The organism is Bradyrhizobium lupini, from assembly GCF_040939785.1.
In the GTDB taxonomy this organism is placed as follows: domain Bacteria; phylum Pseudomonadota; class Alphaproteobacteria; order Rhizobiales; family Xanthobacteraceae; genus Bradyrhizobium; species Bradyrhizobium canariense_D.
In genome coordinates this window covers 7,094,133-7,147,794 of the sequence record NZ_CP162553.1, presented here as the reverse complement: position 1 = coordinate 7,147,794, position 53,662 = coordinate 7,094,133, and the positions used below count along the sequence as shown (strand labels likewise).

Here is a 53,662-nt window from a genome sequence, read left to right as displayed (position 1 = left end):
CTGGTTCCTGCATCCACATCCGTTAGTTTGCCCATCCGCTCCTTCAGGAGCGCGCATCGATGCATCAGGCGCGCCTATCGGTGCGAGATCGTGCGTTTCGTGTGCTGAGCGCTGCGGACGGAGCTTTCTTCTGATTGAGTGCTCTGAGTCTTTTCCTCAGAAGAAGGATTTCGGCATAATCCCGTGCGATCTTTGGATCGATGCGTAGCCTTTCTAGTCGCTGCTCGTGCAGTTTCAATAATGCCGCAACATACGAATTTTGAATTGGCGGGATACGCATGGAAAACCCTCCAAAGAAGGAAATGCGCAAAAAAGGTCGCTCTCAAACTTCTTCACCGCAAAAACTTGGCCGGTGACCTGCGCTAACTTCCAAGTAGCCTGTCGAACCAACCGCAGACCAAAAGAGCCGGCTCACTCCCCGCATAGTCTTGGTCATCAGGCCGAGACAGCGGGGACCTAGCGCGCCGATCTCCCGTCGCGGGACCATGCTAAAAATGTGCCATGACAGTCTCGTGAAGGCCGCCTGCGCTCGATGGACGCTGATCTCAACAAGGGAACCGCAGTTCCGCAGCTATCAGTTCAATCTGCGCAGCAGCTTTCTGATAATCGCCTGGCAGTCGGTGATGTACTGCTTGATCAATTGGCGACGTTCTGCGTGCGACCTGGAACTGGCCGTAGCGGTCGACAGCGACGATGAAGCGGGCGCCCTTGAGGGCTTCCTCAGCGCCAAGGGGACCAGGCGCTTTGACAAGCAGCTCACGTTGCCGCTGAAGGGGCGCAGCATGATGGTCCGGGAGGGCAAGCCGGCCGGCGTGCGCCGCAAGCCGCTGGCGCACAGACCGGCGCACCGGGAATTGACTCGCGATTGAGACCCCATTCGGCGCATACTCGTTCGGTCATCGGCGACCGCACCGAGGCATTACCGGTGACTGAGAGTGTTGGGCTCCCGCCTCGAGGGAAGCACCCATGACCCAATCTGAACACCTGCCGCCCACCTTTGCACCCATCGCATTGCAGCGCCCCGCCTGTCCGAGGTGCAAATCTTCGATGATGCTGGTCAGTATCGAGCTAGAACGCCCAGGCGTGGACTTGCATACGTTTCAATGCGCTGTCTGCAATCACGTACTTACGACCCTTGCCGCGTGCGAAGATCCTATGCATTCCAAAGTGGGCCGGTGCCTTCAAGGCGATTTGCCTCCGCTGAAGTAAGGTGCTGCGTGAATGAACCGGCGGCTTTGCTGGTGGTAATCGCGCGAGCGGCGGACGGACTAGGACCAATGTCCTGCTTTGTAGCTTGAGATCGGGATTCGTGAGCAACGCCCGTGCCAACCGATATCGCAGATTAGCCCTCGCTTCTGGCGATAAGGCTAACGCTGACCTGCTGCTTAAGCTCGCAGATGAATGCGATCGAGGGATTCTCTGCACCGCCGAATGGCGCTCAGCTCCCTACACAAGCGCGCAATCACCAAACGCGGCCGAGGAGAGGTTGCATTTTTTCGCGTGGGAACCTTCAAATGATGGTCGTTGAAAGTGGTTCTTATTCCGGTCGAACGCCCGAGTGAGAACAAGTCGTCACAAGCAGCAACGTTCGGCTGCATTGCCAATCTTTTCCCAAAGTCGGTTCAATCACTTTGAGAGGAGTGCCAATCGCCATAGTGGCACCGGCTGCCACCAGAACAACGGCTGTCAGTGCGAACATTCGAGAGGTCGTCCAATTAGCATTCATGGCGCTTCCCTCCACCTGAAGCGCGCACACTATGCTTGGCGATATCTGCCACTTGTGAACTACTTCACACATGCGCATCACACCCGCGTGCAGGGAGCCCGCCCGCGTGAACCGGCGTGTTTTGCGCGGACGGCTTGAAGGGCCCTACTTGCATGCGCCATAGTATTGAGAAGGAACGAAGTTTCCGTTCAGTATAGAGTGTCTGCTGTGTACCGACTTGCCGTCTGTGTGACTGATCGAGGTCGTTTGGACGGCGCCACCAGCCAGCTTCTCTTCGAACGTGATTGCCTGATCACCGTTGAAAAAACCAACATCGGACAATCCGGCATTGCCGATGAGAACCGCCCTCTTTGTCAGCGTATCTAACGCGAACTCAAGTTTGAAATTTTCCCTTTGCACTCCCGTCGGCGATGCCATGGCATCGTACTTGCAGATCCAGCGAAGCGTATCGGCGTGCACCCTCTCACTTGGAATGCAGCCCGCCGCGGCCACAAATATCGGCAAGATGACATTTAAAGGCTTCAAGTCCCCCTCCGTATTCGTGAGAATTACACTCGAGATATCCGGTCCCAATATCGTCAAGCTGAGACAGTTTCGGAATTTTCCGACGCTTTGACAACGGGCACCACATTGCTTTGCTTAATATCCTAGGGAAGGATGCTGACGGCTAGGAACTGGTCATGCCCGCGTATCTCGTCCGGACGATCAAAGAACATGACCTGGTCGGAGTGTTTTACGCCCCGAACGTCTATGACTTGGCGTACATGCTTGATGAGGTTCTGGACCCGAGCCAGTGTGAGTACACCTCTATCGGACCTGGTGGCGTCATCTGGGAGGAGCCAGCTATCACCATTCCCGTTCCCCGCAAAGTGAGCGATGACGACGAGCCGGGTGATGATGAGGATAGCAACCTGATCCCGTGGAAGGATGCGCGTTTCACCGAGAATTGGGCACTTCTCGCGTACAATGAAGGCGGGAAGCGGTGGAGGAAGATAGAGGTGAGCGTAGAGGACCTTTACGGCATTGATCCGGAAACGCCGGAGCCCGATCCGCCGCCTGCTCGAACCCCAAAACCAACCGGGAAAGTAGTGCCCTTTAGACGGCGCAAGTAGGCCGATGGATCTATTGGGCCGCCGGGCAAGGAGGCTTGGTTGGGGCTGGCAGAAGATTGGCTGAGACCGGCCGGAGGTGCCGGCGCGCAAGTTCCGCGTAAGGGGTGAGCTTATCGGTTGGTGGCCCGTTTACCTGACCGGCCCTCCAATTAGCGCTGATGGCCTAAACCAAATCCCAAGACGAGCGCCTTCTGACGAAGCGCCCCCTCAGTGCGCTTCATCTCCTTTGCAATCTTCGCAACGGGAGTACGATCCTTTGAGTGCTTTTTAAGAGCTCGCAGCTCAGCGGATGTCCACTCGCGGCGAACAGTTTTCTTTGCCTTTTTGGCCACTCGGTGACTCCATGAATTGTTAGGAGCGCGGTCTAACAACATGGCGCGTAGTGCGCAACCATGCCGCCGTTGAACTTCACCGGCTGATAAAATTTCAAAACATCACCGTGTTATTCCACAACGATCACGGTAACCGCGGGGCTGCTTGCTAGCGCCGCTGTCGCACTGACCCTGTCGTTTTTGACAGGTGCGGGCCGTCCTGACATGTGGGCACGATCGCGGCTAAAGGACGAGGGCCGCAGCTTGCGACGTTACTACTTCCCAATTTTCCACAAAGGCGAGACACAGGCGGACGATGTCGGGGAGTTATTTCGCTCGGCTGAAGAAGCTGCCCAATACGGCGCCCGTGTCGCTCGGGATATCGCCAGCGATCCCGATTGCGACCGTGATGCGGATACGGTTGTAATCGTGGTTGATGCCAGCGGCGCCGAGGTGGCGCGGCATAGGGTTGCTAGTTTTGCAACCGCTGTCTAGCCCGTTCGCCACCGCGTTGAAGCTTTGAAAGACAATAGGATTTTCCAATTTTGCGATCAGATCATCACCGACGTAGGCGCGATGCTCCCTTCACAGATCGCAAGAAGCGGAGGCGTCGAGCGTTGCGGTCAGTGACGGCGATACGAGGAGGGCGCGGGATGACCGAAACCATAAAGACGTTGCCGTCGCGAATTTTGCTCACCTCTTTCTTGGCGCCTTGTCAACCGCACGCCTGCCCCCTCCTCCGCCGCCTTAGCCTTGAGCATCATCAGGCTGCCGGTTCGGCCAGATCGCGTCGATAGTCCGGCTTAGCATTTCGATCGCGCACGGCTTATGCAACACGGGCCTGCTCTTGAATTACTCCGGCACCCCACCCGAACCATAACCGCTCAGAAAAAAGAACGGGGGCCCCCGAGCCGTGATCGCCTCCGCTACTGGCCTGACATTTGAGCCCTGCAAATTGATGTCGAGAATGGCAAGATCGTAGGGCTCATTTTCGGCGAGCGATCGGGCCTGATCCAGATGTCCGGGTTGCCCTCAGCGGACCAATCGGTAACGTGGGCACGAAGGCTGCTTTTGGACCCCAAAGCGGACCTTAAAGTCCGCACTCCCGTGCAGAGTCAAAATCACTTCCGTGAGCGCCTGAGGCCTGCGGTCGGCTCCCGTCCGGCCGAATCAAATCCCATCCGCGCTGAATGAGAAATCCTGATGGCTGAGCGCGTCCACGCGGCGCCGCGATTCAGGATCTGGCTGCGCGACGCGCATCCCGCGCTTACTGTCCAACAAATGGAGACGGTCATGATGAAGGTGTGTCGTCGATGTGAGCACAACTTGCCGCTGTCACGCTTCCGAACCGGCAAGAAGGCCCCGCGAGTCTGCGAGTCGTGCCTTTCCAAGCTGATCGCCGGGGCAGTGTTCACGATGAACCCGACCGAGGCCGCGTCCTTCATGGCGCGCCTGGAGGCTAGCGAGACACTACGTACAATCGTCGGTGGTGGTGGAACGACGATCTGCTCCAAGAAGGCGTTCGATAAGCACTGCGAGCTGTATCCGGAGTGGGGCGCAAAGGCGCTGGGTCTTGCTGCGTGCAACCGCAAGCTTGCAGACAAGAGGAAGGGACGCTCTAACCCCAATCTTCCAGCGCGCCCGACGAACGTTACAGAAGATGACCTCCCGACATTCCCCGAATTAAAGGCGCGGAATTTCAGCATTCCTGACTGCGCCGCTATTGATACCTGTAGAAATTGTCCTCATCCGGCCGACTGTGCCGCGTTGGCTGAATGCCTCGACAAGATTAACGCGCGCGCCGCTATCCCACATCAGGAGGAATACATGAGGCCCGAGCAGGCCGTCGCGTGTATGTCAGTTCTCGAAAAAGGGATGAGCAAACGATGGCTGACTGGCTACGTCAAAGGCACCAAGGCCATCGTATCTGCAAACAAATTTGAAAAGCACTGCGAAAGGTATCGAAATTGGGGTGCTTGGGCTGCTGCTCTGGTCCAGCGCAATCGCAAACTGGCCGATAAGAAAAAGGGCCACCGCGGAGGACGGGATTTCTGCGCACAAGGGCATTCCTATGCGATCCATGGCAAGAGCTACTTGCAGAACGATGGTCGCTGGCATCGGCAGTGCTTGACGTGCGTCGGCCTCCGATCGAGGAACCCGACTCATACACCTAAGCAGGAATTGGTCGAGAAGGTGCGCGCGGCTGTGATTGCCGGCACGCGGGTCACCGTCTTGACAGATCGGCATACGGCGGCGTTCGTTTGCGACTTTCGCCAGATCAGGGCCATCCGTCGTCTCCACCACGACATAGCGGAGATGATCGACCGTAACTCGCAGCAGCCGCGCCTTATAGTGCCGCGACCAGCTATCATTCGCTCCTCGAATCTGCGGGAGCCGACATTAACGGGCATAATCGCGGCGCCGGCTGATCCGCTGTTTACGCTCGCCGATCAGGTCATCCCACGCAACCTGCCGCCCCACATCCGCAGGCCCGCGGTTAGTTCGCTCGCTGCGGCGCTGTGGCTAAAGGAGGTTACGCCGGAAGACGCGGGTCGGATCGCGAAGATGTTCGTCAAGGCTGCATGGAAAGAGGACGCCGTTGATCGTCGCTTCATCTCGCTCGACGCGCCGGCATTCCGGGATGGAAGCGTGCCGCTGATCGAGAGGATCAGCGAACGTCAGGGTCTTTGGGCGTAAGTTTTGATCGCATCCGGCCGCCGTGGACCTCGGAAGCACAAGCGGCGTAATCCCTCACGGCCTTGTCCCAAGCTGTTATTTGGACTGGCAGGACTAACGAGCAGCGTGCACCATGTTGCGGCTGTCGGGCCTTGACCAGGCAGACCTTCGGCCCCCGCGCTGGTTAGGTGCGGACCTCATGCCCGGGGGCCGAGTTGATCGATGCCTCGCCCCGCGGCACTCCCGGCGCTCTGATCCGCAATTGAATTGGCAGCCGGGAGCATTGGGGGCTGGAAAGCCAGCCGTGCCAGTCTTCACGGACGAGGCGTTCGTATCGCTCTCCATGACGGCGCGGTACCGACAAATTCAACGCCAAATATAACCAAGAATATAACTACACACGCAGGCGGCGCAGTTCATGGATCACACTTTCGGGCATCCGATCTTGGCCTCGGATGCACCCGCGAGTCGACCAAAACCTCGGTGACGGACTTGTAGTAAATCGTGGTTGTGCCGTCGCCATTATCGTGTACCGCAAGACATCTCGTTCCATTCGGGACGTCCTTCCCTTGTCGGTCGACGAAGCGCATTGAAACCTCCCGCGTTGAGCCCCGAAAGGCGTGTGGAAGGGACACGTTACTACCAGTGGATTAGAAGAAAAGACAGGACGGCTGCCGCGACAACTAAATCGCCGGAGTAGCTCAATGGTAGAGCAGCGGCTTCATAAGCTGCACTTGTACCCGAAGAACCAAGGCTAATTAGCACGCGCGAGCCGCAACCGCCTTCATCCTATGATTGGCGAAAGAGGCTGTTACTTCGCCCAGCGCTATCAAAGACGCGGTTCTGCGAGCTGTTCCTCTTCGATGAGCGGTTCGGGCCACCCCAACGCGGCATAAAGCTCCGACAGCGACCTGCTGAGAACTTGGTCTCTAGTTTTTTCGCCCCACTGCTCGATCAGTGCTTCCTGAGCTGCTTCCACGGTCCATCCTGATTTTTGGTGTCCTTTTCTATGATGGTGCGCTTCTCAGCAAAACGCCAATGGGTCCGCACATCAGGTTGAGGCCTCGCTCGGTAGGTAGGAAAGACTGGAAGGCGGCCTGTAAAGGCTGTACAGTTTTCCTGAGAAATCCGTACATTTCTGGGGTAAGTCCATGCGGGATCAAGAGAAACGCCAAAGAAAGCCCGCCATTGGCTACACGCGGACCAGTTCGGCAGCGAACGTCGGGCCAGACAAAGATAGCGTCACCCGCCAGCGGAAGGCGATCCAGGCTTACGCGAACCGGGCCGGTTACCGCATAGTAGAGTGGTTCGATGATCCGGCCATTGGTGGAAGCGACACCATAGATACCAGGCCGGGCTTTATGGGCGCCCTGGAATTGATCGCCACCAATGGTGTCCGGACAATCATCGTCGAAACAGCCAACCGCTTCGCGCGTGACTTGATCGTCCAGGAAACGGGATGGAAGCGGCTAAATGCGGAGGGCGTAGCGCTGATCGCGGCCGACTCCCCGATCAGTTCATGGACGATACTCCGACTGCGGTGCTGATCCGCCAGATCCTTGGGGCCGTTGCACAGTTTGACAAGGCGATGACCGTTGCCAAGCTGCGAGGCGCGAGAGAGCGAAAGCGTCGAAGGACCGGCGCCAAAGTAGAGGGACGTAAGAGCTGGGCTGAACGGAAGCCAGCTATGGTCGAAGTTGCAAAGCAGTTGGCGACCAAAAACAGATCTTTGCGCGATGTAGCTGCAGAACTGGCTAGGCTCGGGCATTTGAACGAGCGGGGAGCAACCTTTTCTGCGTCGTCGATCAGGTCAATGCTTCGCTAGCTCTAACCAAGTTGGGATTCAAAGGGGGAGTTCGATGGGCAATCTCATTCACAACGAAAAGGCGAAGCTGCATGCAACGTATCTAAACAATCTCGGCGTGGCCGCGCTCGTGGGCGGCATCATAGCGCCGGTGTTTGGCAGCAACACGGGCAGCGTATTTACGGTCGCGGGCTCGTTCCTCTTTGGCGGCCTAATGAGCGCCATATTCCATGCCGGTGCACTGTGGTGTCTCTCGGACTTGAAAGAGTGATGTAGAATTGCGGAAGGATTGGTAGGTACGTCCTCGCGTTTCAATAATCGTTCGAAGCAAGGCAAACCCGCCGGTTCACACTGGCGGGCACGTTGTTCTCCGGGCAGAGAACAGATTGTGAAAATAATAAATCTTGGTTTGTTCCCAGCGCGTGTATTTATAAGCGGAACACCCAGAAGTAAGCCCGCCTCAGTTGGCGGCATGGTCGTATGCGCCGGGGTCACGCTGGCGGGCCTTATACGTTGTTATCTTGGAGCGCAGCCGACGAGCACCTAGGTCTCGCCGGCCGCTTTGCGCACGGTTATTGCGAGTTTCGAAATTCGGCGCCGTTGCTTCTGATCCTTGATGCCCCACACAGCACCATGATGTTCGTGGCCAGTGTCGGGGTCCCAGCCGACCATGAGCCCCAAAGCCCTGAGGTCGCCAACCCGGATCTTGGTCGCGCCCATACCATCTTCGGCAAGATAATCGCACGCATCGAGCCCATCGGCGGCCATCCAGCGAATGATATCCACCGACATGCCGCCGTCACTCGATTCGGAATACGCTCCGGAGGATACCCGCACAGTGCCTTTCGCCGGATCAGGATGAAGATCGTGCGGTGGAACGATGTGTCGCAGAACGTAGTCGGCGTCGAGAATTTCCGGGTGATCGTGCGGAAGGATCGTGCCGTGTTGATCGCGAAACGGTGGCGCCGGCATGACCTTCGAGGTCCGACGAGCTAACTGCGGAAATGATCTCGAAGTACTTCCGTCAGTCGATCCCAAGTATCCGTAGGCAGATCGGTCTCAACCTCAGCGCCACCGTTGCCGGCTTCGACCAACAAAGCCGAAATCTGAAAAGGCCGCGCGATTTCCACTTCAAGCTCGGCGGAGTCTGAACTCCACTCCAACTGAATACCGCCGTTGCCGAGCGGAACTATATTGGGAGGCAAACCATCCTCTGGCATAATTTGGGCCAACGCGTGCCAGGCAAACGAGAGTACGTCAGCGCGTACGGCAGCTGATCCGCGCTGGTCCCAATTGTCGCGCAGTGGCGCCAGAGCCATCAGCCGATCGACAGCTGCTCTCGCCCATTTCGAACGGTGCACGACGCTCGGTGCGCTCAGCTGAGGCCGCGCAACAACCACCGGCTTGAAGCTCGATCTGACCAGCTCGCCAACGGTGTTGGCTGATTGATACCACTGGTCATCTGTGCGAAGCGCTGTCGCGGTCATTGCGTTCTCTCCCACAGCTTATGCATCTTTGGCCCCGTCAGATGGGCAAAACCTTTAACGACACTAATGCGGCCTTTGTTCAAAAAATCAACAATACCATTTTCGTCGGGAGTCGTCGGTCGACCGCGTGCAGTCAGGGTAAGCTGAATGATTGCCTGTCCGTCCAACCTGCGACCAGGCTCAGCCGAGGCAAGGAGGCGGCCCATGGGCTTTCCGTCGTCGTCTCTCATGATGTAGCGCAGAAGAAACCTGAGGTCCTCGGGCTTGCCGAGGTCATCAAGCGCAAGGCTACCAGTATGTTGCCCGAACAGGTCGTCCGTTATATCCGAGAGACTTCCACCTGACGCAACCGGCATCTGGTTGATATAGGTGACCTCACACTGATTCGGAATGATGGAGCCGAGGCCCTCACTAGAAATTGCATCCGAAAAAGTGGCGAAACCGGTTTTGAACGTCTCAAGCATCCGCTCAAATCTCGGATAGCTGTCCGCCGCGCCCACCTTGCGCCAATTGTGCAGAAAGCGGTCCTTCTGAACCTGCAGAAGCTCGGTGCGCGCCTGATTGATGAAGAACACCCTGGGCGTCTCAGGACCAGCCACGAGCTGCAGGCTCATGCCAAACTGGGGATTGGGTCCGAAAGTCTCGAAAATAGGCGGAAGAGCCTGCTGCTCTTCGAGCAGCGGAAATTGGTCGCGAAAGCGCTGCCAAACTAGTCCGACGTGGGGCGTCAGGAAGCCCGGAATGACGTCAAACTGGGCACCGAGCGCAACCTCGGTCAGCGGAGGTGCCCTGAACTCCGGGAGGTCTGCTGGCCGTCGGCTAGTCATGGCGGCGGTCGTCTCAGCTGGGCATTCATCACGAAGCAGACCATATGACCGTTAAGAAATGCCTTCAAGAGCCAGAAGTTCTTGAAGTTCACAGAATCGGCGTCCTGCGCAGCCGCTTGATGGACTCGCCGTCGGCGATCAATGGGCATCGATCAACACGCTTCGAGCCGTGCGCAGCATGGCTGAGATCTCGCGCCGCCGAGCAACTGCTTCAGCCGAATAGTACCCGTGCTTGAAGTTGTTCCGATTGCCCTTGGGGGCACCTGGGGACGGGCCTCCATGCATCCGGCACCGCCCATTAGCCATGCCCGGCGACTCGCACGGCCTGCCGCTCCTGGTCTTCGCGCCGCATCGTGGCGCATTCCACATGTCCAACAGCAAGGGGTTGACCCTCCCTTTTTTCAAAGCCCCCGCCCCCGGGGGCTCCACCGCTCCCACAATGGCCTGCCCGCCCTGGTAGACGTGCACGTGCTCGACGGTGACCTTCTGCTGCCCCTTGCCGCGATGACGGTTCAGGGCCTCCAGGAGGGCCGCATAGGTGCGAGAGAGCTTGTTAGCCTGGTTGAGGGCCTCCTGGCGCCCGGCAAACGATTGGTCGGGGACCATCGCCCGGCGGTAACATTCCATCGCCGCGTTGTGGGCTCCGAACATCTGGGCGGCCAGCATGCCCTCGAACTCGTCGCGGGGCTTTATGCAGATCAGGGCGAGAAGTATCCCGTCAGTCCAATCGCTGTCGGTCTTTTCGTGCCCGGTTTTCCAGAGGGTCTTGAACGCCTGATCGGCGATAAGGCTGTTCCACTCGTCAGCTCTGGAGCCACCAATGCATTGGTGAGTGCCTTTAAGGGATTTCTCGAGGTCGAGGGTGACGGTCTTTGGATTGCGCTCAATCGCTGGCGCGGGTGCCACGGCCGCGGCCACCGGGCTGGGCGCGGCCGGGCGTCTGCGGGGTAGCTTCCGTGCCTTTGGCCCTTTCTTCGTCACTTGGGCGACGCCTCGATAGCGAGCCGATCGGCAATCGCCAGAATGAGCGACCGGTTCTGCTGATCTGGGGTCATCTGCTCCCATTCGCTGACGTACCTGGACAGCTTGCTAGCCCGGGTCTCCAACTCGGTAGCGATCAAGGCGGCCTCTGCATCCAGTTCGTCATACCGCGCGACCGTTGACGGGCCCTGGTCGGGCCATCGAGGCATAGCAGCTGGCTCAAGCATTTCCGCGCTGAGCCCGTTGATGAGGTGTACCCTCCGATTGGTGGCCAACTTCTCGGACGCATCGGTGATCGTCCGCCAAGCCTTCAACGCCCGCTGACGGCTTTGGTGCATGCGGCCGCCCGCCTCCACAAACGGACGCTCCTCCCGGGCTTTAGCTTCGTGCTGCTCCCGGTCGGCATCCAGCCTCTTCAGGTTTAGAATGTCGTGCGAATTGTAGCCGCCCACCTCGACGGAGTTGCCGTAGTGCTTTCGCACCCGGGCCACCATCGCCTCGTAGTCATTCCGATCTTTGCTTGCCCACATGGGTTTAGTGCCTCGTTCCGTTGAGCGCTGTTCGCGCAATCATGGTAATAGCCGCGCCGATGTGTTCGCCACCGACGCCGCTGAGCATCGCGTAAAGGTGCACGCTCGCGAGATCCGGAAACCAGCGCCGGGATGCAAGTGCTCCCGCCATCTGGCTTTCGTGCAGACGTTCTTGCTCCAAAAACCCCGCTTCCTCGCACATCTCCTCGTCGGTAAGCGGCTGAGGGATCGCGCCGACCTGAGCGACCTCAGTGAGGGCGTCAAGAAAACCATGCTCCATGCGGCCGAGGCGGCCGTACATGGCCATGAGGACATAGGCGAGAAACATTCCCGCACCCGGCCGGCGCGACGTTGCTACGGCTTCTCTGAAGTGCCATTTGCCGCGCTGGTAGTCCGTATCAGCGTCCCCGGAGCGCTCGGGCATCCAGTAGTGAAGCGCGGGCGCCGCCGCACCGGCTGCCCGGATATCCTTCACAAAGGCCAGCAATTCGCTTAAACCTGTGTCTTCCGCTTGCATGTTCGAACGGGTGACCGTCATGAGAGCCCTGATTTTCTACTCGATTTGCATTGTGCTGTTCATCGGCTGCATGTGGCTGGTCAAACTTCTAATCACCGGCATCAGCGCGGACTTTGGTTATGGCTTCGCTGCCGGGGCCTTCCTCACGGCCGTACTCGGATATTCGGCCGAAAAGCTCGGCTACAAACAGCCTCATTATTGACGCTGCTCCTCCGGCCGATTGATTTGCATCAGTCGGTTTGCGGCTGCCGGTGCAGCCACCTGGGACCGCGTCAGTGCGTTCTCAATCATTTGCGGGCGAAGCATCACGCGGCCGGCGCCGCGCGCCATCGCGGCGGTTGCCATCAAGCCACCAAGTCCAAGACCGACGTCCGTCATAGGATCGAAGCCGCCACCGTATGCGGCGCCCCCACCCAATGCCGCGCCCGCCAAGGCGGGTGCTCCGTGCACGAAGGTATCAAGCACCTTGGTCCCGAGTGGAGTGCCCGAGTCTGGCGGCTGCTTCATGAAGCGCTGCCCGATCTGGGCGATATCTGCGATGTCCCCGCCGCTGCCATAGGCGAAATTCGGATTCGCCTTTCGTACCTCGTTCAACAGCAGCGTCGGGGAGATGTCACCTGTGGCAGCCTTCTCCGCCAGAGGCTCGATGGTCTTCATGTTGCGATACTGGTAGCGTGCAAGATTGTACCGCTGCGCCAGGTCGGCTGGTGCCGACCGCTCCAAGGCGTCCTGGAGCGCCGTCCTGATCTGCCCCGCATAGAACTTTACGTTCGGATCTGTGCTCTTCTGAAGCCGGCTGAGAGGGGCATCCTTCTTGAGCATGTTGTTGAACGAGCGGCCGTCAAACTCGCCGTTCTTCACGAGATTGGAGATTTCCGTCACGCGCTTCGCGATCGGTGCGATCTGGTCCGGCTCAAGGACGCTGCTTGCATCGCTAAGGATGCCACTGAGCTTGCCTGCCAATGGCCGGTCAAACCGAACAACCGTGCCTTTCTCGACCGCATCGAACTCCTGACCCAAGCGCTTCTTGGCCGCTGCCATCACGTCTGGGGTGATGCGAGTAGCGTCGCCACCGAAGGTCCGCGCCACCGCCCGGTTGAATCCCGTGCGTTGCTCATCGATTGCCGCGCCCATCCCCGAGCCTGGAATCTTGGGCACCATCTGGTCCATCTTGTTGATGAACGGCGATGTGCTCGACTGCGAGGGCCGGATCGGAATGCCAAGATCTTCTGCGCGCTGGAGCAGATAGTTTGTGGCGCGGTCGGCTGCCGGCGCCATTACCTTGTTCACCCCGGCGCCGATTACTCGCGCGACGAAGGGTGACAAGACGCCGACTCCGGCGCCAATTGACGCGCCTTTGCCGGCTTCTTTGATATCTCCGCCGCTTCTTGCCAGAGCATCTGCGCCGCTAAGACCGGCGCCGGTAGCACCGCCTGTAACAGCACGCTGCCACAGCTGTCCGGTAAGCCCTAGAGCACGCGCACCTGCTGCGGTGGCGGCGAGGGGCGCCATTGCCGCCGTACCGCCTGCAAACTGTTCAACTCCGGCAGCAACAGGATGGTCCTCAGCATACTTATCGGCGCCGATCTTGATCCGCCGTTCGTTCTCCGTCATTCGCTCGGAGAACGTCGGCGCGTTGGACATGCCCGGTGTCGAGATAAACGGGGAAGCTGCGGCATTTAGGGCCGCAGCGGCTTTGTCGGCATAGGCTCCGGCTACCGGAACGCCACGCAAGAACTGTACGCCCTCTGCGCGACCCTGGCCGATGTCTACCGGCTCGTCACCGGCGGACTTCTTGGGCTCGACTAGCCACTGGCTCTCAAAGGCCTTGGGGTCCAGAACGCGCGTGCCGGTTTCATCCGCCGGTGCTTTCGCGCCTTCCGTACCCCAAATGCCGTGAAATGCTTTTTCGTCCATCGGCATCAGCGTGGCGCCTTAATCAGGCCCTGCTCGGCCGCGTCCTGCACATTGAGCATGAAGAGTTCGCGCTTGCCCTTGGGCAGCCCATCCAGAATAGATTTCCGCTGAGCTGCACTCATCATGTCGAAGCCGTAGGCGCGAGGATCAGCGGTGACGTTCCACTTCGAGGCAAATTTGCCGAACTCGCTCTCGGGCAGCCCCGATTGCTCGAAGGCCGCGAGCTGGGCCTGCTTCATGCGACGCAAGGCTAGTGCTGATTTGGCGACGTCCACCGCGGCAGCGTTGCTGATGTTGACGGACGGATTGCCGGCGAACGCGGCTGCCAATTTGTCATTGGTGCCGCTGTTGCCGTTCTGATTGACGAAGTCGGTGAGGTACTTCTTTGCCTTGTCGTACGTCGCGACGTCGTCCTTCAGCCCCTTGAAGTCCGCGCCTGGGATATTCGAGAGGACAAACGACTTCAGGTGATTGATGCTCTCGGTGCCTGGGCCGGAGCCCTTCGTGCCGAGCTTTTCCAGGGCGGGAATGGCCTGTTCAAGCGGGAAGACCTCCTGCTGGAAGTTGATGCTGCGATGGCGCGCATTCACCAGCTCATCACCGGAGCCCTCGCCAGCCTTTCGCTTTGCTTCAACATCGCCCGGCGGCAAATCAGAGACTATCGGCCGTGCGGTAGGAGGACCAGACCCACCTGGCGGCGAGCTTTGTGACTTCATCGGTGCCGCGTGGACGCCGTTGCCCTCCCGCAGCGGACGCGTAGTGGAATAGTCGCCCATGGGATTGGCGGGGCCCTCGATATGCGGATTACCCGTGCCGCCTACGAAGCTCTTGCCACCATAGTTCGGCTGGTTCGGGTCGGACTGAGGGACGCGCTCGCTCGGCTGGAGCGTGTTTGGAATATAACCAAGATCACGCGGAGGGGAGCCGCCGTAGGCAGGCTGCTGGACTAGCTTGGTGCCGCCGCCGGTCGGCACGCCCTGAACCTCGCCCATGTACGCGCGCCCGCGCTGCTCAGCACTGAGCGTCTGGGCGTGGACGTTCTTCAAATACTGAGGCTGAAGCCTCGGATCCGCCGGGAAGCCCTGCATGAATTGAACAGCGTGCTGCGCGGACATCACGTCGCCCTTCGTCAGACGGCCAAGTGTCTCCCATACCTTCCCAGTTACGTCCTTCGTGCCGAGATCTGGATCAGACAGCAAGCCGGCAGCCGCGTTGTTGATCATGCCGAAACGTTCAGTTGCGAGCCGGACTCCGTTGATCTGAACCGCTTGTTGATTCTGGACGTTGGACAGGAGCTTGTTGCGATAGTCGGCAACTTCTCCGGCGACCTTAAGCGGGCTGTCAGAAACAGCGTCCTTGTAGAAGGATGTATCGACTTCGGCCATTCGTACTTTCCTTACAGCTTGCCCGAACTCACACGATCAAGAGCATGCACCGCTGACGCAAGTGATTGGTTTGAGAATGTTGCCGGTGAAGTTAGAACCCCCGGATTGATTGTTTTGGATCGTCAATGGGCAGGATGTGGCAACGTTCTCAAAGAGGATATTGCCGGCGGTATTGCCTGCCGTGATCTGAATCACCGCCGTGCAGCTCGTACTGTTCTGTTGGACATTCTTGAATATCGATAGGTTCCCAGATGTCCCGACATTTTGAGACAGAGCGAAAGCAAACCCCTCGATGTCAAGATTCTCAGCGATGAGCCGCCCATTGGAGTGGGTGATCGCGATAGGGCAATTAATGCCGGTGCCACCACACGCAAAAACGGTGTCACGGATGATGTGTTGCGTGCTGCCGGCGTTGAGCGAAAATCCGGTGTTGATTGCGCCCCCGTTTTGAGTGCATTGCAGTCCGATCCAAATATCGTTGGCTGCTCCGCCTTTGCCGATCTCGTATTTGACGCAACCTCGCAAGCCAGCGTTGATAAAAACTCCCTGAGCCAATGTGAATTGCTGCCCAGAGTTCGAGTAGATCATCGCCGTCCCGTTCGTGCTGGTGGTCAGCGCCGATCCATCGATGGTGATGTTCTGGATCACGCAATTGCTTTGACCTACCGCTGAATTGCTGTCGCAGAGTTCGATATAATGATTTCCGCTTCCGTCTGCCGCGCATTCCCGCAGTGTGGCAATTCCAATTTGAAGCCCGTCAAATACGACACCGGCCGGGATCGGAATATCATAGATGGTCCCGTTCCATCCGCCGCAGGTCATATAGGCGCCGCGCGGGAAGATGATCTTGTTGCCGAACACCTGCGCCGACGCCGTAGCAACCGGATAGGAGGCCCATGCCGCCGCCGACCAAATGGCTGGAGAATTGTTCGTCGCCGAGGCGTCGCTGCCGTTCCAGTCTGCTTTGGCCCCGAATTGAAGGATGTTGGCCTGCCCCGCCTGATCCGTGACGAATTGAAACAGGTTGCCAACTGCATCCGCGAAACTTGCTTTGGCTGTGGAAATGCCGGTGACGGTGACTGAAAAACCTGAACCACTCCCACCAACAAAAGAATTGTTAGGCGTGAAAACTAGGCCAACCGTTTCCTTCGGGCACGGCACGGCAAATGAAACTGCAGTGACCACACCGCTGGATACGGTAACAGCGCCATTGCAGCCGACGTTGAACGGAACGCCGAGATAGGTCCCGTCTGTGTAGCCAGAGCCGGCGGTGAACGTGAAATTCGTGACGTAGGAGTCGATAAATGCCTGAGGTCCGGCGATCTTGATAAATGTGGCACCGCCGCCATCTCCTGGCGTCGCATAGCCCTGCGTTGTGATGGCAGAGAATGCCGACAGGTTCAGGGTGGCTGCGATAGCCCGAGAGGGCAGGACGGGGATGACTCCGCATTGCCAACCAGTGCCTGATACCCACTGTGTGAACTGGTAGAGGAGTGAGCAGGAGACGATAGCGATATCAGACGTCGTTGAACCGTTCAGAGAACCCTTCACGGTATTCGCTGAGCCTGCGACGAGATTGCTATTAGCAATCGAAATCCCCGTGGGAGACGTCCCGCAGTCCTGAAGCAATCCTGTCGTGCCGTTGAAACACGAAAAGTTGCCATTCACTACAGGCGCGGTCGGCATGATCGAATTGATTACGTCGTGCTGAAATGCTTGCACGCCCAACGGGGTGATCTGCCCCGTTGAATTGTCCGGAAATGTCGTGCTGACTTCTGCGTTAAGCTGCGCCTTGGTCTTTTGAGCCTCGGCAGGCGCAAACAGGGAGAGGACCAGCAAAACACCAACCGGAAATCTGAGTGGGACTATGCGCATTTTCAGCGCCCACCCTCGAATGCGGGCGAAAACGAAATTGCCTCGAAGCCGGCCCAAGGCGCTTGTTTTTCAAGAAGGGCAACAGCGCCGATGGCGAGCACGGAGCCAAGCGCAAGCGCACGCGCGAGATTGGCGATCATCTCAGGCCGCCCCCCGCTCGACTTCGATCCCGTCGGCGCGGAGGCGGTCAGCCAATGTCGTGCGTACAAAATCACTGCGGGACATCAGGCGGAAGTTTGCCGCCCGATCCAGCGCGTTAGCGAAGGACTTGGGGGTCTTAACTTGCACCAGCGCGTCATAGGCTGGCCGATCGGATTTCATGGTCGTCCACCGGGCGAGAGCGCGGACGCGGGTCGATCGAAGCGGGACTAACTGCGCTTCATCGGCGGGCGCCTACAGCTATGTTGAGATTTGCGTCTCACTCGCCTGAGTTCAGCCCATTGGGAAATGGTGCTGGGCGGTCCGGCTGCACGCGCGGCCCCTGATATGGACAGGGAGAACCAATATGTTTGCAATATAGGCGTAATACCGAACGTTGTCATTTAACGTTTCAGTAAAAAAGCGTCCTTTCGCTCGCGAAGTCGTTTCGCAGCTTTAAAATAGGCCCGCTCATAGGTTTCATTCGCCTTGATAGACTCCAAATCGCTTGCAGCAAGGGCTAGCGCCGTCCGCGCCGCATCGACTCTCTCCAACTCGATTAGTCGCTGTTGGCTCGACAAGACCATCTCTAGGATCGCGACAGCATCCATACCGGCAACCTCACCGGTGTCCGCATCCTGAATTTCGTCCGAATCGACCAATTTCGCCTCCATTGTCATGGTTCAATCATCTCCGCCTGGTCGAGTGCCGTCGCCTCTTCGGGTATGAAGGGTTCTAGGATGTGCCAGCGGTGCGGCCCCGAGCCAGGTCGCCCAGCGTAAGCCTCGCCATCAGCACTCACGAGATGCGCCACTACCGCGCTCCCTGTAGCTTCGCGCCAAATTCGGCTGACTGCGGATCAATGAAGGAAACCAATGCCGGCGCCAAAGGCGACGGCCGACGCGAAGCGGCGGAATGCTTCAGCACGGCAGGCGGGAGATAAGTGCCGAGGAACCTAGTCCCAGATTTCAAGGCACGCGCTCGCGCCTGGGGCTCACCGGCGGGCTGCAACCTCTCCGGTGAGACGATTTCGGTCTTAGTTATATCTACTATAGAAATGGGGACCGAAATCGTCTCACTGCTTTTTTCAAGTCGCCTGTACCAAGTAGAGCGGCTGATGCCGGCTTCCGTCCAGGGCTCAGTTTTGACAAGCGACTGCGCCCTAGGAGTAGCACCGGATGCCTCCCGCTTTGCTGCCTGCAGCTTTATCTTCCTAGCTCTGGCTGCGCTCTTCCGCTGCCGGGCCGTGATGCCAACGGCGCCAATGGTCCGGACTCTCAGACGGTTGCGATCAGCGGCTGACAGCTGAATGCGCCAAGCGATCTGATCCGCAGACTGCCAGCGGCTGCAGGTCGCCGACGCGTTAAGGATGTCATCGACAGAACTGGACGCCCACGGTGCCCTCGCCCTGACGAACCCGGCAAAGCGGGAAGCGCCGTTGCCGCCCGCAAGCACGAAGCCATCCGCCAGGACTTGAAGCGCTGCATTACCGGCCTCATTGATGGGATAAACTTCCCGAAGCGATCTCGGAAAATTCGTTCCAGTTCAACCAGCCGCAGGTTGGCGATCGGGCTGCGATTTTTGCCCGTCTGCTTTGTGGCTCTCCTGTGCGCTTTATAGCGTCGTGCGATATCCCTTCGGAGGACGTCCTTGGGCACGCGCGCCATTGTGGCGCGGCTCACTGTGAAGCTCATCGCTCCTGCCCTCCGAGCGAGGGAATACCGAGCGCATCACAGACGTGGTCCAGGAAGGAGTCGCAGTTTTCGCGGGAGATGACGAAGAAGGGATCCGACTCTTCGTCCCAGGTCTTTTCCTGTCTGACAACGAGATGGCCCCACTTGTTCCGATAAATCGCGGTTGCGCGCTGGCCTTGGAGGACAACGGAAGGATCATTCGACCAATCGAAGGCGTCGTAAGTGGCCTCGCGTTCCGAATTTTCCGCCGCGATCCGGTCGATCTTGGCTAGATCCTCTTTGAACTTTGGACTTTCCAGGTGGATAGGCGCTGCGAGTGATTGGATCAGCATCTCCTCGCGCGTCATTTCCGCGTCAAGATTCAGCTGTTTGGGAGTGACGGGTCTGTTCATTCGTTCTCTCGAAATTGCAATGGGGATTGCACCGCTGATTTTTCAGCAGTGAAGATCGCGCGAACGTTGCTTTTTCGGGAGAATTGGATTATGCGTGAAGTTGTTCAGGCTTTCGGCACAATCTAATCAGGCCCGTGAGAGCAACGCTCGCGCGGGTCTTTCTGCTTATGCGGCGGCTTCCGCAGCGCGACCGATCTCGGGACGACCCACTTTTGGCAGTTGAGTAGCGAGTTTGCCGCGGGTACTGCCGCAACGGGATTCAGCCCAGGCCAGAGCGTCCTCCAGCTTGTACAGCGGGCGACGGCCAAACCACTTAGCGACTGGCGGGCCAGCATTCACCGATGGCAGATTGAGTTTCGACCAATAGCTTCGGGTGAGCGGAAAGCCGCGTTCGTTGAGGCGGAGCCGAAGCTGCTCACGGGTGAATAGGCTACTTGGGGTGTGTTCGTTCATGGCAACCGCCCTTTTTGGATAGGAATGGACGGCTACCTGTAGATACCGAAATTGCTCCGGCATCTATTCCTTTAAATGCTATTTTTTCGCAACGCGTTTCTTCCGCTTGATCCCGAGCCGCCCCTTCGCTCTTCCATTTGGATCCTTCTCGTGGTCCGAGGTCTTTTGCGCCTTGAGCAGGTGTTTATAGATCTCATCAACAGAAGTGTTCTTATAGAGTGGGTCGCGAGCGTGCGTCTTCTTGAGGAGAGCGGCTAGTTCATAGCTCCCATCGACAACGGGCTTCCGAGACAAGTGAGGCAACCCATTGGGGTCGGTACGGAGCTCGTGTCCCAACCAATACAGGTCCGCGAGCAGCTTACCATGGGCCGCTTTTGTCCATTTGGGCGGTCTGCCTCTCCCAGAATGGCGGTGTGGGCCAGATAGTTCTTGGAGGAGCCAGCGCCAATGTTGGGGATTCTTGATGTCGTATTTGAAAGCTCGAAATAAGTCGACGAGATGCCGATCGGTCTCAAGCTCACCCGGCGCAAAATACCATGTGCCCATTTCGACCTTGAAAATGTAATCATCGATAAATTGAGGACGTGATCTCGTCGGCACTGAGCACCTCCGCCGGTGCAATCCGCATGTGGACGACGCGGCGGGCTGGTGCGGTACCAGCTCTTCAATCCGTCGATCTAGCCGCGCCGATCTTTTAAACGTTCTTCCAGGTCGGGATCATAGTCCAGAGCCGCTTTTTCCCAAAAGGCTGCGCGCTTGGCCAAGCTGATCGCTCGCCGCAGAAATGTCCGGGCCATAAAGGTCTTCGTCGAGGCGCTGCAGAAGCGCTTCATACTTTGCAAGACGGGCGACAGTAGCTCGAAGCTCTTCCAAGTCATGGACGCTCTCTGATCTGCTCTTGGGTTCTGCGAGCGCTCGCAGCTCATTGACCTCGTCCGCCCGGACTTTGATCCTGGGATCGCGGTGCCAAACATCTCGGATACGATTTTCAGACCAGTTGCCGAGCTTGCGGCGTACTCTGCGAAGTACCGCCTTCAGCGACTCGCCAGCTTGGCGCTCGCCGGCCAACTTTCGAAGAAGGTCGGCAGCCTCGTCGAGAGAAGTAGCCTGCATCTCCGATACCTTATGGGAAAATTCCGACGTCATTTGTGCTCTCCTGCTTTTCAAGAGAGCGCGCGTTTAACAGCGCCGCATTCGAGGACGAGCGACCCGGCAAAGTTTGGCGACCACGGCGGGCTGTGCTGTCCAAAGGAGAATTTCGTTGCGAACTCGGGCGAGGTGCGCCCTGCCCCGACGTTCTATCGGGATTGTGAGCCAACCGAGCACCGCCCCCGTTGCTCGGTTGAATGTGGCGGACAGGCTCAATCCGTTGCGAGCCTGTCCGCCCCGGAGGGCTAGAAATGGAGCGAGATATGACGCCGCTGAAATTCACTGTGCACGCCTCCGAACTGACTCTCGAGCGTGTGCGCGCGATTGAGTTATTTCGGAAGTGGGATGCTGTGATGGTGGAGCATCACGGGGAGCTGTACTATCGCTCGATGAAATACACAGTTCACTAGGCGGTGGATAAAGATCGGGACGTTGAATATGACGGGGCACTCCAACGGTCTGCTCGATCGTCAAGACACGCTTGTGGGGAACCTGCTTCCACTGGGAAACGGCCTGCGCTGTTATGCGCAGGATGGCTGCCAGGGCGTCACCTTTCCGGGCGGCCCTCAACACTGCTTGCAGTCCTGGATCTGTTTTACGAGCCATGCCCCTATAAAGCATCCCTTTACCCTCTTGTAAAGCACTGCTTGGTATGAATTGTAAAGTGTAGCTTTATATTGGCGGCATGGAACAGAGACTTACCCTCGGAAAAAGGATCGCTGCTGCGCGTCGCCGCAGCGACGGCAAGCTGACGCAAGCGCAAGTCGCCGAAGAACTCAGAGTTACGCCCCAAGCAGTCTCGGGCTGGGAGCGCGATGAGTCCCGACCCGATATTGGCAAATTGGACGCCCTGGCTCGCCTTTTGGGCACCTCCGTCGATTATTTGATGGGGGGCGATCCCGATCTGATCAAATCCGTTCACACCGAACTCGACCAGCAATGGGCGGAGCAAGGCCGCCGCCTCGCGCAAACCCCGGAATATCAGAGGGTCTTTTTAGCCGAAAAATTAACGAAGGGACCCCTGGGCGGAGCAGCAGATTTCCCCATCTACATCGCGGCTTCTGACACCGAAGGCTCAATGACGATTGAAGCTAGCCCCATACAATTCGTGCGTCGCCCCCCTTTGTTGGAACGCGTTTCTGGCTCATACGGCGTACTGATAAGTGGGAACGACATGGAGCCGGCTTACAGGGAACGCGATCTCGTACTGGTGCATCCTCTCGCGTCCATGTCGTCCGACGCCGATGTGCTGCTCCTGAAGAGACCCCCGAGTTCAGGCGACGCACAGGCGTTGTTGCGAAGGCTAGCTCTCCAAGATGAGCGAACCTTCACCGTACGGAGGTTCAATCCACCAGAAAGCGTTACGGTGGCCCGTTCGGATTGGCCAATTTGCCACGGGATCGTTGGTCGCTTGAGCTCGCTTTATTTTCTAAATTGACTAAAGCAATGCTTGACAAACATCTAAAGAGCTGCTTTACATGATCCCGTCAACAGCGGGAGGCCCTCCATGCCGGTCATTGCAAAGCAGTCTCAGATTTCACCGCCCGTCATCAACTTCGCCTGCCCTACCGCACAAAGCGACCTAAGCATCCTAATTGCCAACCTGAATGCGGCAGTTGCAGAGGTCGAAAAGTGGGGGCCATCGAGGACCGTCTTTCGCTCGCCTACAATCGAACCAAGCCCGGCGAGCCGAAGGTCTATGGTGGTAGGAACGGCGCCAGCCGTATCATGCGCGACGGCCACGACGACGTGGTTATCGAGGCCTATGACTGGTTCTACACGTCGCGCGATAGCATCGAGAAGGATCGCGCCCGGCACCTTGAGGCCGCGACCAGCGACGACGTGCGGGCAGAAGTGGAGCAGTGTTTCACGGCTCGCCTCACGGACTGGGATCGTCAAGAGCGTGCGTGCCGGCGTGCGATCCCGAAGGCGCTTCGCGAAGCAAAGCGCAATTTGAAGCGGGCGCATAAGGCTTGGACCAAAGCCGAACTCGCTATCATCAACTTCCGCCCGACGTGCCAGCAAGACGCAATTGACCTGCTCGTCTACGCCGGCCGGGACGAGGCCCGCGGAGTATTCTTCACGCCAGACGATGCCGAGCTTAAGCACCTCATGCGCAACGTCGCCGTCGCGCTCGTCACGCTCACCGCGAACTGATGGAGATCGAAAGATGTTGCAGCTCCCGCAATCTGCAGTCGGCCAGCACCGCTCCAAACGTCAGGACGCTATCGCCGATCCTGTGCTTGCTATGATTGCTGAGCACCAGAGGCTCGCAATGGCTTGGCAGGCGCTTTACGATCAATTGCAAGAAGCCGAGTTCGAGGCCACGAAAAAGCACGGCCCGCGTCCAATCGGCCTGATTCAGTGGCGGGGCTACACGATTGGTGCGGGCGAAATCGAAGCTCGCCGCGAGCAATTGCTGGAAGCTGGCGAGATCAATCGCGCCACAATCGAGCGGGAATATCTTGATGCCAAGGCTCGTTATGACGCGCAGCTTGCGGCCGGTGTCACCTGGGATAGGCGCGCCAAGCTTTTAAGGTTGAGCAAGGAAGTTGACCGACGCGTTGCCGCAGAACGGCGGTATGCAAAACGCCTTGCGAATACAGCGCCGACAACGCCGGCCGCTGCTGCTGCGCTGATCCAGTACATGCTGGATGAGGAATTTTGCACGGATAAGGACTGGTGGCATTTGACCGCGCTTCAGAACCTTGTCGCCTCCCTCGATGCCATGCCCGCCGCTGCGCGGTCGTGATGTGCATAGTCGGGAGTTGGCGGCCTTCGCCGCCCTCTCCGCGTCTTCCCTTCAGGCATCATCATTTGGTCAGCATCGCCTGCGGAGGCGTAATCGGAGCGGAAAGCATGCTGCATCTACCTTCTGCCGAGCGGGCGTCGATCGCCCCACAAGCGCAGCCGAGCGAATGCGCTTTGGTGCGGCTGGCCGAGCAATTCAGGCTCACCAATCAGGCGTACAATGAGGCTGACGCTCGAAATGACGAGATCGACCGAAAGCTCCTTAACGAAGAGCTGGATAAGATCGCAGAGCGAGCCTCGCACTTCACTCCGCTCTCAATCGAGGGAGCCGCCTTCATGGTGATGCTGGCCCATGACACCAACGGCACTGTCGAGGAAGGGGCAAGCGAAGCGATTAAGCAGAAGGCCAGTGCTCGGCAAGATCGGTATCATTACCGACTTCTCGAGTTTCTGGGTGGCGGAAGGCTTTTCCCCGAGGTTTGCGAATACCTGATGGATGTGGCACTTGATCCCGCCTTAGACAAGCGCCCGGCTGCCGGCGTCGAGGTTCGGCTAACGTCAGCTATTCCAATTTCGCCCGGGGGCGAGTGACAGAAGCTTGAGCAAGCCGTCAGCAATTCCCGCAGGATCTTGGCCCAGGCGCATGGCAGCCGAGCTGGCGGCCGGCTATTGCGGCGAGCGCACGGCGGAGGACTTCCTAAAGCGGGTCGGCAAAGAGTATCCTCAGCCGCGAGTAGCGGAAGGGCGTAGACGGTTATGGCTGAGGGACGATCTGGACAGGGCAATAGCTCCAATCCTCGCGCAAGGCGACCTCGCAGAGGATTTGTGAGGGTGGAACTGCCCCGACACGTGATCCCCAAGCTGCTGGCGAAAGGCGCGACGGCCTATTACTACAACGTACCGACGAAATATCGCGCACTGAGGTGCCCCCTCTCGAATGAGGCTCTGGGGACTGATTACGCGCGGATGCTGGCGCGGGCCAAGACGCTCAATGAGCAATTTGACGAATGGGATCAGGCACGCAAGGGCCTGCCAGTAAGCGGCGTCATGGCTCCGAAATACGGAACGGTTGATTGGCTGTTTCGCGAATACAAGATCAGCAAGGCTTATCTGGAGAAGGTCGCGGAGCGGTCGCGCTCAGATTACGAATGGGCGATGGACGAGATTTGCAACGTCATCACCAAGTCGGGCGATTGTGTCGGAGGCCGTCTCGTCAGGACGATCAGCCCCCGAGCGGCAGACAAACTCTATGACAAGTTCATCACCGCAAAGGGAAAGAAGCTCGCGGCTGGCCAGCAACGGCTGCGCACGGGCGAAAAGCTGATCGGCCTCTGTCGCAAGGCGTGGCGGGTTGTCCATCGGCTTTACCCGGAAGAGTTTCCGGCCGACGTTCCGAATCCATGGGAAGGCGTGACGGTAAAGAAGCGGGCGAAAGCCAAGAAATCCGCCGTCACTCGGGACGAGGCCTACGCCTTCGCCTGGGGCGCGATCGAGGCGGGTTATCCCGAGGCAGCCGCTACCGCGGTCATCTGCTTTGAATGGCTCCAGCGGCCGGAGAACGTGGTTGCGGGCTACATCACATGGGCCGACTACCGGGCACCTTCGGCGCCGTCGATCATCCGGGTAGCTCACCACAAGACCGGCACGATCGCGCCCCACCCGCTGGAAGAGACCGACGAAAAGGGCAACGTGACGCTGTTCTATCCGGATGCTGAGGAAATCCTGGCGAAGCTCCCTAGGCTCGGGCTGCCCATGATCTTGCGCGACTTAGGCGACGGCGCAGCCAAGCCGTGGATTTACAGCTCTCTTAACCATGTCGTGACGCGACTGCGGAAAAAGATCGAGGGCGTTCCGCCCCACTTCACCCTGGATGCCTGCCGGCACGGCGGGTTGACGGAGCTGGAGGAAGCAGAGCTTACGGACGGGCAAGGCCGGGCGCTGTCCACGCACAAGACGCAACAGAGCTATGAAGGCTATGCCAAGCGTTCGGCCAAGCGGATGCTATCGGCTACCAAAAAGCGTTATGCCCACGTCCTCGCGAACAAAATAGCGACAAGCGTTCAGAATGACGGGGCTGATGGCATTCAGAATGAAAACCAGGCCGTCGAGAAAAGCGCTTAATTCACAGTCGGTTGGTTGGCGCGCTCGGAGAGATTCGAACTCCCGACCCTCGGAATCGAAATCCGATGCTCTATCCAGCTGAGCTACGAGCGCCCTGGCCCAGATCTTGGACCGTAACCGAGACGCCCCAGATAGCTGCTGGCGAGCCAGCAGGCCGGGCGACGTTCGGATGGGTTCGAATTAGCAGAGAGGCCGGCCAATAAAAAGCCCTTCCGGCCTCGATTCGAGACGGGTCAGACCCGCCCTCACCAGGTGCTGTTGAAGAAGCCGAAATGCGGCTGCTGCGCCATCACCATCATCGGCCGCCCTTGCTGCGGCACCGGATGCGTTCTGGCGACCTTGCGCTTGGGCTGCTGCGCCGGGGTCTGAGGGGGCTGGGCCTGCGCCTGAACTTGCGGCTGAATTTGCGTCTTGGCCTCGGTCTTCTTGACCGCAGCGGTATCGGCCTTCGCGGCCGGCGTGAATTGGGCGAACGTCTCGCGGACCCGCGCCTTGGCTGATATCTCGGCCAAAGCGGGTGACATGCTCTCCACGGGCGGCTGGGGAGCCGCGACGGCGGCGATCTTCGCCGCAGGGGCGGCAAGCGTCGGCTGACTGGTGTCGAGTACGACACGCTCCGGCAGGTGGCGATCGGACCGGATCCGAATCAACGGCTGTTCGTTGCTTGCGGTTGCGATAGCCTGCGTCACAGGCGAAGTCGGCAGAACGTAGTTCGCCGCGAACAGCAGTGCGAGCAAGGCTCCACCGACAAAGAAGAAATACCGAAAGATGGGCATTGGCCACGCTCCGCCCGCCGCATCCCCGCGTGGGCTCTCCGCCTTAACAGGCGATCATTTAATTAGTTCCTGGCCCAGCCGTTCGGTTCAAATGGCGACGGCAAGTTTTTCGGCCAACCCCCAGGACAGTAATTTTTCCGCTACCCGGCACTGCCGGCCTTAGGTCCGGCGTGCTGCCACAAGCGAACACTTCGCCTGATCGGCATTCACGTTGACGAAGCCGACAGGAATGCGCGCAAAAGTCTTGCGGCTCTTCATGCTGACCTGATCCGCCAGAACGCGGGTGCGGTCGGTGAGATGACTGCCATCACGCCGCGCAAAAGCGCAGACGATCTCGACATCCTTTACGGCATAGTCGTTGTCGTTGCGCAGCGTGAGCGTCACCAGCGCCTTCGATCCAAGGCCGCCGCGGCGCCAGGTCTGAGATGAAATCCTGATCCGGCCGAGTTCTGCCATTGTCGGAATCTGAGCTTCGGAGGCCGGCGACACGGCGACCGCATCGCGCGAAGGCGCCGTCTCGACGGCTGCCACGTCAGACCTCACCGGTTCGGCACTGTTGCCTTTGGAGACGGGGAGCAGCATCCAGATGCCGCAACCGACGATGATGGCCGCCAACAGCCACAGCAGGCCTCGCCCAAATGAAACGCTCGCGATCGTCACCGCCCGCGCCAGTCGTTCGCCGGTCCCGGCGAAACGCCCTAACCCGATGCGGTCAAACCCAGCGCTCATGGTTGCCTCACCGATCGCAGCGGAAGCACGTTTCGACAACGGATTCGGCCACTGCTTACCTTAATCCGGAAGGCGAACCAAGGTTCCCGCGCAGCTGCCGAGTCGGCAAGAGCGGTGGCGGTCACGGGCCGAGCCCGCTAACATGCGCTGCAACATCAAGATCCGTCGGGAGAACACGAAATGCCAGTCGTCACTTGGGATCACGTCCATCTGCGCAGCCCCGATCCGGAGGCCACGGCGGCTTGGCTGCGGGACATCCTCGGTGGCGAGATCGTGCAAGCGCCCGGACGGATCGACGTGAATCTCGGCGGCGCAAGGATCTTCATTGCGCCCCTCGAGGGCGACAATGCGGTCAACCCGCCGCCGCCGCACCCGCATCAAGGCCTCGACCATTTCGGTCTCACGGTGAAGGACATCGACGCCGTCGCCGCCGAGCTCAAGGCCAAGGGCGTTACTTTCACGCGCGAACCGACCACGATCCGCCCCGGCGTGCGCATCTGCTTCATCCGCGGCCCCGAAGGCATCTCCATCGAGCTGCTCGAGCGCGACAAGAAATATACCTGACACGGCGCGCGCCGCATCGGCTCACCGGGCGACGTTGCCGCCCGGCGTGCTCAAGTCATGCTGCCGGGCATGAAGCAGCGGACGGCGACGCCCATGTAGCCGTAGATCGGCCAGACCATGGTGCGCCCCACCCGGTTCGGCTCCGAGATCACGGCCTCCTCGGGCACGTCGACCCAGACGAGCTCCTGCGGTCGGCCGTCGATCATGTGGCCATAACGCGGGACGCGGACCCGATAGTGCCCGTCCTTGCTGTCCCAGTCGGCGTCCGAGAGCGCCGAGCCGTCGGCATCGGAGCAACAAGGCCCCTTGCCGCTTCGCAGTCCGTCGAACCAGGCCTTCAATTCGGCATTGGTGTTGACGAACTGGCCGCGGTCGCGCGCGTGGCCGAAGGGGGCCGCGAGTGCGATCAGGGCCAGGACGCATGCTAGGTTCGCCACGGTTCGCCAGCGTGCTGCGCCGCCGATCCGCCGTTGTCGTGTTTCGCAAATCGTGGGACGCACACTGTACAGACGCGGCTTCTCGCCGCCGGAATCGATCCAGTTGCTCACGTTTGTCTTGCTCCAGCACCCCGCGGCCAGTGCAACAATGGTTATGCATTTCGCGGGCCAACTTGATTCGCAACGACTGGCCTCGCTTCATGATCAGACCGTCATGGCGGTGTCATAGACAAGCCGGGACAATTACGGCTCACGGGCAGGCTCGCAAGGTCGGCGGCCAAACTGCCGCGTTGCGTGGCCGCATGCCCTTTGGCATAAATGCACCACCGGTTACGCCATTGGGCGATGGCGGCCGGCCTCGGGACGTTATGAAGAACGGCCTCTATTCGATTCACGTGAACCTGCTCGATGGTCGGGTCGGCAAGGGCAGCGGCGTGATTCTTTTTCGCGACGGCAAGATTCTTGGCGGCGACGCCTATCTCTATTACACCGGCAGCTACACGGTGAAGGACAACACCTTCAAGGGCGAGGTGCTGGTCCAGCGTCACACCTCGCCGCGGGGTGACGACAATCCGCTGTTCGGCGGGCCTGCCGCGGTCGGCATCGGCCTCAGCGGCACGTTCACGGAGACGCGCGGGGACATGACGGGCACCGCGCTGGTCGGAAAGGCCAGCCAGATTTTCGGCGCGACGCTGCATAAGCTTGCAGAGGCCGACTAGAGCTTCGGTTCTGATTGAATCAGAACTGAAGCTCTCAATTGTTGTTTCGACGCATTTTCGTCACGCGGACCGGCATCCACTTCGCTCGAAAACGCGTGAGCTATTCCGCGGCCTGCTCGAGCGGCGCCACGCGCGGCAGGATGATCTGGATACGTGTGCCGCTGCCCGGTTCGGAATCCAGATCGAGCCGTCCGCCGAGCCTGTTCGTGACGATGCTGTAGACGATGTGCAGCCCGAGGCCGGTGCCGCCCTGATCGCGCCGCGTCGTGAAGAACGGATCGAAGGCACGGCGGCGGACGTCGAGCGACATGCCGCAGCCATTGTCGGAGAAGATGATCTCGACATTGTCCTTGCCGGACTCGCGCACCTGGATGTCGATGGTCCCCGGCCGGCCGTCCGGGAAGGCGTGCGCCACCGCGTTGAGAAACAGATTGGTCAGCACCTGGCCGTAGGGTCCGGGATAGCTGTTCATGGTCAGATCAGGCTGGCACTCGACATTGAGCGTCAGATTGTGCTTGCGAAGGCCGGGCCGCAGACTCATCACCACCTGCTCGGTGAGGTCACCGAGATCGAAGCTGCGCTGGTCCGAATAGTTGCGGTCGGCGGCGACCTGCTTGAACGACTGGATCAGCTCCGCGGCGCGATTGAGATTGGCGACGAGCTGCGAGGACGCGTCGCGGCTGGTATGGAGAAAGTCGTTGAGCGTGGAGCGGCGCAGCTCGCCGCGTTCGACTTCGGCGGTGAACATCGCGGTCTTGCGCTCCAGCGCGGAGGCGACCGTGAGGCTGATGCCGACGGGATTGTTGACCTCGTGCGCGACGCCGGCGACGAGGCGCCCGAGCGCCGCCAGCTTCTCCGCCTCGATCAGCGAGGCCTGGGTCTCGCGCAGATTGCGCAGCGCGGTCTCGGCGGATTCCTTGGCTTTCCGCATCTCCTGCTCGCCGCGCTTGCGCTCGCCGATGTCGAGCGCCACGGTGACGATCCGCTCGATCTCGCCTTCGGCATCGAGCAACGGCAGCTTGTTGACGAGCCATTGCCGCATGTGGCCGGAAGAATCAATGTACTCCTCTTCGTAGAAGCCGAGGCCCTTTCGCAGCGTCAGCACGCGCTTGTCGCTCTCGTCGGACTTGGCCGCGCCGTAGCGCGACATCAGGTCGGCCGTGGTGCGGCCGAGCGCATCGCCGGGCTCGATTCGAAGATGCCGGCCATGTAACGGTTCATCAGCACGTAGCGCAGGTCGCGGTCCTTGACGTTGATGACCGCTGGCACGGTGTCGATGACCTGCTGGAGCAGGCGCCGTCCTTCGGCAATGGCGTCTTCCGCGCGCTTCTGGTCGGTAATGTCGCGCAGCGTGCCCTCATAGCGGACGATGTTGCCCGCCTCGTCGCGGACGCCGGTGGCACTGTCGGACAGCCACAGGATGTCGCCGCCGCGCTGGCGCACCTGGTATTCGAACTCGCGCACCATGCCGTCGCGTGCCATCAGCCGCTGATATTCGACGCGAGCCTCGGGATTGACGTAGATGGTGTGGGCGATGTCGTTGATGCTGTCGATGAGGTCTTTGGGGCTGTCATAGCCCATCATCCGCGCCAGCGCCGGATTGGCGTTGAGGAGGTCGCCGGCCGGCGTCGTGACATAGATGCCGTCGACCGAGCCCTCGAACAGTTTCCGGTAGCTCTCTTCGGCAAGGCGTTGCTCGGTCAGTGCGCGCACCGCCGCCTCGCGTGCCGTGTCGGCCTCCTCCAGCGCACGGCGGAACACTTCGGCCGCCCGCGCGATGTCGCCGATCTCGTTGTCGAGGTCGGCGGACGGGATCGAGGTGTTCTTCTCGCCGGCTGCGAGCGCGCGGATCGACCGCGCGATCTGGGCGAGCGGACGGACCGTCCGCCGCACCACGAAGCCGGCCGCGAGAATGCCGATCAGCACACCGATGGTACCGAGCACGATGCTCTGCCAGCGCGCCTCCGTCAGCGTGCGGGCAAAGTCGCGCGACAGCACGTGACCGCGCCGGGCGCTGACCTCGCGCAGCAATTCGGTGACACGGCCGATCAGCCGACCCTCGGTTCCCAGCACCTCGCGGTCGATGTCGGCGATCTGCCGTTCACGGACCGCGACCGCGATGATCGCCTCGGCGTACTCGTTGACCGCCGATCTGAGCTTGGGATCAGTGACGCCCATCGCCCGCATGCTCTGCGCCGCCTGCTCGGCCGCGGACGGGTTGCGCGCAAGCAACCCAAGCGCGATCCGGCTCTGCGCTTCCGACAGGCGGGACGCCAGCTCTCGGTCCGCAGTGCCGGAGACAGCTGCGTCGAACTGGTCGCGGAGCGGCGGCAGCCCGGCAAGCAGCTGGGCGCGGCGGTCGATCAAGGTCGAGATCCGTTCCAGGCCGCTGCGGTAGGTCGCAAGCCGCTCGCTGACGCCGTCGATCATATCCTGCTGCTCGGGCACGAGCTCGATGCGGGTCTTCTTCAGGATGTCACTGAGCGTCGATGCCGCCTCGCCCACCTGCTTGAACTGGATGCCGGCGCCAGGGTCGGTGACGAAGTCGCGCGCGGCGAGCCGCAGCTCGTTCATGCGGCGGTCGATGTCCTCGGCGAGGTCGCCGACGCTCTGCAGCCGCTGCAGCTCGGCGAAGGTCGTGTCGATGTGCCGGATCGCAATCACGCTCGCGGTCGAGGTGACGATGATCACCGCCAGCACCAGAAGGAAGCTGCCGAACGTGAGCTGGCCGATGGAGAGCGAGAAAGTTCGCTTTTTCTCAGGGGTCGGCGTCAATTCGGCGGACATTGGTGTTGTGTGGACCGGGCCATTGGAGCTCCAATATACGACGTATTGCAGTCCCGGGGGAACATGCGTCTGGCCGCCGAATATCCTTAATGTTGAAGCCCTGCCGGCCTCCTTGGCCCCGGTTTTATGACGTTTTGACGTCGGCCGGCCGCCGCGCCGGGATAGTCATGGCGGCGACGCCGAGGACGACGCAGGCAAGACCGATCCAGGCGGTCCGGCTCAGGCTCTCGCCGAGGAAGGCGACGCTGATGGCAACCCCGATCGGCACGCGGAGATAGGCCTGCGCGGTGGTGCCGACCGAGCCCAGGGTCTGGATCAGGCGGAAATAGATCACGAAGGCCGCGGCCGTCGAGAAGGTCGCCAGCGCGAGCAGCGCCAGCACGGAACTCAGCGAGGGCGACAGCGTCCAGGGCTGCTCGACGATGAGCGAGGCCGGGAGCAGCGCCGCCGCCCCCGCCAGCAACGAGCCGGCCGCGGGCGCCATGGGATCGAGGCCCTTGAAGCCGCGACCGAAGATCGCGGCGCAGGCGTAGCAGATGGTGGCGGCAACGATCGCGGCCTCCGCGACGAGGCCGCTTCCAACATTATGGAAGGCATCGACGCCGACGATCAGCAGGATGCCGGCCATGCCGGCGACCACCCCGACCAGCTTTCGCGGTGTCGTCGCCTCGTGACGCGTCACGACCGCCGTGAGCAGGAAGGTGAAGATCGGGCCGGCCGAGTTGAGGATGGTCGCAAGCGCGGCATCGACGTGGCGCTCGCCCCAGGCGATCAATGTCCAGGGGATCACGCTATTGAGCACGGCCTGGAAGGCGAAGCGTTGCCAGGTCGCGGCATCCGTCGGCAGCCTGATGCCCCGCGCCCACATGATCGCGAGCAGCAGCAGGCCCGCAATCGTGGTGCGCGCCGCGATCAGCGTGATCGGAGGAATGGTGGCGACGCCGAGCTTGATGAAGGTGTAGGAGCCGCCCCAGAGCGTTGCGAGCGCCAGCAGCAGCGCCAGCTCGACGGCGATGTTGTTGTTCTCCCGATTGCCCGGTCGGTTGTCCATGTCGCGCGCTCGATCCCGTTGACGGAACCTAGCGCGTCTGCCCTCGCCGATACTTCGCTTTGTATCGAAGTGTCCTAGCCGATGGCCCCGACCTCGAACACCTCACCGTCATAGCCGGCCTCGCGGGGAATGCGGAGCTGACGGCCGGTTTCGGTCTTGGTCATGACAGGCATCACCGTCACGACGGACATGCCGCGGGCGTGCTCGAGCGCGGCGCTCACGCGGCCCTGCTTGGCGAGCCGGATCAGATTGCGCGTGGTCGGGAACGGCAGCTTGAAGCGGCCGCTCTCGCCGCCCTCCACCGCCTCGCGTGGCGAGACCCAGATCGAGTCGGTCGATTCCCGGCCGTCATGTGCGCCGAGCTGGTCGGGCGGCGCGGCCGCAAGGAAGAACCATGTGTCGAAACGTTTTGGCATCCCCTCGGGCGTGATCCAGTGCGCGTAAGGCACGAGCGTATCGAGCGCGAGCTGGAGCCCGTTGTCGGCCAGAATGCTCAGGAAGCTGACCTTGTGCTCGTTGAGCGCGACGCGATGCGCATCGGCGATTTCGCCGGCGCGCCTGGCGTCAACAGGCGTGTCCGAATCCTTCGACCGCGCCAGCAGGATGCCGCTTTCCTCAAAGGTCTCGCGGATCGCGGCGATCCGAAAGCCGCGGTCCGCTTCACTCAGCCCCTCGCCGCCCGAATACAGGTCGGAGCGCTTGACGATCTCCTGATCGCCGGCATCGACGCTGCCACCAGGAAACACCAGCGCGCCCGAATTGAACTCGATCTGATGATGGCGAACCATCATGAAGACTTCGATTTCGTCGCGGCTCTTGCCGTCGACCGTCACGCCGTCGCGCAGCAGGAGGATCGTCGACGCAGGGCGTGATGCTGATGCCTCGGCCATTCGACTAACCTGCGGCGCTGGATTGCGGGCCGAGATTGGCGCGCTTGTCGACGCGGGCGACGCGCGACAGCAGGTAATCGACCTCCGCCTTCGCCATCGGGGTGATGGTGGCGCCGGGCTTGCGCTGGGCGCTGGAGGCAATGATGCCGCGCTTCTGCAGCACGTATTTGCGCACGGCAAGGCCCGCGCCGGGCTGCTGCTCGTAGCGGATCAGCGGCAGATGCGCGTCGAACAGATCATGGGCGGCGTCGCGCTTGCCTTCCTTCGAAAGCCGCACGACGTCGATCAGGAGTTCGGGGAAGGCATAGCCGGTCATGGCGCCGTCGGCGCCGCGCTCCATCTCGAAGTCCAGAAAGAGCCCGCCATTGCCGCAGAGGATCGAAAGCGGCCGCAGCGAGCCGTCCTTCTGGAAATTGCGCAGCGTCGAGATCTTTTCCAGCCCCGGCCAGTCCTCGTGCTTGAGCATCACGCAGTTCGGATTGTCGGTGACGATCTTGCGGATCACGGCCGGGGTGAACACCACCGACAAGGTCAGCGGAAAGTCCTGGAGCACCCAGGGCACGTCGGGGCCGATGGCCTCGGCCGCCTGCTTGTAATAGCCGACGATCTGGTCGTCGGTCCGCAACGACGGCGGCGGCGCGATCATGACGCCGGCCGCGCCCGCATCCATCGAGGCCTTCGCCAGCGAGCGCATGGTGGCAAAGCCCGGCGCGGAGACGCCGACGATCACCTGCATCTTCTTGGCGCGCTTGACGAAGCGTACCGCCACCTGTTCGGCCTCGGCGGCATCGAGCTTCGGGGCCTCACCGAGGATGCCCAGCACAGTGACGCCGTCGCAGCCGACCTCCTCGTAGAAATCGGTCAGGCGGTCGATCGAGCGCTCGTCGATCCGGCCGTCATCGTGGAACGGCGTCGGCGCGATTGCGACGGTGCCCTTGGCGTCGGCGGTAAGTTTCATCGTTGTCCTTGTTTCTCTCTGTCGATGGCTAAAACCGCCGCGCCCCCATCTTGATCTGCTCTTCGGAGAAGAAGATCTCCTTGGCATGATCGGCGATGTCCTGGGCCTTCCAGCCCGTGTGCGGCGGCTTCCAGCCGTCCATTTCCATCATCCGCATCTCGCGCACGCCGCGGGGCCCGGACACGCCCAGCACCTTGCCGGTCTGGTCACCGGACAAGTCGCTGACCATGTATAGCACGGCCGGCGCGATGCCGTCCGGACCCAGCGCCGCGCCGGGGTTCTCCTTATAGCGGGGCAGGTCTGCGGTCATGCGGGTCAGCGCGCCCGGCGCAAGCGTCCAGATCCGGATGTTGTATTTGCGGCCCTCGATTGCCAGCACGTTGGACAGGCCCCAGATGCCGCCCTTGGCCGCGCCGTAATTGCTCTGGCCGAAATTGCCGATCAGGCCCGAGGTCGACGAGGTGTTGACGATGACGCCGCCGCCGTTTTCCCGCATCCAGCGAAATACCGGCATGGTGCAACAAAAGGTGCCCTTCAGATGCACCTTGATGACCTTGTCCCAGTCGGACTCAGACGCCTTGGCGAAGGTCTGGTCGCGCAGAATGCCGGCATTGTTGACGAGGATGTCGGCGCGGCCGAAATGCTTGATGGCGTCGTCGAACACCGACTGGCCGCCTTCCATGGTGGAGATGTCGGCGCCGTTGGCGACCGCCTTGCCGCCTTCGGCCTTGATCGCATCCACCACGAGCTGCGCCATCGATGTGTCGGCGCCGGAGCCGTCACGGGGCCCACCGAGGTCGTTGACGACGACGGAGGCCCCTTCCCGCGCGAACAGCTTTGCGTAGGCCTCACCGAGCCCCCCGCCCGCGCCGGTGATCAGCGCAACCTTGCCGTCGAGTAGTCCCATGGTGGCTCTCCCTGTTTTGTTCTTTTGCTCCGTCATGGCCGGGCTTGTCCCGGCCATCCACGAACTTGATCGCCAACCGCGCGAAGAACGTGGATGCCCGGGACAAGCCCGGGCATGACGAAATAACTCAGAGCGCGTCGAGCGGCATCATCACCCCAGCACCGTCTTGCCGTTCTTGATCACAGTGACGCCGCGCGACTTGACCTTGGCTTCGAACGAGATCACGCTGCCGTCCTTCCAGAGGTCCATGGTCACGGTCTCGCCGGGATAGACCGGCGAGGAGAACCGCGCGACGTGCTGGCGGAAGGCGGAAGCGTCGTAATCGGCATAGGTCTGGAGCACGCCGCGGCAGGTGATGCCGTACGTGCACATGCCGTGCAGGATCGGACGTGGGAAGCCGGCCTTCTTCGCGAACTCAGGGTCGGAGTGCAGCGGGTTGCGATCGCCGCAGAGACGATAGACCAGCGCCTGGTCGGGACGCGTCACGATGTCGATGGTCGTGTCGGGTGCGCGGGACGGGCTCTTGTGCGGATCCGGCTGGGTCAGGTTCGGCCCGCCAAAGCCGCCGTCGCCGCGGGCGAAGCGGGAGGCGACCAGAGTTGCCAGCTTCTCGCCCTTCTCGTTCTTGAGCACGGTCTGATGGCTGATGACCACGCCCTTGTCCTTGCCCTTGTCGTAGACTTCGACCACGGAGGAATCGGCGGTGATGTGCGCGGCGACCGGCAGTGGCTGGTGGAAGGTGATGTCGCGCTCGCCGTCCACCACCATCACGCGGTTGAGGTTCATCTCGCCAGGCCCCGCGCCCCACGCGGCGACGGATGCAAAAGTCGGCACCACCTTGAGCGGTCGCGGCGTCAGCGTGCCCTCGTTGACGAAGGCGAGCTCGTTCTCGTCCATCGGATCGGCGCCCAGCCCAATGCCGTAGGCATAGAGCATCACTTCGCGGTCGGTGTAGGCATATTTCTGGCCGAGGTTTTTGAGGCCTTTGAGTTCGTCGTATCTGGCGGACATTTTTGTTGTTTCCTCCCGGCAGTTTCAGCGAATGGCGGCGCCCATTGATGCGCCCTCTCCCCTTGCGGGAGAGGGCTCCAAGGTGCTCGCAACAAACTCGTTTGGGTGAGGGGTTCGCTCCGCATCGAACAATCTCTCGGTGGAGAGAGACCCCTCATCCGGCGCTTCGCGCCACCTTCTCCCGCAAGGGGAGAAGGGAAGAAAGCGACTACGCCGGCGTAAAAAACGGCAGCGGCGCGCCGTCGGTCGGCTTGAACACCACCTTCACCTTCTGGCCGATCTTCAACGTCGTCAGATCGCAATCGACGAAATTGGTCTGGAGCGATGGGCCTTCCTTCAGCGTGACGTAGCCGATCGCGTAAGGGCCGGTCGGCGACTTCCGCATCAAGCTGTAGGTGTAGATCGTACCCTCGCCCGAAGACTGCTCCCACACCGTCTTGTCGGAGTAGCAGAACGGGCAGATCGCACGCGGGAAATAGTGCGCCTCGCCGCACGCGGTGCAGCGCTTGATCATGAACCTGCCCTCTTTGGCCGCATCCCAGAACGCGGCTGTCTCAGGGTTCATCACCGGGGCCGGATATTTCTTGGCTTCGCTCATCACACGCGCTCCAGAATGGCCGTCGAGGCGGCGTGGCGAACACCCAAAAGTCCGCCGGTGCCGTGGGCGATGGCGAGATCGCAATTCTTGACCTGCACCTTCGGATGCGCCTCGCCGCGCAGTTGCCGCACGGCCTCGAGGATCTTGGTCATGCCGCCGCGATTGACGGGATGGTTGCTGCAGAGGCCACCGCCATCGGTGTTGAACGGCAGCTTGCCGACGCCCGAGATCAGATTGCCGTCGGCGACGAACTTGCCGCCCTCACCTTTCTTGCAGAAGCCGAGGTCTTCGAGCTGCATCAGGACGGTGATGGTGAAGCTGTCGTAGATCGAGGCGTATTTGATGTCCTTCGGCGTGATGCCGGCTTCCTCGAAGGCACGCGGGCCGGACCAGATGCCGGCGGAGTATGTGAGGTCGAGATCCTTGCCGCCGCGCGGGCCCTTCATCGCCTCGCCATGTCCGATCAGCCTGACCAAAGGCTTCTTCAGGCTCTTGGCGATTTCAGGCGTGGTCACGATCAGCGCGCCGCCGCCGTCGGAGACCACGCAGCAATCCATGCGATGTAAGGGATCAGAGATCATCGGCGAGTTCAGGACGTCCTCGACGGTCACGACGTCCTTGAGCATCGCATGCGGATTGTATTGCGCATGGTGCGAGGCCGCGACCTTGATCCAGGCGAGCTGCTCGCTGGTGGTGCCATAGTCGTGCATGTGGCGCATGGCACACATGCCATAGGCATTGTGCGTGGTCGCGCCATAAGCCGTCTCGAAATCGGCCTCAGCGCCGGCCGCGCGCGGCGGCATCGCCCCGGTGCGCGGCTTGCCGGCCAGCGTGATCAGCGCGATTGAGCACTTGCCCGCGGCGATGGCTTCGGCGGCATGGCCGAGATGGATGATGTAAGAACAGCCGCCGGTCTCGGTGGAATCGACATGGCGGAGTTTCTTGGTGTTGAGACCGAGATAATCGACCATCGGCCAGGCGCCGCCCGGGGCGTCGCCCGCGCAGAAATAGCCGTCGACATCGTCCTTGCTGAGCCCGGCATCCTCGATCGCACCCTTGGCGACCTCGGCATGGAGCTGCGCGGTGGATTTGTCCGGCGCGTGCCGGGTCGGGTGTTCGTAGATCCCGGCAATGTAGGCCTTGCCCTTGATGGTCAAATAAGGTCTCCGCTGGCGTGTCTCACTTCCGGTTTTTTCTGAACCGCTGCCGCCCTGTTGGCAAGCGCGGAAATATTCCGTCGGGCGAGAGGGCAGCGGGCTGGCGCAAATGGCCGCCGCATCATCCGAGGTGCGGTGGAAGGCCCTGCTGCCGCAGTCGTCGTTGCGAGCGCACAATCCAGGAATCTTTCCGCGGACGCACTCTGGAATTGCTTCGCTGCGCTCGCAATGATGGGAACGACGGGAAGAACCCTAAAGCTGTTTTGCCCGACGGTACAAGTGATTTCGTTTTATCGAAAAACGTTTTTTCGCGAAAACAACCCCATGCACAGTAGAACGGTGGTTGATTTCAAACAGGAATTTGCAGGGTGGATTAGCGAGTCCACCCCACGAAAATTCTACTCCGCCGCGATCTGCCTCGGCGCCGGCGGCGGGTTCGCGAGGTCGGCGGCGAGCTGGGCGTAGCGGGCCTTGGCGTCTGCTACGGCCTTCTCCTTCACCGGGCCGTAGCCGCGGATGCGGTCGGGCAGCGAGAGCAGCTCCACCGCGGTATCGATCGTCAGCGGCGACAGCAGGCCGAGCACGGTGGCGACGTCCTTCTCGTAGCCGGCGATCAGATCGCGCTCGAGCTTGCGGTCGGCACTGCGACCGAAGATGTCGAGCGGCGTGCCGCGCAGGAACTTGAATTTTGCCAGCACGCGGAACACCGGAAGCATCCACGGGCCGAAGGCGCGCTTCTTCGGGCGGCCGAGCGCATCGACGCCCCTGCTCAGAATGGGCGGGGCCAGGTTGAAGTTGAACTTGAAGTCGCCTTCGAACTGGTCGCGGAGCTGCTTTTCGAACGCGCCATCGGTGTAGAGGCGCGCGACCTCGTATTCGTCCTTGTAGGCCAGCAGCTTGGCGTAGTTGACCGCAACGGCGCGGGTCAGCGCCTCGTCATAGCCGCCCTGCCTGGCGACGTCGCTGACCTGATCGACCAGCTTGCGGTAGCGTTTCGCGAGGCGGCCGTTCTGGTACGCCGTGAGATGCCTGGTGCGATGCTCGATGACCTCGTCGAGCGTCATTGCGTCCAGGGACTTGGGCGCAACGACCTCATCCGTTCCCTTCAGCATGCCGGCAAGCCGTGCGGGATCGGCGACGGCGAGGCGGCCGAGGCGGAAGGCTTCCTTGTTCATCTTGATCGAGACGCCGTTGACCTCGATCGCCTGCTCGATCGACTCCGCTGACAACGGCAAGAGGCCCTTCTGATAGGCGTAGCCCATCATCATCATGTTGGTGGCGATGCTGTCGCCGAGCAGCTGTTCGGCCGGCTTGGTGAAGTCGAAGAATACCGAGTCCTTGTGCAGCGCGGTTTCCAGCAACCCGTTCAGCTTGCGGGTCTGGAAGTTGAAATCGCGGTTGAGGACGAAGTCGGCGGTGGGAATGACGTGGCTGTTGATGATGCCGCGGGTGCGGCTGCTGTCGCAGAGCGAGATGGTGTCCTTGGCAACCGCGACCACCTCATCGGCTGCGAGCACCACATCGGCCGTACCGGTGACGATGCGCGAGCAGGTCACCTCGGCCGGATGATCGGACAGGCGGACGTGGCTCAGCACCGCCCCGCCCTTCTGCGCCAGGCCCGACATGTCGAGGATCATCGAGGCCTTGCCCTCGATATGGGCGGCCATGCCGAGCAGCGCGCCGATCGTCAGCACGCCGGTCCCGCCCACGCCGCCGACAGCGATGTTGTAGGGCTTGTCCAGGTTGGGGCGCGATGCCGGCTCGGGCAGATCGCCGATATCGCCGACGCCCGCCGGCGCGCGCTTGCGCATCTTGCCGCCGTCGACGGTGACGAAGGACGGACAAAAGCCTTTGACGCAGGAATAATCCTTGTTGCAGGTCGACTGGTTGATGGCGCGCTTGCGGCCGAACTCGGTCTCGAGCGGCTCGACCGAAATGCAGTTCGATTGCACCGAGCAATCGCCGCAGCCTTCACACACTGCAGGATTGATCAGCACACGGCGCGCCGGATCCTCCATCGTGCCGCGCTTGCGGCGGCGCCGCTTCTCGGCGGCGCAAGTCTGCACGAACACGATCGCGGACGCGCCCTTGACCTTCCGCAGGGTCTTCTGGACCGCGTCGAGTTCGTCACGATGCGCGGTCTTGACGCCGGGCGCGATCTCGTTCGCCGGATAGGCGTCGGGATTTTCTGAGACCAGATAGATCTCGCGGATGCCTTCGCTGTGTAGCTGGAAGGTGATCTGCTGCGGCGACAATTCCCCGTCGACATGCTGGCCGCCGGTCATCGCGGTCGCGTCGTTGTAGAGGATCTTATAGGTGATGTTGGCGCCGGAGGCGATCGCCTGGCGGATCGCGAGGCTGCCGGAGTGGAAATACGTGCCGTCGCCGAGATTGGCGAAGACGTGCTCTTCCTTTGTGAAGGGGGCAACGCCGACCCACGGCACACCCTCGCCGCCCATGTGGGTGAAGGTCTCGGTGGAGCGATCCATCCACAGTGCCATGAAGTGGCACCCGATGCCGGCAAAGGCGCGACTGCCTTCGGGCACCTTGGTCGAGGTGTTGTGCGGGCAGCCGGAGCAGAAATACGGGGTGCGGGCGACAGGCGCGGTCGCCTGCATTTGCGACGCCTGGCGGCCGTTGAACCAATCGGCCTTGGCGCGCAGCATCGTTGCAATTTCGGGATTGAGATCAAGTCGAAGCAGCCGCTCGGTCAGCGAGCTCGCCAGCGAGGCGACGCTGAGTTCTTCGGCAAAGGGAAGGAAGCGCTTGTCGTGATCGTCCATCTTGCCGATAATGCGGGGACGGACATCGTCGCGCCAGTTGAACAGCTCCTGCTTCACTTGGTTCTCGACGATCTCGCGGCGCTCTTCGATGATGAAGATTTCCTCGAGTCCTACAGCGAATTGCCTGACGCCTTCCGGCTCCAGAGGCCACGGCATGCCGATCTTGTACAATCGAAGTCCGATCTTGGCGGCGACCTCGGGCGTGATCCCGAGCTCGCGCAGCGCCTGACGGATATCCTCGTAGCTCTTGCCGGACGCCATGATGCCGTAGCGGGCGTTGGGCGAGTCCATGGTGACGCGATTGACCTTGTTGGCGCGTGCAAAGGCGATCGCGGCAAAGCCCTTGTAGTCCTGCAGGCGGCGGTCCTGGGCGAAGCGGTCGTCGGGCCAGCGCAGATTGAGGCCGCCTTCGGGCATCTCGAAATCGGTCGGGATCACGAACGGCGTCATCTCGTCGGTGAGGTCGATCTCGGCGGTGGTCTCCACCGTCTCCGTGATCACCTTCATGCCGACCCAGCAGCCCGAGTAGCGCGACATCGCGATACCCAGAAGACCCATCTCGATCATCTCGTGTACGCTCGACGGGTAGAGATAGGGCATCAGCGCCGACATGAAGGCGTGGTCGGATTGATGCGGGACCGTCGAGGATTTTGCGCCGTGGTCGTCGCCGGCGAGACACAAGACGCCGCCGTTCTTGGCGGAGCCCGCGGCATTGCCGTGGCGGAAGACGTCGCCGCAGCGATCGACGCCGGGGCCCTTGCCGTACCAGATGCCGACCACGCCGTCATACTTGGCGCCCGGCGAGAGGTTGAGCTGCTGCGAGCCCCAGACCGCGGTCGCGGCCAGATCCTCGTTCACGCCGGGCTGGAACTTGATGTTGTACTGCTCGAGATGCTTGCGCGCGGCGAAGAGCTGCTGGTCATAGCCGCCGAGCGGCGAGCCGCGATAGCCGGAGATGAAGCCGGCGGTGTTCAATCCCGCGGCACGGTCGCGCCGGATCTGGGCCATCGGCAGCCGGACCAGGGCCTGAATGCCCGTCGTGAAAATATGTCCGGTGTCCTGGGTGTATTTCTGATCGAGACTGATCGGACCCTGGTTGATGCCCATTATGTCCTCTTCCGCCCTTTTGAGCGCTTGGCTGCTTAAGCCGTTGCCTGCCCGTTGTTTTTAGCTAGGGCGCGCCGACCATTTCCGCCACTCTATGTCGGATATTTCACGCTCCGCATCACAATTCTGGACCAAAGGGAGCGCCGGGTAAAAATCGCAATTTCGTGGCTGCATTGGCATCCGCGATTTTCATTTTGTGTCACCATACCCCCGCCGTCGCGCAACGAATTGACGCCCCGTCATCCGGGACGGCGTCGATGGGTCGCAGGAGAGGCTTTCGATGCGGACGATTCTCACTGGCCTGGCTCTCGTGGGCCTGGCGTTGTGCAGTGCGGTTGCGAGCGCGGCCGGCGCCGCCGAGCCGTCACCGGAGCTGATCGCCTACGGCAAGTCGCTGGTGGAGGCCGGCGACTGTGCCGGCTGCCACACCGCCGATCCCGCCAAACCGTTCGCGGGCGGAAAGCGCATCGACACACCATTCGGCGCGATCTATGCCCCGAACGTGACGCCGGACCGCGACACCGGCATCGGCGCCTGGACCGACACCGATTTCACTCGCGCCGTGCGCACCGGTGTCGCCCCAGACGGCTCCAACTATTACCCGGCGTTCCCCTACCCCTATTTCACGCGGATGACGAAGGACGACACGCTGGCGATCCGGGCCTATCTCGGAACGCTCGCGGCCGTCACCAGCCGCAACAAGCCGCCGGAACTACGCTGGCCGTTTAGCTATCGCGGCCTGATGCGGATCTGGAACATGGTCTATTTCAAACCCGGCCTGTTCGAACCGGACCAGAGCCAGAGCGCGGCGTGGAATCGGGGCGGCTATCTCGTCACCGGGCTCGGTCATTGCGGCGCCTGCCATACGCCGAAGAACTATTTTGGCGCGGACAAGCAGGCGCAGGCCCTCGCGGGCAACGAGGTGGGCGGCTGGTACGCGCCACGGCTCGATGGCGCCGCCCGCACCGGGCTGAAATCGTGGAGTGTCGAAGACATCACGGAATATCTTCAGAGCGGGCGCAACGCCAGGAGCCATGCCAGCGGGCTGATGGCGGAGGTGGTCGTCAATTCGACTTCGAAGATGAGCGATGCCGACGTGCGCGCGATCGCGGTTTACCTGAAGAACCTGCCGCCGGCACGGCGTGAGACGATCGTGACGCCGCCTGACGATGCCGAGATGAAGGCCGGCCAGGCCATCTACGCCAAGTTCTGCATCGCCTGCCACGAGGCCGACGGATCCGGCGCACCGCGCATCTATCCGCCGCTGCCCGCCAACGCGCTGCTGCAATCGGTCAATCCGTCCTCGACCTTGCGCATCATCCTCGACGGCGCCCACACCGTGACGACCCCGCGCGCGCCCAACACCGGGGAGATGCCGGCCTATTCCAACCAGCTGTCCGACGCAGAGATCGCGGCGGTGACGAACTACATCCGCAATTCCTGGGGCAACGCCGCGCCGCTGGTGACGCCGGCGCAGGTGGCGAGGGCGCGGAAGCAGGAGCCGTAGCTCAAGGCTCCCGCTCCTCCTCTTCCGTGAAGACGAATTTCGGCATCTCCCATTTGTAGCGCACCGCCAGCAGGCGGAAGCTGATGCCGAGGACGAATGTCAAAATGGTCCAGAGCTCGGCGTTCAGCTTAAGACCGAACGCGGTGGCATAGAACAATCCCGTCACCACCGAGACGCTGGCGTAGAGCTCGGAGCGGAACAGCAGCGGCACGTCGTTGCAGAGCACGTCGCGCAACACGCCGCCGGCGCAACCGGTCACCATGCCGGAGACGATGACGATCGGCAGCGTGGCATCCATCTGCCAGGCGATGTCGCAGCCGGTCATGGTGAAGACGACGAGGCCGATGGCATCGAGCACGATGAAGGCCAGTTTCAGCCGGTGCACCAGGCGCGCCATCAGGATGGTGAGGAAGGCGGCGCCTCCGGCCAGTGCGAGGTAGATGGGGTTCTGCACCCAGGCCAACGGATAATGCCCCAGGAAGAGATCGCGCAAGGTGCCGCCGCCGAGCGCCGTGATGCAGCCGAGGAAGCAGACGCCGAGCCAATCCATGCTGCGGCGGCCGGCAGCGAGCGCGGCGGTCATGCCTTGCGCCGCGACCGCAACCAGCGACAACAGATGCAGCACGCTATATTCGCTCGGCGGCAAGCTCCACATCGCTTTGTTCCCTTCCGTCAGCGGAGCTTACGCGTCAGGTTCCCCAGCGAACAGGTTCCCGATTCCCGCCGCGGGCGCAACATGCGACGAAAGCATTAAGGAGGGCGGAACAGAATCTCGCATCCACGGGTTGTCCCGCCGCAATAATCGAGGAGAACCAATCGATGGCTGACGACCGTTTTATCAACGATCCGTACCGCCCGAATCTCGCCGATGATGAGTATCGCAATGCGGCGCGACGGGATGCCCAGCTTCAGGTCGACCCGGAGCTTGGCGAAGGCCCCGCCTCCAGCGGCAAAGTAGCCCTGTTCGCAGTGGCAATCGCCTTGGTGCTGGGTGCCGTATTCTACGGCCTGAACAACACCGGCACCAGCAACCAGGCCAGCACCACGCCGGCGACGCAGACAGCGCAGCAGGCACCGGCTACCAATCCGGCCGCACCTCCCGGCATGCGCGACGTGACGCCGCGCACCAACACCGGACCGGGCGTGACCACGGGCGCCGCGCCGAGCAAGGCGGCCCCGGATACGCCGGCACCCGCTGACGGCGCGAAGTAACGAATTGCAACAATATGCGACAGCGGCGGGATTCACATCCTGCCGCTTTCGTTTGTCTTAGCTGAACATCTTGTTGAGCTCGCCGCCGGGATAGCCGCCCGCCAGCTCCGCGAAGGTCCCCTTCTCCGCCATTTCCTTCGCGGCCCGCATGAAGCCGCCCCAGGCGGCGCGAGCGAGTGAACCGCCGACGCTGATCCGGCGCACGCCAAGATCGGCAGCTTCCTGCAATGACAGCCCGGAGCCGCCGATCAACAGGTTGAACGGTTTGGGTGCAACAGCCTTCACCACCGCGGCGATGTCCTCGCGGCTCTTCAGGCCCGGCGCGTAAAGGCAATCGGCGCCAGCATCTGCGTAGGCCGTCAGCCGGTCGATGACCAACTTGAGGTCGGTCACGCCCCACAGATAGGCCTCGCAGCGGCCGACCAGCAGCACGCCGCTATCGCCGATCGCCTTGCGCGATGCCTTGATGCGCTCGACTGCGAGCGCGCGCTCGTAGATCGGCTTGTCCTTGTCGCCGGTGGAATCCTCGATCGACAGGCCGGCAACGCCGGTGCGCACACAGCGCTCGACATTCTCCGCGACCTTGTCCGGCTCGACCGCAAAGCCGCCCTCGAAATCAGCGTTCACGGGGATGTCGACCGACGTGCTCAATGCGGCCAGATGCTGACAGACGTCCTCGACGGTGACGTGGTTGTCGGCTTTGCCGATGGTCCAGGCAAAGCCCGCACTCGACGACGCGAGTGCCTTGAAACCGAGATGCTGCAACGCTTTCGCGCTGCCGACGTCGACCGGATTGGGCAGGATGAAGCAGCCGCTCTCGTGCAGCTTCCTGAAGGCCGCGCGCTTGTCAGCAGTTGTCACGTGCATGTTTCTCTCCCTTGTTGGCCGCGCAGAGATGGGGACGTGCCGCCACGAGCGCTAGTGCGCGTCGTGCACCGCGCGGCTGTCCTTCGGCGCCTGCTCGCGATCATTCATGCTGTAGTCACGGATGACGCTGGCGATACGCAAGTGATAATCGGCGAAGATTTTCGCGCGGCCCTTGGCCTGGGTGCGGCGATGCTCCATCGTGTTGCGCCAGGCTTGCACGGCCGCCTCGTCCCGCCAGAACGACACCGATAAGATCTTGCCCTTCTCGGTCAGGCTTTCGAAACGCTCGACCGAGATGAAGCCGTCGATGGTTTGCAGGATCGGCTTGAGGTCGGCCGCGAGGTCGAAATAATCCTGGCGGTGTTCCGGCTTCGGCCAGACCTCGAAGATCACGGCGATCATGGGCGTCTCTCCTGTCGTTGATGGCCTACGATAGCACTTACAAAACCACTTGGCGCAGAAACGTGCGCTCTTCCGCGAGGATGAATTTGTGCTCCTCGGCGAAGTGGAAGTTGGCCATGCCTTCCGTATCCTGACGCAGCCGGGCGCGATAGGCCTCATACGCAGCCAGACTCTCGAAGGTAATCAGCGCAAACGCGATGTTGTTGGTGCCCTCGTGCGGCATGAAATAGCCGATCAGATCGCCGCCGCATTTCGGGATGATGGTGAGCCAGCGCTTCGAATACTCCTCGAACTGCGCGCGCTTGAAGGGATCGAGCTGGTAGCGGATGAAGACGGTGACGGACATGATGGGCTCCTCTGGTTCCACACCGCCATTGCGAGCGCAGCGAAGCAATCCAGGAATCCCTCTGCGGAGGCAGCCTGGATTGCGTCGTCGCTTCGCGCCTCGCAATGACGAGCAAAGCCAGGCTACGCGCTTGCCCGACCGCAATGCTTCGGCTACCATCGAAGCATGAAATCCGGTCCTGACATCGCCATGATCGCTTCGCTCGTCGGCGATCCCGCACGCGCCAACATGCTCACGGCACTGATGAACGGCCGCGCGCTCACCGCGAGCGAGCTGGCGCAGGAGGCCGGCATCACGCCGCAGACCGCGAGCTCGCATCTTTCCAAGCTCGAGGCCGGTGGCCTGATCGAGCCGGAGAAGCAGGGCCGCCACCGCTACTACCGCCTCACCGACGACGATGTCGCCGGGGTGCTGGAGGGGCTTGCGGGCCTCGCCGCGCGGACCGGCCATATGCGCGTGCGCACCGGGCCGAAGGATCCGGCGCTGCGGCGTGCCCGGATCTGCTACGACCATCTCGCCGGCGATCTCGGCGTGCAGATGCTCGACACCCTCCGCGCGCAAAACCTGGTCAGGCAGAAGAAGCAGGAGATCGAGCTGACGGCCGAGGGCGAGCGCTTCCTGGCGAAGCATTTGCAGATCTCGCCCGACATGCTCGCCCATCCCCGCCGGCCGGTCTGCAAGGCCTGCCTCGACTGGAGCGAGCGGCGTCACCATCTCGCGGGCACGCTGGGCGCCGCCATGATGCAGCGTTTCGCCGAGCTGAAATGGGCTGCCCGCGACGCCACGCCCGGCAGCCGCGTGGTGAATTTTACGCGCACCGGCGAGAAGCAGTTTGCCGCGTTGTTCGGGACTGCGAAGGACTGAACACAAGCGCGTGTAAGCGTCTCGTCGTCGTCATGGCCGGGCTTGACCCGGCCATCCACGTCTTTAGTGCAGTTTGCGTGGCACCACGTGGATGCCCGGGCCTTCGCCTCGCCGAAGCGGCTTCGGCCGCGCAGGCGGGCCAAGCCCGGCATGACGGAGAATGTGTCTCCTAGCGCCAACATGACTCAGAGCCTTCAATGATCCGCCTCCTCCCGGCCGTGCTTTGCACGGCTCTTCTCGCCGCTCCTCTTACATCCCACGCCGCCGACACCGCCCCGCGCGAACCCTACGGCATCGCGCTCGAAGGCTTTGCCTATCCCTATCCCGTACACCTGCTGCCTCTGACCAATGACGGCGAGCAGTTCAGCATGGCCTACATGGACGTGCCGCCTGCGCAGCCGAACGGCCGCACCGTCGTGCTGCTGCACGGGCGCAACTTCCCGTCGAGCTACTGGGCACCTGTTATCAAGATGCTGAGCGAGGCCGGCTTCCGCGTCGTGGTGCCGGACCAGATCGGCTTCGGCAAATCTTCCAAGCCGATCGGCGAATTGCATTTCGACAATCTGGCGCGCAACACCATCGCGCTGCTCGATTATCTGAAGATCGACAAGGCCGAGATCGTCGCCCATTCGCTCGGCGGCATGCTGGGCGTCCGCATCGCCCGCGCCTTTCCCGACCGCGTCGCCCACCTTGTTCTGACGGCCCCGATCGGGCTGGAAGATTACCGCCTCTATGTACCGCCGACGCCGACCGAGAAGATCATCGAGACCGAGGACAAGCTCACGGCCGATGGCTATCGCAAGCAGCTTCAGACCAATTATGCGATCAAGCTGCCGCCGGACGCGATCACGCCGTTCATCGACGCCCGCTTCAACATCAAGGGCAGCCCGGATTATCCGCGCTGGCTGCGTGCCTTCGTCAGTTCCGGCCAGATGATCTATCGTGAGCCGGTGGCGCACGAGATCGCACTGATCACCGAGCCGACGCTATTCATCATGGGCGCCGACGACCACAACGCGCCGGGCCGACTGAGCGCACCGGAGGCGCTGCGCGCGAAAATGGGAGAGAACGCCGAGCTGGCGAAGGCACTCGCGGCGAAGATGCCGAATGCGCGGGCCGAGGTGATCCCGGACACCGGCCATCTCGTCTTCCTCGAGGCGCCTGAGAAGTACAGGGAGCTAGTCCTGGGCTTTCTCGGCCGCTAGCGTCATTGCTGCCGTCCGGATCCGCGTGCTGGGAATGTTCATGCCGCATTCAGGTCATGATTGGCAGATTTGGCTGGCGTCGTGTCGGCATGTTGCGATTTTAACGTGTCGAATCGTGTCTTTTGATTCATGGTGCGCCGAAAAGCGCCAAGCCCTCCTACCTGCCCCCAAAACCTACACCCAAGGACGAGAAGGAAGATCAAATGAAATACCTGTTTGCCGCCGTGATGCTCGCCAGCGCGGTCGTTGGTTTCAGCGAGGCGGCCAGCGCCGCCGGCGGTTGCGGCCCCGGCTGGTATCGCGGCGCCTATGGCGGCTGCCGCCCGATGCGCGGTCCGGTCGTTGTCCGCCCGGGTCCGATCGTGGTTGCGCCAGCCCCTGTCGTGGTCGTGCCGCGCGCCCGCGTGTGCCCCTACGGCTTCCGCTGGTACGCCGGCCGCTGCCGCCCGTTCTGATCTCGTTTTTTTCGCATTGCGAAATGGCCGCGCGGCGAAAGCCTGCGCGGCCATTTTCTTTTTGAGCGCCTGACGTCGCACCGGGATGTTTCAGATCAGAACGGGGACCGCCGATCGCGGTCCCCGTTCAAGCCTGGTGCGCGAAGCTTACCAATGGCGGCGGTGCCATCGCCGGCGATGCCAGCCCCAGTGACGGCGGCGCCAACCCCAATGGCGATGGCGGCCGTGCCAGTGCACCTGCTCCGGCTTCAACTGCGCGGCTTCTTCGCTGCTGGTGACTGCGGGATGAGCGTCGGGATTGCCTTGCGGCATGCGGGGGTCACCGAGCGGCTGCGGCGCCAGCGGCGCAGCCTTTGCGGCGGTCGTGAACGCGGCAGCTCCGGCCGCGACACCGATTGCAAATTTTAAAAAGTTCCGGCGCTCCATGACTTCTTTCCTCTTGGATGGTCGTGCCAGTGATGCAGAGGCGAGTGTCGTGGTGACGACATGAACCGAAGCTGAATCGCGCGTTCAGCTTCGCTGCGACTCCGACGGTGACAGCCCGCCGCCGGGCGCTACTTGCCAAACTCCTGCGCCAGCACCAGCAACTCGCGCGTGCGCGTCACGTCGGGCCAATCGCGGTTGAAATCGGCCACCAGTTGCGTCAGCGCTTCGCCCTTCAGCATGGCGTGCAGCGCAGCCTCGCTCGCGAACTGATACATCGCCTGATGCAGTGAGGGATCGTCGAGGCTCCAGAACCGCCAGGCCTTGCTCACGCCGAAGGCCTTCATCGCGTCGGGCAGATGTTCGGTCTCGTACCACCTGTCGAAGGCGGCGCGCTTGCCGGCATCGGTGACGACGGCGCGGACGACGAAGAAGGCTGACGGCATCGGATTTTCCTCCTGTTGTTTGGGGTGAGACTAGCCGATGACGTCGGCGACGACAAAAAAAGGACGGCACCGGTGTCGGAACGCGCATCTCTCACCCGTCCTATGCCTGAACAGCAGACGGAGACACCACATGCCCGACCTCACGCTCACCACCTTCGACTGGGTTCCCCCGCCCCCGCGCGGTTTCGTGCGCGACCTTCGGGTGCGCTGGGCGCTCGAAGAGGCCGCATTGCCCTATCGCGTCGCGAGCGCGCCGTTCGACGGGCGCGGCGCCGAGCATCTTGCGCACCAGCCGTTCGGGCAGGTGCCGTGGCTGACCGACGGCGATCTCTCGATCTTCGAGAGCGGCGCGATCCTGCTGCATCTCGGCGGCCTCAGCGCGAAGCTGATGCCATCAGATCCGCGCGGCCGCAACGAAGCCACGGAATGGCTGTTCGCCGCGCTCAATTCGGTGGAGATGGCGAGCCTGCCCTGGACGATGTCGAAGTTCATGGGTCATCCGAGCGATACGGCCGCGTGGAAATTCGTCGACGACTTCCTCAAGCTCCGCCTCAAGCACATGGAGGCGGTGCTGGCCAGCCGCGAATGGCTGGCAGGCACGTTCTCCGTCGCCGACATCCTGATGTCAGACGTGCTGCGCATCGTCGATCAGTTCGAAGGGCTCGCGGACAGTCCCGCCTGCGGCGCCTACGTCGCGCGCGCCACCGCCCGCCCGGCCTTCGCCAAAGCCCACGCCGACCAGATGGCGCATTTCGCTGCGGCGGACGCGACCCGCTGACGCGGCGCCCGCGTCAGATGTGACGTGCCTCACATAATGAATCCGGCGATGGCCGTAGGGTCACGGCCATCAAATCATCCCTGCGGAAGGTGACACATGGCCCGCATCGCATATCTCAGAGACCAGCTTGCCCGCGCTGAAAGACTGGCAAAGGCGATCCTCGACCGGCAAACCGCGGAGCAGCTTCAGGCGTTCGCAGCCGAATGCCGCGAGGAGCTGCAGGTGCTGTCGCGCAGGGCTGCGGCGTGACATTGGCCTGCGAGCGCCGCGTCACACCAGCTTCATCGGCGCATCGGCGACCACGCGAAGGTCAATGCGGCTGATCAGTTGAGACCGAAGCGCCTCCGCATCCCCGATCGCGCTCTCCGTCTGCCGCAGCGTGCTGACGTTCGAACCGAGCGAGACGATCCCGCCGAGCACCAGAGCGATCGATCCGAGCGCGGCGGTCTGGCCCATTCCGAGCAAGCCGAGGATCGTGATCAGCAACAGCGCAGCGCCGCCGCCGACGGCGATCTTGGATGCCAGGATGTACTTCCGACATCGTTCGGCGATCTCGGCCAAAGCCTCGATCCGCGCTTCGATGTCTGAAATCTCGTCGGTCGGATCGTCTTCGGTCATTGGATTTGGATCGAGGATGCCAACTCAGAAACAGAATCGGTAGCCCGCATGAGCAAAGCGACATGCGGGAAGCTTGACGAAGAACCCGGATGTCGCTTCACTCATCCGGGCTACGAGGCGTCACAACGGCAAATTGTCGTGCTTCTTCGCCGGCGTTTCCACTTTCTTGTCCTTCAGCATCGACAGCGCCCGCGCGATCCGCTTGCGGGTCGAGTGCGGCATGATGACGTCGTCGATGTAGCCGCGCTCGGCGGCGATGAAGGGGGAGAGGAAACGGTCTTCGTATTCCTTGGTACGCGCGGCGATCTTGTCGGGGTCGCCGATGTCGGCGCGGAAGATGATCTCGACCGCGCCCTTGGCGCCCATCACCGCGATCTGGGCGGTCGGCCAGGCATAGTTCATGTCGGCGCCGATCTCCTTGGAAGCCATGACGTCGAAGGCGCCGCCATAGGCCTTGCGGGTGATGATGGTGACCAGCGGCACGGTGCACTGCGAATAGGCGAACAGCAGTTTCGCGCCGTGCTTGATCAGGCCGCCATATTCCTGCGCGGTGCCCGGCAGGAAGCCCGGCACGTCGACGAAGGTGACGATCGGGATGTTGAAGGCATCGCAGAAACGCACGAAGCGCGCCGCCTTGCGCGAAGCGTCGGAGTCGAGCACGCCGGCCAGCACCATGGGCTGGTTGGCGACGAAGCCCACCGTGCGGCCCGCGATGCGGCCGAAGCCGGTGACGATGTTCTTGGCAAAAGCGTCCGCGATCTCGAAGAAGTCGCCCTCGTCCACGACCTTCAGGATCAGCTCCTTCATGTCGTAGGGCTTGTTCGGATTGTCGGGGATCAGCGTATCGAGCGACATGTCGACGCGGCCGATGTCGTCGAAGCTCGGCCATTCCGGCACGCCGTCGGTGTTGTTGGACGGCAGGAAGTCGATCAGGCGCCGCATCTGCAAGAGCGTCTCGACGTCGTTCTCGAAGGCGCCGTCGGCGATCGAGGAGCGCGTGGCGTGCACCGAGGCACCGCCGAGCTCTTCCGCCGTGACGACCTCGTTGGTGACGGTCTTCACCACGTCGGGGCCGGTGACGAACATGTAGCTGGTGTTCTTCACCATGAAGATGAAGTCGGTCATCGCGGGCGAATAGACGTCGCCGCCAGCGCAGGGACCCATGATGACGGAGATCTGCGGGATCACGCCGGAGGCGAGCACGTTGCGGCGGAACACGTAGGAATAGCCGGCCAGGGCTGCGACGCCCTCCTGGATGCGGGCGCCGCCAGCGTCATACAGGCCGATGATGGGCGCACGCGCCTTCATCGCCATGTCCTGGAGCTTTGTGATTTTCAGCGCGTGCGTTTCCGACAGCGAGCCGCCGAACACCGTGAAATCCTTGGCGAAGACAAACGTCTTGCGGCCGTTGACGGTGCCCCAGCCGGTGACGACGCCGTCGCCGGGCACCTTGTTCTTCTCCATGCCGAACTCGGTGGAGCGGTGCTCGACGAACATGTCGAATTCCTCGAACGATCCCTTGTCGAGCAAGAGCTCGATGCGCTCACGTGCGGTCAGCTTGCCGCGGGCGTGCTGCGCCTCGATGCGCTTCTCGCCGCCGCCGAGCTTTGCGCCGGCGCGACGGTCTTCAAGGGCGTCCAGGATATTCTTCATTTGCTCCCGCCAGTTCTTAGCCTAAATGCGATTGCCGGGGGTTCTAACACGGCATTTTGCGGGCCGGGAAGCGGCTTTCGGTCCCGCAGGGCTGCCTTGCCGCAGCGGGAAAGCGCAAGGAATTTCAAAGTTTTGCCTGGGAGACGGGCATGACCGAAGGAGCGGCCGAGACCGGCGCGGCGACGGGCGGCGTCAACATCCTGCTGCGGCTGGAGGGCCTGACCCTGTTTGTGGGGATGGTGATGCTCTACTGGGCCTGGGACGGCTCATGGCTGGTGTTCGCACTGCTGTTCTTCGTCCCCGATCTCAGCTTCCTGGCATACCTGTCGGACGCCAAACTCGGCGCGATGGTCTACAACGCCGCCCACAGCTACATGGCGCCGGTCGCGCTGCTGACGCTCGGCTTCGGCCTCGCCTCGCCGCTCACCCTGTCCATCGCCTTGATCTGGCTCGCCCATATCGGCATCGACCGGGCGCTGGGCTATGGCCTGAAATATTCGGCCGGATTCGGCTTCACCCATCTCGGCCGGATCGGCCGGCAGAAGGATACCTGACCGCAGCGCGCT

General features: G+C 61.7%; 62 protein-coding genes, 1 tRNA gene and 1 pseudogene (1 of these 64 running past the window's edge). 23 read left to right on the top strand and 41 right to left on the bottom strand.

Annotated elements, in window-relative coordinates; genetic code table 11:
* Positions 1-13 carry the start of a hypothetical protein gene (locus AB3L03_RS34320; protein ID WP_368507912.1) on the bottom strand. Its footprint begins 230 nt before the window's first position, so 13 of the gene's 243 nt are visible here — the first part of the coding sequence; the start codon lies at positions 11-13; the stop codon falls past the left edge of the window.
* Between the two features lie 499 nt (positions 14-512).
* Here AB3L03_RS34320 and AB3L03_RS34315 point away from each other — a divergent pair, with 499 nt between their 5' ends.
* A complete protein-coding gene (locus AB3L03_RS34315; RefSeq protein ID WP_368507911.1) occupies positions 513-869 on the top strand; it encodes a hypothetical protein in 357 nt (118 codons plus the stop codon).
* A gap of 1,001 nt (positions 870-1,870) precedes the next feature.
* On the opposite strand, the gene AB3L03_RS34310 is transcribed toward AB3L03_RS34315, so the two are convergent.
* Complete coding sequence (locus AB3L03_RS34310) at positions 1,871-2,251, bottom strand: hypothetical protein (protein ID WP_368507910.1); 381 nt, start codon at positions 2,249-2,251, stop codon at positions 1,871-1,873.
* Between the two features lie 155 nt (positions 2,252-2,406).
* Here AB3L03_RS34310 and AB3L03_RS34305 point away from each other — a divergent pair, with 155 nt between their 5' ends.
* Positions 2,407-2,838: a hypothetical protein gene (locus tag AB3L03_RS34305; RefSeq protein ID WP_368507909.1), complete on the top strand. Its 432-nt coding sequence runs from the start codon at positions 2,407-2,409 to the stop codon at positions 2,836-2,838.
* 149 nt (positions 2,839-2,987) lie between these two features.
* Here the strand turns inward: AB3L03_RS34305 and AB3L03_RS34300 are convergent, their stop codons facing one another.
* Positions 2,988-3,212: a hypothetical protein gene (locus tag AB3L03_RS34300; protein ID WP_368507908.1), complete on the bottom strand. Its 225-nt coding sequence runs from the start codon at positions 3,210-3,212 to the stop codon at positions 2,988-2,990.
* 201 nt (positions 3,213-3,413) lie between these two features.
* On the opposite strand from AB3L03_RS34300, the gene AB3L03_RS34295 reads away from it, so the two are divergent.
* On the top strand, positions 3,414-3,644 hold the full coding sequence (locus tag AB3L03_RS34295) for a hypothetical protein (RefSeq protein WP_368507907.1): 231 nt from the start codon (positions 3,414-3,416) through the stop codon (positions 3,642-3,644).
* Between the two features lie 708 nt (positions 3,645-4,352).
* Positions 4,353-5,846: a hypothetical protein gene (locus AB3L03_RS34290; RefSeq protein WP_368507906.1), complete on the top strand. Its 1,494-nt coding sequence runs from the start codon at positions 4,353-4,355 to the stop codon at positions 5,844-5,846.
* Positions 5,847-6,654: 808 nt separating this feature from the next.
* Here the strand turns inward: AB3L03_RS34290 and AB3L03_RS34285 are convergent.
* Positions 6,655-6,804, bottom strand: coding sequence for a hypothetical protein (locus tag AB3L03_RS34285; protein WP_368507905.1), 150 nt, complete (start codon positions 6,802-6,804; stop codon positions 6,655-6,657).
* Between the two features lie 172 nt (positions 6,805-6,976).
* Here AB3L03_RS34285 and AB3L03_RS34280 point away from each other — a divergent pair, with 172 nt between their 5' ends.
* Both AB3L03_RS34280 and AB3L03_RS34275 read left to right on the top strand, forming a co-directional pair.
* Entirely contained in the window at positions 6,977-7,372 is a 396-nt protein-coding gene (locus AB3L03_RS34280; RefSeq protein ID WP_368507904.1) for a recombinase family protein, read from the top strand.
* A 312-nt stretch (positions 7,373-7,684) separates the two neighbouring features.
* Positions 7,685-7,900 (top strand): hypothetical protein, encoded by a 216-nt coding sequence (locus AB3L03_RS34275; protein WP_368507903.1) that lies wholly within the window; start codon positions 7,685-7,687, stop codon positions 7,898-7,900.
* Between the two features lie 272 nt (positions 7,901-8,172).
* Here the strand turns inward: AB3L03_RS34275 and AB3L03_RS34270 are convergent, their stop codons facing one another.
* The 6 genes from AB3L03_RS34270 to AB3L03_RS34245 all read right to left on the bottom strand — a co-directional run bounded on the left by AB3L03_RS34270 (position 8,173) and on the right by AB3L03_RS34245 (position 11,992).
* On the bottom strand, positions 8,173-8,601 hold the full coding sequence (locus AB3L03_RS34270) for a hypothetical protein (RefSeq protein WP_368507902.1): 429 nt from the start codon (positions 8,599-8,601) through the stop codon (positions 8,173-8,175).
* A gap of 20 nt (positions 8,602-8,621) precedes the next feature.
* Positions 8,622-9,116 carry a hypothetical protein gene (locus AB3L03_RS34265; RefSeq protein ID WP_368507901.1) on the bottom strand — a complete coding sequence of 165 codons (495 nt, stop codon included), beginning with the start codon at positions 9,114-9,116 and terminating at the stop codon, positions 8,622-8,624.
* Positions 9,113-9,943, bottom strand: a complete 831-nt coding sequence (locus AB3L03_RS34260) for a TIGR04255 family protein (RefSeq protein WP_368507900.1) — start codon at positions 9,941-9,943, stop codon at positions 9,113-9,115. The genes AB3L03_RS34265 and AB3L03_RS34260 overlap by 4 nt, the downstream gene beginning before the upstream one ends.
* A 138-nt stretch (positions 9,944-10,081) precedes the next feature.
* A complete protein-coding gene (locus tag AB3L03_RS34255) occupies positions 10,082-10,861 on the bottom strand; it encodes an HGGxSTG domain-containing protein (RefSeq protein ID WP_368507899.1) in 780 nt (259 codons plus the stop codon).
* 59 nt (positions 10,862-10,920) lie between these two features.
* The gene (locus AB3L03_RS34250; RefSeq protein WP_368507898.1) at positions 10,921-11,454 is read right to left on the bottom strand and encodes a hypothetical protein; all 534 of its coding nucleotides are present in this window, start codon (positions 11,452-11,454) and stop codon (positions 10,921-10,923) included.
* 4 nt (positions 11,455-11,458) lie between these two features.
* A complete protein-coding gene (locus AB3L03_RS34245; protein WP_368507897.1) occupies positions 11,459-11,992 on the bottom strand; it encodes a hypothetical protein in 534 nt (177 codons plus the stop codon).
* Here AB3L03_RS34245 and AB3L03_RS34240 point away from each other — a divergent pair.
* Complete coding sequence (locus tag AB3L03_RS34240) at positions 11,991-12,173, top strand: hypothetical protein (protein WP_368507896.1); 183 nt, start codon at positions 11,991-11,993, stop codon at positions 12,171-12,173. The two genes, AB3L03_RS34245 and AB3L03_RS34240, sit on opposite strands and share 2 nt — an antisense overlap.
* Here AB3L03_RS34240 and AB3L03_RS34235 read toward each other — a convergent pair.
* The 10 genes from AB3L03_RS34235 to AB3L03_RS34190 form a co-directional block, all read right to left on the bottom strand.
* Positions 12,167-13,894 carry a hypothetical protein gene (locus AB3L03_RS34235; RefSeq protein ID WP_368507895.1) on the bottom strand — a complete coding sequence of 576 codons (1,728 nt, stop codon included), beginning with the start codon at positions 13,892-13,894 and terminating at the stop codon, positions 12,167-12,169. The two genes, AB3L03_RS34240 and AB3L03_RS34235, sit on opposite strands and share 7 nt — an antisense overlap.
* Positions 13,894-15,273 (bottom strand): hypothetical protein, encoded by a 1,380-nt coding sequence (locus AB3L03_RS34230; RefSeq protein WP_368507894.1) that lies wholly within the window; start codon positions 15,271-15,273, stop codon positions 13,894-13,896. The genes AB3L03_RS34235 and AB3L03_RS34230 overlap by 1 nt, the downstream gene beginning before the upstream one ends.
* A 36-nt stretch (positions 15,274-15,309) precedes the next feature.
* Positions 15,310-17,112 (bottom strand): hypothetical protein, encoded by a 1,803-nt coding sequence (locus AB3L03_RS34225; RefSeq protein ID WP_368507893.1) that lies wholly within the window; start codon positions 17,110-17,112, stop codon positions 15,310-15,312.
* A 38-nt stretch (positions 17,113-17,150) separates the two neighbouring features.
* A complete protein-coding gene (locus AB3L03_RS34220; RefSeq protein WP_368507892.1) occupies positions 17,151-17,288 on the bottom strand; it encodes a hypothetical protein in 138 nt (45 codons plus the stop codon).
* Position 17,289: 1 nt separating this feature from the next.
* Complete coding sequence (locus AB3L03_RS34215; protein ID WP_368507891.1) at positions 17,290-17,469, bottom strand: hypothetical protein; 180 nt, start codon at positions 17,467-17,469, stop codon at positions 17,290-17,292.
* A gap of 221 nt (positions 17,470-17,690) precedes the next feature.
* On the bottom strand, positions 17,691-17,966 hold the full coding sequence (locus tag AB3L03_RS34210; protein ID WP_368507890.1) for a hypothetical protein: 276 nt from the start codon (positions 17,964-17,966) through the stop codon (positions 17,691-17,693).
* A 1,010-nt stretch (positions 17,967-18,976) separates the two neighbouring features.
* A complete protein-coding gene (locus AB3L03_RS34205; protein WP_368507889.1) occupies positions 18,977-19,372 on the bottom strand; it encodes a hypothetical protein in 396 nt (131 codons plus the stop codon).
* A gap of 165 nt (positions 19,373-19,537) precedes the next feature.
* Positions 19,538-19,825, bottom strand: a complete 288-nt coding sequence (locus AB3L03_RS34200; RefSeq protein WP_368507888.1) for a hypothetical protein — start codon at positions 19,823-19,825, stop codon at positions 19,538-19,540.
* A 78-nt stretch (positions 19,826-19,903) separates the two neighbouring features.
* Positions 19,904-20,425: a hypothetical protein gene (locus AB3L03_RS34195; RefSeq protein ID WP_368507887.1), complete on the bottom strand. Its 522-nt coding sequence runs from the start codon at positions 20,423-20,425 to the stop codon at positions 19,904-19,906.
* A gap of 117 nt (positions 20,426-20,542) precedes the next feature.
* Positions 20,543-20,971 carry a hypothetical protein gene (locus AB3L03_RS34190; protein WP_368507886.1) on the bottom strand — a complete coding sequence of 143 codons (429 nt, stop codon included), beginning with the start codon at positions 20,969-20,971 and terminating at the stop codon, positions 20,543-20,545.
* A 266-nt stretch (positions 20,972-21,237) separates the two neighbouring features.
* On the opposite strand from AB3L03_RS34190, the gene AB3L03_RS34185 reads away from it, so the two are divergent.
* The 6 genes from AB3L03_RS34185 to AB3L03_RS34160 all read left to right on the top strand — a co-directional run bounded on the left by AB3L03_RS34185 (position 21,238) and on the right by AB3L03_RS34160 (position 25,846).
* On the top strand, positions 21,238-21,384 hold the full coding sequence (locus AB3L03_RS34185) for a hypothetical protein (protein ID WP_368507885.1): 147 nt from the start codon (positions 21,238-21,240) through the stop codon (positions 21,382-21,384).
* Positions 21,385-21,659: 275 nt separating this feature from the next.
* A complete protein-coding gene (locus AB3L03_RS34180) occupies positions 21,660-22,412 on the top strand; it encodes an XRE family transcriptional regulator (protein ID WP_368507884.1) in 753 nt (250 codons plus the stop codon).
* A gap of 194 nt (positions 22,413-22,606) precedes the next feature.
* Positions 22,607-23,131, top strand: coding sequence for a hypothetical protein (locus tag AB3L03_RS34175; RefSeq protein WP_368507883.1), 525 nt, complete (start codon positions 22,607-22,609; stop codon positions 23,129-23,131).
* Positions 23,132-23,144: 13 nt separating this feature from the next.
* A complete protein-coding gene (locus AB3L03_RS34170) occupies positions 23,145-23,726 on the top strand; it encodes a hypothetical protein (protein ID WP_368507882.1) in 582 nt (193 codons plus the stop codon).
* Positions 23,727-23,833: 107 nt separating this feature from the next.
* Positions 23,834-24,316 carry a hypothetical protein gene (locus AB3L03_RS34165; protein ID WP_368507881.1) on the top strand — a complete coding sequence of 161 codons (483 nt, stop codon included), beginning with the start codon at positions 23,834-23,836 and terminating at the stop codon, positions 24,314-24,316.
* A gap of 258 nt (positions 24,317-24,574) precedes the next feature.
* Positions 24,575-25,846 (top strand): hypothetical protein, encoded by a 1,272-nt coding sequence (locus AB3L03_RS34160; RefSeq protein ID WP_368507880.1) that lies wholly within the window; start codon positions 24,575-24,577, stop codon positions 25,844-25,846.
* A 16-nt stretch (positions 25,847-25,862) separates the two neighbouring features.
* On the opposite strand, the gene AB3L03_RS34155 is transcribed toward AB3L03_RS34160, so the two are convergent.
* From AB3L03_RS34155 to AB3L03_RS34145, 3 genes are all read right to left on the bottom strand, one after another.
* Positions 25,863-25,939, bottom strand: a tRNA-Arg gene (locus tag AB3L03_RS34155).
* 152 nt (positions 25,940-26,091) lie between these two features.
* Entirely contained in the window at positions 26,092-26,622 is a 531-nt protein-coding gene (locus AB3L03_RS34150) for a hypothetical protein (RefSeq protein WP_085384250.1), read from the bottom strand.
* Positions 26,623-26,781: 159 nt separating this feature from the next.
* Complete coding sequence (locus tag AB3L03_RS34145; RefSeq protein WP_368507879.1) at positions 26,782-27,351, bottom strand: hypothetical protein; 570 nt, start codon at positions 27,349-27,351, stop codon at positions 26,782-26,784.
* Positions 27,352-27,531: 180 nt separating this feature from the next.
* Between AB3L03_RS34145 and AB3L03_RS34140 the strand changes: the two genes are divergently transcribed.
* Positions 27,532-27,915, top strand: a complete 384-nt coding sequence (locus tag AB3L03_RS34140; RefSeq protein ID WP_018455287.1) for a VOC family protein — start codon at positions 27,532-27,534, stop codon at positions 27,913-27,915.
* 50 nt (positions 27,916-27,965) lie between these two features.
* On the opposite strand, the gene AB3L03_RS34135 is transcribed toward AB3L03_RS34140, so the two are convergent.
* Positions 27,966-28,463, bottom strand: a complete 498-nt coding sequence (locus AB3L03_RS34135) for a hypothetical protein (protein WP_368507878.1) — start codon at positions 28,461-28,463, stop codon at positions 27,966-27,968.
* Between the two features lie 257 nt (positions 28,464-28,720).
* On the opposite strand from AB3L03_RS34135, the gene AB3L03_RS34130 reads away from it, so the two are divergent.
* Positions 28,721-29,071, top strand: coding sequence for a GrlR family regulatory protein (locus tag AB3L03_RS34130; protein ID WP_085395594.1), 351 nt, complete (start codon positions 28,721-28,723; stop codon positions 29,069-29,071).
* 100 nt (positions 29,072-29,171) lie between these two features.
* Here the strand turns inward: AB3L03_RS34130 and AB3L03_RS34125 are convergent.
* The 9 genes and pseudogenes from AB3L03_RS34125 to AB3L03_RS34085 all read right to left on the bottom strand — a co-directional run bounded on the left by AB3L03_RS34125 (position 29,172) and on the right by AB3L03_RS34085 (position 42,320).
* A pseudogene (locus AB3L03_RS34125) lies at positions 29,172-31,858 on the bottom strand (PAS domain S-box protein).
* A gap of 124 nt (positions 31,859-31,982) precedes the next feature.
* Positions 31,983-32,909 (bottom strand): DMT family transporter, encoded by a 927-nt coding sequence (locus AB3L03_RS34120; RefSeq protein ID WP_085395592.1) that lies wholly within the window; start codon positions 32,907-32,909, stop codon positions 31,983-31,985.
* 74 nt (positions 32,910-32,983) lie between these two features.
* The gene (locus AB3L03_RS34115; RefSeq protein ID WP_247455484.1) at positions 32,984-33,799 is read right to left on the bottom strand and encodes an NUDIX hydrolase; all 816 of its coding nucleotides are present in this window, start codon (positions 33,797-33,799) and stop codon (positions 32,984-32,986) included.
* A gap of 4 nt (positions 33,800-33,803) precedes the next feature.
* Positions 33,804-34,757, bottom strand: coding sequence for a dihydrodipicolinate synthase family protein (locus AB3L03_RS34110; protein WP_368507877.1), 954 nt, complete (start codon positions 34,755-34,757; stop codon positions 33,804-33,806).
* Between the two features lie 28 nt (positions 34,758-34,785).
* Positions 34,786-35,664, bottom strand: a complete 879-nt coding sequence (locus AB3L03_RS34105) for an SDR family oxidoreductase (protein ID WP_018455294.1) — start codon at positions 35,662-35,664, stop codon at positions 34,786-34,788.
* A gap of 150 nt (positions 35,665-35,814) precedes the next feature.
* A complete protein-coding gene (locus tag AB3L03_RS34100; RefSeq protein WP_018456496.1) occupies positions 35,815-36,675 on the bottom strand; it encodes a MaoC family dehydratase in 861 nt (286 codons plus the stop codon).
* Between the two features lie 208 nt (positions 36,676-36,883).
* Positions 36,884-37,273 (bottom strand): Zn-ribbon domain-containing OB-fold protein, encoded by a 390-nt coding sequence (locus AB3L03_RS34095; RefSeq protein WP_368507876.1) that lies wholly within the window; start codon positions 37,271-37,273, stop codon positions 36,884-36,886.
* Positions 37,273-38,430, bottom strand: coding sequence for a thiolase domain-containing protein (locus AB3L03_RS34090; RefSeq protein ID WP_007611536.1), 1,158 nt, complete (start codon positions 38,428-38,430; stop codon positions 37,273-37,275). Before AB3L03_RS34090 ends, AB3L03_RS34095 begins: the two co-directional genes overlap by 1 nt.
* A 398-nt stretch (positions 38,431-38,828) precedes the next feature.
* The gene (locus AB3L03_RS34085) at positions 38,829-42,320 is read right to left on the bottom strand and encodes an indolepyruvate ferredoxin oxidoreductase family protein (RefSeq protein WP_085360841.1); all 3,492 of its coding nucleotides are present in this window, start codon (positions 42,318-42,320) and stop codon (positions 38,829-38,831) included.
* A gap of 280 nt (positions 42,321-42,600) precedes the next feature.
* On the opposite strand from AB3L03_RS34085, the gene AB3L03_RS34080 reads away from it, so the two are divergent.
* A complete protein-coding gene (locus tag AB3L03_RS34080; protein ID WP_085384243.1) occupies positions 42,601-43,827 on the top strand; it encodes a cytochrome c in 1,227 nt (408 codons plus the stop codon).
* Position 43,828: 1 nt separating this feature from the next.
* On the opposite strand, the gene AB3L03_RS34075 is transcribed toward AB3L03_RS34080, so the two are convergent.
* Positions 43,829-44,482 (bottom strand): trimeric intracellular cation channel family protein, encoded by a 654-nt coding sequence (locus AB3L03_RS34075; RefSeq protein ID WP_368507875.1) that lies wholly within the window; start codon positions 44,480-44,482, stop codon positions 43,829-43,831.
* Positions 44,483-44,646: 164 nt separating this feature from the next.
* On the opposite strand from AB3L03_RS34075, the gene AB3L03_RS34070 reads away from it, so the two are divergent.
* Positions 44,647-45,039 (top strand): hypothetical protein, encoded by a 393-nt coding sequence (locus AB3L03_RS34070; protein WP_018456491.1) that lies wholly within the window; start codon positions 44,647-44,649, stop codon positions 45,037-45,039.
* A 57-nt stretch (positions 45,040-45,096) separates the two neighbouring features.
* Here AB3L03_RS34070 and AB3L03_RS34065 read toward each other — a convergent pair whose 3' ends face one another.
* Genes AB3L03_RS34065 through AB3L03_RS34055 form a run of 3 tightly spaced genes read right to left on the bottom strand, consistent with a single transcriptional unit; the run spans position 45,097 to position 46,654 of the window.
* On the bottom strand, positions 45,097-45,906 hold the full coding sequence (locus AB3L03_RS34065) for an oxaloacetate decarboxylase (RefSeq protein ID WP_085395587.1): 810 nt from the start codon (positions 45,904-45,906) through the stop codon (positions 45,097-45,099).
* 51 nt (positions 45,907-45,957) lie between these two features.
* Complete coding sequence (locus AB3L03_RS34060; RefSeq protein ID WP_018456489.1) at positions 45,958-46,308, bottom strand: antibiotic biosynthesis monooxygenase; 351 nt, start codon at positions 46,306-46,308, stop codon at positions 45,958-45,960.
* A 37-nt stretch (positions 46,309-46,345) separates the two neighbouring features.
* Positions 46,346-46,654: an NIPSNAP family protein gene (locus AB3L03_RS34055; protein ID WP_007603076.1), complete on the bottom strand. Its 309-nt coding sequence runs from the start codon at positions 46,652-46,654 to the stop codon at positions 46,346-46,348.
* 165 nt (positions 46,655-46,819) lie between these two features.
* Between AB3L03_RS34055 and AB3L03_RS34050 the strand changes: the two genes are divergently transcribed.
* The 3 genes from AB3L03_RS34050 (at position 46,820) to AB3L03_RS34040 (ending at position 49,178) form a co-directional block, all read left to right on the top strand.
* On the top strand, positions 46,820-47,518 hold the full coding sequence (locus AB3L03_RS34050) for a winged helix-turn-helix domain-containing protein (protein ID WP_018456488.1): 699 nt from the start codon (positions 46,820-46,822) through the stop codon (positions 47,516-47,518).
* A 197-nt stretch (positions 47,519-47,715) separates the two neighbouring features.
* On the top strand, positions 47,716-48,723 hold the full coding sequence (locus tag AB3L03_RS34045) for an alpha/beta fold hydrolase (RefSeq protein ID WP_368507874.1): 1,008 nt from the start codon (positions 47,716-47,718) through the stop codon (positions 48,721-48,723).
* A 203-nt stretch (positions 48,724-48,926) separates the two neighbouring features.
* On the top strand, positions 48,927-49,178 hold the full coding sequence (locus AB3L03_RS34040) for a hypothetical protein (RefSeq protein WP_007603074.1): 252 nt from the start codon (positions 48,927-48,929) through the stop codon (positions 49,176-49,178).
* A gap of 147 nt (positions 49,179-49,325) precedes the next feature.
* Here the strand turns inward: AB3L03_RS34040 and AB3L03_RS34035 are convergent, their stop codons facing one another.
* Both AB3L03_RS34035 and AB3L03_RS34030 read right to left on the bottom strand, forming a co-directional pair.
* A complete protein-coding gene (locus AB3L03_RS34035) occupies positions 49,326-49,604 on the bottom strand; it encodes a twin-arginine translocation signal domain-containing protein (RefSeq protein WP_018456486.1) in 279 nt (92 codons plus the stop codon).
* Between the two features lie 128 nt (positions 49,605-49,732).
* Complete coding sequence (locus AB3L03_RS34030; protein WP_018456485.1) at positions 49,733-50,047, bottom strand: hypothetical protein; 315 nt, start codon at positions 50,045-50,047, stop codon at positions 49,733-49,735.
* Positions 50,048-50,177: 130 nt separating this feature from the next.
* Here AB3L03_RS34030 and AB3L03_RS34025 point away from each other — a divergent pair, with 130 nt between their 5' ends.
* The gene (locus AB3L03_RS34025) at positions 50,178-50,825 is read left to right on the top strand and encodes a glutathione S-transferase family protein (protein WP_085351301.1); all 648 of its coding nucleotides are present in this window, start codon (positions 50,178-50,180) and stop codon (positions 50,823-50,825) included.
* Between the two features lie 96 nt (positions 50,826-50,921).
* On the top strand, positions 50,922-51,074 hold the full coding sequence (locus AB3L03_RS34020; RefSeq protein WP_018456483.1) for a hypothetical protein: 153 nt from the start codon (positions 50,922-50,924) through the stop codon (positions 51,072-51,074).
* A gap of 21 nt (positions 51,075-51,095) precedes the next feature.
* On the opposite strand, the gene AB3L03_RS34015 is transcribed toward AB3L03_RS34020, so the two are convergent.
* Entirely contained in the window at positions 51,096-51,443 is a 348-nt protein-coding gene (locus tag AB3L03_RS34015; RefSeq protein WP_368507873.1) for a hypothetical protein, read from the bottom strand.
* A 120-nt stretch (positions 51,444-51,563) separates the two neighbouring features.
* Positions 51,564-53,096 (bottom strand): acyl-CoA carboxylase subunit beta, encoded by a 1,533-nt coding sequence (locus AB3L03_RS34010; RefSeq protein WP_007603066.1) that lies wholly within the window; start codon positions 53,094-53,096, stop codon positions 51,564-51,566.
* A 149-nt stretch (positions 53,097-53,245) separates the two neighbouring features.
* Here AB3L03_RS34010 and AB3L03_RS34005 point away from each other — a divergent pair, with 149 nt between their 5' ends.
* Complete coding sequence (locus tag AB3L03_RS34005) at positions 53,246-53,650, top strand: DUF4260 domain-containing protein (RefSeq protein ID WP_027567473.1); 405 nt, start codon at positions 53,246-53,248, stop codon at positions 53,648-53,650.
* Positions 53,651-53,662: the final 12 nt, after the last annotated feature.

What these genes read in the sequence shown, in the direction of transcription:
- AB3L03_RS34250 (WP_368507898.1), bottom strand. Translation starts at nt 11,454, where the DNA reads ATGTGGGCAAGCAAAGATCGGAATGACTACGAGGCGATGGTGGCCCGG.
- AB3L03_RS34200 (WP_368507888.1), bottom strand. Translation starts at nt 19,825, where the DNA reads ATGAACGAACACACCCCAAGTAGCCTATTCACCCGTGAGCAGCTTCGG.
- AB3L03_RS34290 (WP_368507906.1), top strand. Translation starts at nt 4,353, where the DNA reads ATGGCTGAGCGCGTCCACGCGGCGCCGCGATTCAGGATCTGGCTGCGC.
- AB3L03_RS34020 (WP_018456483.1), top strand. Translation starts at nt 50,922, where the DNA reads ATGGCCCGCATCGCATATCTCAGAGACCAGCTTGCCCGCGCTGAAAGA.
- AB3L03_RS34085 (WP_085360841.1), bottom strand. Translation starts at nt 42,320, where the DNA reads ATGGGCATCAACCAGGGTCCGATCAGTCTCGATCAGAAATACACCCAG.
- AB3L03_RS34005 (WP_027567473.1), top strand. Translation starts at nt 53,246, where the DNA reads ATGACCGAAGGAGCGGCCGAGACCGGCGCGGCGACGGGCGGCGTCAAC.
- AB3L03_RS34015 (WP_368507873.1), bottom strand. Translation starts at nt 51,443, where the DNA reads ATGACCGAAGACGATCCGACCGACGAGATTTCAGACATCGAAGCGCGG.
- AB3L03_RS34100 (WP_018456496.1), bottom strand. Translation starts at nt 36,675, where the DNA reads ATGTCCGCCAGATACGACGAACTCAAAGGCCTCAAAAACCTCGGCCAG.
- AB3L03_RS34205 (WP_368507889.1), bottom strand. Translation starts at nt 19,372, where the DNA reads ATGAACAGACCCGTCACTCCCAAACAGCTGAATCTTGACGCGGAAATG.
- AB3L03_RS34240 (WP_368507896.1), top strand. Translation starts at nt 11,991, where the DNA reads ATGAGAGCCCTGATTTTCTACTCGATTTGCATTGTGCTGTTCATCGGC.
- AB3L03_RS34215 (WP_368507891.1), bottom strand. Translation starts at nt 17,469, where the DNA reads ATGAAATCCGATCGGCCAGCCTATGACGCGCTGGTGCAAGTTAAGACC.
- AB3L03_RS34040 (WP_007603074.1), top strand. Translation starts at nt 48,927, where the DNA reads ATGAAATACCTGTTTGCCGCCGTGATGCTCGCCAGCGCGGTCGTTGGT.
- AB3L03_RS34060 (WP_018456489.1), bottom strand. Translation starts at nt 46,308, where the DNA reads ATGATCGCCGTGATCTTCGAGGTCTGGCCGAAGCCGGAACACCGCCAG.
- AB3L03_RS34185 (WP_368507885.1), top strand. Translation starts at nt 21,238, where the DNA reads ATGACGCCGCTGAAATTCACTGTGCACGCCTCCGAACTGACTCTCGAG.
- AB3L03_RS34010 (WP_007603066.1), bottom strand. Translation starts at nt 53,096, where the DNA reads ATGAAGAATATCCTGGACGCCCTTGAAGACCGTCGCGCCGGCGCAAAG.
- AB3L03_RS34115 (WP_247455484.1), bottom strand. Translation starts at nt 33,799, where the DNA reads ATGGCCGAGGCATCAGCATCACGCCCTGCGTCGACGATCCTCCTGCTG.
- AB3L03_RS34300 (WP_368507908.1), bottom strand. Translation starts at nt 3,212, where the DNA reads ATGTTGTTAGACCGCGCTCCTAACAATTCATGGAGTCACCGAGTGGCC.
- AB3L03_RS34305 (WP_368507909.1), top strand. Translation starts at nt 2,407, where the DNA reads ATGCCCGCGTATCTCGTCCGGACGATCAAAGAACATGACCTGGTCGGA.
- AB3L03_RS34170 (WP_368507882.1), top strand. Translation starts at nt 23,145, where the DNA reads ATGTTGCAGCTCCCGCAATCTGCAGTCGGCCAGCACCGCTCCAAACGT.
- AB3L03_RS34035 (WP_018456486.1), bottom strand. Translation starts at nt 49,604, where the DNA reads ATGGAGCGCCGGAACTTTTTAAAATTTGCAATCGGTGTCGCGGCCGGA.
- AB3L03_RS34055 (WP_007603076.1), bottom strand. Translation starts at nt 46,654, where the DNA reads ATGTCCGTCACCGTCTTCATCCGCTACCAGCTCGATCCCTTCAAGCGC.
- AB3L03_RS34180 (WP_368507884.1), top strand. Translation starts at nt 21,660, where the DNA reads ATGGAACAGAGACTTACCCTCGGAAAAAGGATCGCTGCTGCGCGTCGC.
- AB3L03_RS34275 (WP_368507903.1), top strand. Translation starts at nt 7,685, where the DNA reads ATGGGCAATCTCATTCACAACGAAAAGGCGAAGCTGCATGCAACGTAT.
- AB3L03_RS34095 (WP_368507876.1), bottom strand. Translation starts at nt 37,273, where the DNA reads ATGAGCGAAGCCAAGAAATATCCGGCCCCGGTGATGAACCCTGAGACA.
- AB3L03_RS34270 (WP_368507902.1), bottom strand. Translation starts at nt 8,601, where the DNA reads ATGCCGGCGCCACCGTTTCGCGATCAACACGGCACGATCCTTCCGCAC.
- AB3L03_RS34030 (WP_018456485.1), bottom strand. Translation starts at nt 50,047, where the DNA reads ATGCCGTCAGCCTTCTTCGTCGTCCGCGCCGTCGTCACCGATGCCGGC.
- AB3L03_RS34080 (WP_085384243.1), top strand. Translation starts at nt 42,601, where the DNA reads ATGCGGACGATTCTCACTGGCCTGGCTCTCGTGGGCCTGGCGTTGTGC.
- AB3L03_RS34070 (WP_018456491.1), top strand. Translation starts at nt 44,647, where the DNA reads ATGGCTGACGACCGTTTTATCAACGATCCGTACCGCCCGAATCTCGCC.
- AB3L03_RS34150 (WP_085384250.1), bottom strand. Translation starts at nt 26,622, where the DNA reads ATGCCCATCTTTCGGTATTTCTTCTTTGTCGGTGGAGCCTTGCTCGCA.
- AB3L03_RS34105 (WP_018455294.1), bottom strand. Translation starts at nt 35,664, where the DNA reads ATGGGACTACTCGACGGCAAGGTTGCGCTGATCACCGGCGCGGGCGGG.
- AB3L03_RS34280 (WP_368507904.1), top strand. Translation starts at nt 6,977, where the DNA reads ATGCGGGATCAAGAGAAACGCCAAAGAAAGCCCGCCATTGGCTACACG.
- AB3L03_RS34140 (WP_018455287.1), top strand. Translation starts at nt 27,532, where the DNA reads ATGCCAGTCGTCACTTGGGATCACGTCCATCTGCGCAGCCCCGATCCG.
- AB3L03_RS34065 (WP_085395587.1), bottom strand. Translation starts at nt 45,906, where the DNA reads ATGCACGTGACAACTGCTGACAAGCGCGCGGCCTTCAGGAAGCTGCAC.
- AB3L03_RS34045 (WP_368507874.1), top strand. Translation starts at nt 47,716, where the DNA reads ATGATCCGCCTCCTCCCGGCCGTGCTTTGCACGGCTCTTCTCGCCGCT.
- AB3L03_RS34110 (WP_368507877.1), bottom strand. Translation starts at nt 34,757, where the DNA reads ATGAAACTTACCGCCGACGCCAAGGGCACCGTCGCAATCGCGCCGACG.
- AB3L03_RS34120 (WP_085395592.1), bottom strand. Translation starts at nt 32,909, where the DNA reads ATGGACAACCGACCGGGCAATCGGGAGAACAACAACATCGCCGTCGAG.
- AB3L03_RS34025 (WP_085351301.1), top strand. Translation starts at nt 50,178, where the DNA reads ATGCCCGACCTCACGCTCACCACCTTCGACTGGGTTCCCCCGCCCCCG.
- AB3L03_RS34230 (WP_368507894.1), bottom strand. Translation starts at nt 15,273, where the DNA reads ATGGCCGAAGTCGATACATCCTTCTACAAGGACGCTGTTTCTGACAGC.
- AB3L03_RS34220 (WP_368507892.1), bottom strand. Translation starts at nt 17,288, where the DNA reads ATGATCGCCAATCTCGCGCGTGCGCTTGCGCTTGGCTCCGTGCTCGCC.
- AB3L03_RS34145 (WP_368507879.1), bottom strand. Translation starts at nt 27,351, where the DNA reads ATGAGCGCTGGGTTTGACCGCATCGGGTTAGGGCGTTTCGCCGGGACC.
- AB3L03_RS34245 (WP_368507897.1), bottom strand. Translation starts at nt 11,992, where the DNA reads ATGACGGTCACCCGTTCGAACATGCAAGCGGAAGACACAGGTTTAAGC.
- AB3L03_RS34265 (WP_368507901.1), bottom strand. Translation starts at nt 9,116, where the DNA reads ATGACCGCGACAGCGCTTCGCACAGATGACCAGTGGTATCAATCAGCC.
- AB3L03_RS34075 (WP_368507875.1), bottom strand. Translation starts at nt 44,482, where the DNA reads ATGTGGAGCTTGCCGCCGAGCGAATATAGCGTGCTGCATCTGTTGTCG.
- AB3L03_RS34210 (WP_368507890.1), bottom strand. Translation starts at nt 17,966, where the DNA reads ATGACAATGGAGGCGAAATTGGTCGATTCGGACGAAATTCAGGATGCG.
- AB3L03_RS34190 (WP_368507886.1), bottom strand. Translation starts at nt 20,971, where the DNA reads ATGACGTCGGAATTTTCCCATAAGGTATCGGAGATGCAGGCTACTTCT.
- AB3L03_RS34050 (WP_018456488.1), top strand. Translation starts at nt 46,820, where the DNA reads ATGAAATCCGGTCCTGACATCGCCATGATCGCTTCGCTCGTCGGCGAT.
- AB3L03_RS34260 (WP_368507900.1), bottom strand. Translation starts at nt 9,943, where the DNA reads ATGACTAGCCGACGGCCAGCAGACCTCCCGGAGTTCAGGGCACCTCCG.
- AB3L03_RS34235 (WP_368507895.1), bottom strand. Translation starts at nt 13,894, where the DNA reads ATGCCGATGGACGAAAAAGCATTTCACGGCATTTGGGGTACGGAAGGC.
- AB3L03_RS34130 (WP_085395594.1), top strand. Translation starts at nt 28,721, where the DNA reads ATGAAGAACGGCCTCTATTCGATTCACGTGAACCTGCTCGATGGTCGG.
- AB3L03_RS34165 (WP_368507881.1), top strand. Translation starts at nt 23,834, where the DNA reads ATGCTGCATCTACCTTCTGCCGAGCGGGCGTCGATCGCCCCACAAGCG.